General features: G+C 37.4%; 60 protein-coding genes and 2 riboswitches (1 of these 62 running past the window's edge). Of the genes, 22 read left to right on the top strand and 38 right to left on the bottom strand.

Translation table 11 applies throughout. The annotated features are described in order from the left end of the window. From ACFSY7_RS17320 to ACFSY7_RS17305, 4 genes are all read right to left on the bottom strand, one after another. On the bottom strand, window positions 1-1466 hold the 5' portion of the coding sequence (locus ACFSY7_RS17320; protein ID WP_380148886.1) for a heavy metal translocating P-type ATPase. Its footprint begins 937 nt before the window's first position; 1466 of the gene's 2403 nt are visible here — the first part of the coding sequence; the start codon lies at window positions 1464-1466; its stop codon lies beyond the left edge, outside the window. Window positions 1467-1547: 81 nt separating this feature from the next. Then, on the bottom strand, window positions 1548-1754 hold the full coding sequence (gene copZ / locus ACFSY7_RS17315) for a copper chaperone CopZ (RefSeq protein ID WP_139993031.1): 207 nt from the start codon (window positions 1752-1754) through the stop codon (window positions 1548-1550). Between the two features lie 12 nt (window positions 1755-1766). Further along, the gene (locus ACFSY7_RS17310; protein ID WP_126991716.1) at window positions 1767-2069 is read right to left on the bottom strand and encodes a metal-sensitive transcriptional regulator; all 303 of its coding nucleotides are present in this window, start codon (window positions 2067-2069) and stop codon (window positions 1767-1769) included. A 226-nt stretch (window positions 2070-2295) separates the two neighbouring features. Then, window positions 2296-2871, bottom strand: coding sequence for a transglutaminase-like domain-containing protein (locus ACFSY7_RS17305; RefSeq protein ID WP_380148885.1), 576 nt, complete (start codon window positions 2869-2871; stop codon window positions 2296-2298). A 117-nt stretch (window positions 2872-2988) separates the two neighbouring features. Here ACFSY7_RS17305 and ACFSY7_RS17300 point away from each other — a divergent pair, with 117 nt between their 5' ends. The 6 genes from ACFSY7_RS17300 (at window position 2989) to ACFSY7_RS17275 (ending at window position 7009) form a co-directional block, all read left to right on the top strand. Further along, window positions 2989-3426 (top strand): MarR family winged helix-turn-helix transcriptional regulator, encoded by a 438-nt coding sequence (locus ACFSY7_RS17300; RefSeq protein ID WP_126991714.1) that lies wholly within the window; start codon window positions 2989-2991, stop codon window positions 3424-3426. After that, on the top strand, window positions 3426-4628 hold the full coding sequence (locus ACFSY7_RS17295; RefSeq protein ID WP_380148884.1) for an MFS transporter: 1203 nt from the start codon (window positions 3426-3428) through the stop codon (window positions 4626-4628). Before ACFSY7_RS17300 ends, ACFSY7_RS17295 begins: the two co-directional genes overlap by 1 nt. 276 nt (window positions 4629-4904) lie before the next feature. Then, complete coding sequence (locus tag ACFSY7_RS17290; RefSeq protein WP_380148883.1) at window positions 4905-5900, top strand: NAD(P)H-dependent flavin oxidoreductase; 996 nt, start codon at window positions 4905-4907, stop codon at window positions 5898-5900. Between the two features lie 244 nt (window positions 5901-6144). Continuing rightward, window positions 6145-6375, top strand: a complete 231-nt coding sequence (locus ACFSY7_RS17285) for a hypothetical protein (protein WP_233600622.1) — start codon at window positions 6145-6147, stop codon at window positions 6373-6375. Between the two features lie 38 nt (window positions 6376-6413). After that, window positions 6414-6620: a hypothetical protein gene (locus ACFSY7_RS17280; protein WP_380148882.1), complete on the top strand. Its 207-nt coding sequence runs from the start codon at window positions 6414-6416 to the stop codon at window positions 6618-6620. 17 nt (window positions 6621-6637) lie between these two features. Next, on the top strand, window positions 6638-7009 hold the full coding sequence (locus tag ACFSY7_RS17275; protein WP_380148881.1) for a zinc-binding dehydrogenase: 372 nt from the start codon (window positions 6638-6640) through the stop codon (window positions 7007-7009). Window positions 7010-7193: 184 nt separating this feature from the next. Here ACFSY7_RS17275 and ACFSY7_RS17270 read toward each other — a convergent pair whose 3' ends face one another. Next, window positions 7194-7391, bottom strand: a complete 198-nt coding sequence (locus ACFSY7_RS17270; RefSeq protein WP_380148879.1) for a DUF4017 family protein — start codon at window positions 7389-7391, stop codon at window positions 7194-7196. Between the two features lie 15 nt (window positions 7392-7406). Further along, window positions 7407-8903: a class I adenylate-forming enzyme family protein gene (locus tag ACFSY7_RS17265; protein WP_380148878.1), complete on the bottom strand. Its 1497-nt coding sequence runs from the start codon at window positions 8901-8903 to the stop codon at window positions 7407-7409. A 106-nt stretch (window positions 8904-9009) separates the two neighbouring features. Here ACFSY7_RS17265 and ACFSY7_RS17260 point away from each other — a divergent pair, with 106 nt between their 5' ends. Then, window positions 9010-9513, top strand: a complete 504-nt coding sequence (locus ACFSY7_RS17260; RefSeq protein ID WP_126991708.1) for a GNAT family N-acetyltransferase — start codon at window positions 9010-9012, stop codon at window positions 9511-9513. Window positions 9514-9551: 38 nt separating this feature from the next. Here ACFSY7_RS17260 and ACFSY7_RS17255 read toward each other — a convergent pair whose 3' ends face one another. The 10 genes from ACFSY7_RS17255 to ribE form a co-directional block, all read right to left on the bottom strand. Next, window positions 9552-13412: a metallophosphoesterase gene (locus tag ACFSY7_RS17255; RefSeq protein ID WP_380148877.1), complete on the bottom strand. Its 3861-nt coding sequence runs from the start codon at window positions 13410-13412 to the stop codon at window positions 9552-9554. Between the two features lie 152 nt (window positions 13413-13564). Then, a complete protein-coding gene (locus tag ACFSY7_RS17250; RefSeq protein WP_126991706.1) occupies window positions 13565-14053 on the bottom strand; it encodes an LURP-one-related/scramblase family protein in 489 nt (162 codons plus the stop codon). 24 nt (window positions 14054-14077) lie between these two features. Then, complete coding sequence (locus ACFSY7_RS17245) at window positions 14078-14623, bottom strand: RNA 2'-phosphotransferase (RefSeq protein WP_380148876.1); 546 nt, start codon at window positions 14621-14623, stop codon at window positions 14078-14080. 13 nt (window positions 14624-14636) lie between these two features. Further along, window positions 14637-15020, bottom strand: a complete 384-nt coding sequence (locus ACFSY7_RS17240; RefSeq protein WP_380148875.1) for a hypothetical protein — start codon at window positions 15018-15020, stop codon at window positions 14637-14639. A gap of 384 nt (window positions 15021-15404) precedes the next feature. Further along, window positions 15405-15692, bottom strand: a complete 288-nt coding sequence (locus ACFSY7_RS17235) for a hypothetical protein (protein WP_380148874.1) — start codon at window positions 15690-15692, stop codon at window positions 15405-15407. Between the two features lie 26 nt (window positions 15693-15718). Then, window positions 15719-16351, bottom strand: a complete 633-nt coding sequence (locus ACFSY7_RS17230; protein ID WP_380148873.1) for a FusB/FusC family EF-G-binding protein — start codon at window positions 16349-16351, stop codon at window positions 15719-15721. A 172-nt stretch (window positions 16352-16523) separates the two neighbouring features. Next, a complete protein-coding gene (locus ACFSY7_RS17225) occupies window positions 16524-16895 on the bottom strand; it encodes a hypothetical protein (protein ID WP_126991701.1) in 372 nt (123 codons plus the stop codon). 357 nt (window positions 16896-17252) lie between these two features. After that, on the bottom strand, window positions 17253-17720 hold the full coding sequence (ribH, locus tag ACFSY7_RS17220; RefSeq protein ID WP_139993051.1) for a 6,7-dimethyl-8-ribityllumazine synthase: 468 nt from the start codon (window positions 17718-17720) through the stop codon (window positions 17253-17255). Continuing rightward, on the bottom strand, window positions 17713-18333 hold the full coding sequence (ribB, locus tag ACFSY7_RS17215; RefSeq protein ID WP_126991699.1) for a 3,4-dihydroxy-2-butanone-4-phosphate synthase: 621 nt from the start codon (window positions 18331-18333) through the stop codon (window positions 17713-17715). Before ribB ends, ribH begins: the two co-directional genes overlap by 8 nt. A gap of 11 nt (window positions 18334-18344) precedes the next feature. Further along, the gene (gene ribE, locus ACFSY7_RS17210; RefSeq protein ID WP_380148870.1) at window positions 18345-18974 is read right to left on the bottom strand and encodes a riboflavin synthase; all 630 of its coding nucleotides are present in this window, start codon (window positions 18972-18974) and stop codon (window positions 18345-18347) included. Between the two features lie 164 nt (window positions 18975-19138). Further along, window positions 19139-19254: riboswitch (FMN riboswitch) on the bottom strand. Between the two features lie 114 nt (window positions 19255-19368). Then, window positions 19369-19484, bottom strand: a riboswitch (FMN riboswitch). 263 nt (window positions 19485-19747) lie between these two features. Between ribE and ACFSY7_RS17205 the strand changes: the two genes are divergently transcribed. Together ACFSY7_RS17205 and ACFSY7_RS17200 are read left to right on the top strand one after the other, a co-directional pair. Beyond that, window positions 19748-20536 carry a hypothetical protein gene (locus tag ACFSY7_RS17205; protein WP_380148868.1) on the top strand — a complete coding sequence of 263 codons (789 nt, stop codon included), beginning with the start codon at window positions 19748-19750 and terminating at the stop codon, window positions 20534-20536. Between the two features lie 32 nt (window positions 20537-20568). Then, a complete protein-coding gene (locus ACFSY7_RS17200) occupies window positions 20569-21153 on the top strand; it encodes a hypothetical protein (protein ID WP_380148867.1) in 585 nt (194 codons plus the stop codon). A gap of 63 nt (window positions 21154-21216) precedes the next feature. Here ACFSY7_RS17200 and ACFSY7_RS17195 read toward each other — a convergent pair whose 3' ends face one another. The 11 genes from ACFSY7_RS17195 to ACFSY7_RS17145 form a co-directional block, all read right to left on the bottom strand. After that, the gene (locus ACFSY7_RS17195) at window positions 21217-21513 is read right to left on the bottom strand and encodes a hypothetical protein (RefSeq protein ID WP_380148865.1); all 297 of its coding nucleotides are present in this window, start codon (window positions 21511-21513) and stop codon (window positions 21217-21219) included. 112 nt (window positions 21514-21625) lie between these two features. Then, on the bottom strand, window positions 21626-22792 hold the full coding sequence (locus ACFSY7_RS17190; RefSeq protein WP_380148863.1) for an acyl-CoA dehydrogenase family protein: 1167 nt from the start codon (window positions 22790-22792) through the stop codon (window positions 21626-21628). Between the two features lie 18 nt (window positions 22793-22810). Continuing rightward, window positions 22811-24004: an acyl-CoA dehydrogenase family protein gene (locus tag ACFSY7_RS17185; protein ID WP_380148862.1), complete on the bottom strand. Its 1194-nt coding sequence runs from the start codon at window positions 24002-24004 to the stop codon at window positions 22811-22813. Window positions 24005-24022: 18 nt separating this feature from the next. Beyond that, entirely contained in the window at window positions 24023-24457 is a 435-nt protein-coding gene (locus ACFSY7_RS17180; RefSeq protein ID WP_380148861.1) for a Zn-ribbon domain-containing OB-fold protein, read from the bottom strand. An 11-nt stretch (window positions 24458-24468) separates the two neighbouring features. Next, window positions 24469-25632 carry a thiolase C-terminal domain-containing protein gene (locus tag ACFSY7_RS17175; RefSeq protein ID WP_380148860.1) on the bottom strand — a complete coding sequence of 388 codons (1164 nt, stop codon included), beginning with the start codon at window positions 25630-25632 and terminating at the stop codon, window positions 24469-24471. 18 nt (window positions 25633-25650) lie between these two features. Beyond that, entirely contained in the window at window positions 25651-26064 is a 414-nt protein-coding gene (locus ACFSY7_RS17170) for a MaoC/PaaZ C-terminal domain-containing protein (RefSeq protein WP_380148859.1), read from the bottom strand. A 12-nt stretch (window positions 26065-26076) separates the two neighbouring features. Further along, the gene (locus ACFSY7_RS17165) at window positions 26077-26526 is read right to left on the bottom strand and encodes a MaoC family dehydratase N-terminal domain-containing protein (protein ID WP_126991689.1); all 450 of its coding nucleotides are present in this window, start codon (window positions 26524-26526) and stop codon (window positions 26077-26079) included. Between the two features lie 2 nt (window positions 26527-26528). Further along, window positions 26529-28697 (bottom strand): acetate--CoA ligase family protein, encoded by a 2169-nt coding sequence (locus ACFSY7_RS17160; RefSeq protein WP_380148858.1) that lies wholly within the window; start codon window positions 28695-28697, stop codon window positions 26529-26531. 295 nt (window positions 28698-28992) lie between these two features. Beyond that, window positions 28993-30861: a helix-turn-helix domain-containing protein gene (locus tag ACFSY7_RS17155; protein WP_380148857.1), complete on the bottom strand. Its 1869-nt coding sequence runs from the start codon at window positions 30859-30861 to the stop codon at window positions 28993-28995. A 110-nt stretch (window positions 30862-30971) separates the two neighbouring features. After that, on the bottom strand, window positions 30972-31481 hold the full coding sequence (locus tag ACFSY7_RS17150; RefSeq protein ID WP_126991686.1) for a GNAT family N-acetyltransferase: 510 nt from the start codon (window positions 31479-31481) through the stop codon (window positions 30972-30974). 273 nt (window positions 31482-31754) lie between these two features. Continuing rightward, window positions 31755-32600: a C39 family peptidase gene (locus ACFSY7_RS17145; RefSeq protein ID WP_380148856.1), complete on the bottom strand. Its 846-nt coding sequence runs from the start codon at window positions 32598-32600 to the stop codon at window positions 31755-31757. A 175-nt stretch (window positions 32601-32775) separates the two neighbouring features. On the opposite strand from ACFSY7_RS17145, the gene ACFSY7_RS17140 reads away from it, so the two are divergent. The 3 genes from ACFSY7_RS17140 to ACFSY7_RS17130 all read left to right on the top strand — a co-directional run bounded on the left by ACFSY7_RS17140 (window position 32776) and on the right by ACFSY7_RS17130 (window position 35693). Beyond that, on the top strand, window positions 32776-33033 hold the full coding sequence (locus ACFSY7_RS17140) for a GlsB/YeaQ/YmgE family stress response membrane protein (protein ID WP_126991684.1): 258 nt from the start codon (window positions 32776-32778) through the stop codon (window positions 33031-33033). Between the two features lie 138 nt (window positions 33034-33171). Beyond that, the gene (locus ACFSY7_RS17135; RefSeq protein WP_380148855.1) at window positions 33172-34614 is read left to right on the top strand and encodes an NAD-dependent succinate-semialdehyde dehydrogenase; all 1443 of its coding nucleotides are present in this window, start codon (window positions 33172-33174) and stop codon (window positions 34612-34614) included. A 314-nt stretch (window positions 34615-34928) separates the two neighbouring features. After that, the gene (locus tag ACFSY7_RS17130; RefSeq protein ID WP_126991682.1) at window positions 34929-35693 is read left to right on the top strand and encodes an NlpC/P60 family protein; all 765 of its coding nucleotides are present in this window, start codon (window positions 34929-34931) and stop codon (window positions 35691-35693) included. 58 nt (window positions 35694-35751) lie between these two features. On the opposite strand, the gene ACFSY7_RS17125 is transcribed toward ACFSY7_RS17130, so the two are convergent. The 3 genes from ACFSY7_RS17125 to ACFSY7_RS17115 form a co-directional block, all read right to left on the bottom strand. Further along, on the bottom strand, window positions 35752-36276 hold the full coding sequence (locus ACFSY7_RS17125) for a GrpB family protein (protein ID WP_380148854.1): 525 nt from the start codon (window positions 36274-36276) through the stop codon (window positions 35752-35754). Window positions 36277-36278: 2 nt separating this feature from the next. Next, window positions 36279-36572 carry a hypothetical protein gene (locus ACFSY7_RS17120; protein WP_380148853.1) on the bottom strand — a complete coding sequence of 98 codons (294 nt, stop codon included), beginning with the start codon at window positions 36570-36572 and terminating at the stop codon, window positions 36279-36281. A gap of 103 nt (window positions 36573-36675) precedes the next feature. After that, on the bottom strand, window positions 36676-39162 hold the full coding sequence (locus tag ACFSY7_RS17115; RefSeq protein WP_380148851.1) for a S8 family peptidase: 2487 nt from the start codon (window positions 39160-39162) through the stop codon (window positions 36676-36678). 226 nt (window positions 39163-39388) lie between these two features. Between ACFSY7_RS17115 and ACFSY7_RS17110 the strand changes: the two genes are divergently transcribed. Beyond that, a complete protein-coding gene (locus ACFSY7_RS17110) occupies window positions 39389-39709 on the top strand; it encodes a DUF3817 domain-containing protein (protein WP_380148849.1) in 321 nt (106 codons plus the stop codon). 141 nt (window positions 39710-39850) lie between these two features. Here ACFSY7_RS17110 and ACFSY7_RS17105 read toward each other — a convergent pair whose 3' ends face one another. Further along, on the bottom strand, window positions 39851-40708 hold the full coding sequence (locus tag ACFSY7_RS17105; protein WP_380148848.1) for an NAD-dependent epimerase/dehydratase family protein: 858 nt from the start codon (window positions 40706-40708) through the stop codon (window positions 39851-39853). Between the two features lie 104 nt (window positions 40709-40812). Here ACFSY7_RS17105 and lepB point away from each other — a divergent pair, with 104 nt between their 5' ends. Then, window positions 40813-41331, top strand: a complete 519-nt coding sequence (lepB, locus tag ACFSY7_RS17100) for a signal peptidase I (RefSeq protein ID WP_139993091.1) — start codon at window positions 40813-40815, stop codon at window positions 41329-41331. Window positions 41332-41467: 136 nt separating this feature from the next. Here lepB and ACFSY7_RS17095 read toward each other — a convergent pair whose 3' ends face one another. Next, window positions 41468-42529, bottom strand: coding sequence for a tartrate dehydrogenase (locus tag ACFSY7_RS17095; RefSeq protein ID WP_380148847.1), 1062 nt, complete (start codon window positions 42527-42529; stop codon window positions 41468-41470). Window positions 42530-42669: 140 nt separating this feature from the next. Between ACFSY7_RS17095 and ACFSY7_RS17090 the strand changes: the two genes are divergently transcribed. Continuing rightward, entirely contained in the window at window positions 42670-43239 is a 570-nt protein-coding gene (locus ACFSY7_RS17090) for a hypothetical protein (RefSeq protein ID WP_139993096.1), read from the top strand. Between the two features lie 30 nt (window positions 43240-43269). Here ACFSY7_RS17090 and ACFSY7_RS17085 read toward each other — a convergent pair whose 3' ends face one another. After that, window positions 43270-44490, bottom strand: coding sequence for a carboxylate--amine ligase (locus tag ACFSY7_RS17085; RefSeq protein WP_380148846.1), 1221 nt, complete (start codon window positions 44488-44490; stop codon window positions 43270-43272). A gap of 238 nt (window positions 44491-44728) precedes the next feature. On the opposite strand from ACFSY7_RS17085, the gene ACFSY7_RS17080 reads away from it, so the two are divergent. The 3 genes from ACFSY7_RS17080 to ACFSY7_RS17070 all read left to right on the top strand — a co-directional run bounded on the left by ACFSY7_RS17080 (window position 44729) and on the right by ACFSY7_RS17070 (window position 50639). Then, window positions 44729-45004 carry a hypothetical protein gene (locus ACFSY7_RS17080; RefSeq protein WP_380148844.1) on the top strand — a complete coding sequence of 92 codons (276 nt, stop codon included), beginning with the start codon at window positions 44729-44731 and terminating at the stop codon, window positions 45002-45004. Window positions 45005-45174: 170 nt separating this feature from the next. Beyond that, window positions 45175-46575, top strand: coding sequence for an MDR family MFS transporter (locus tag ACFSY7_RS17075; RefSeq protein WP_380148842.1), 1401 nt, complete (start codon window positions 45175-45177; stop codon window positions 46573-46575). Window positions 46576-46919: 344 nt separating this feature from the next. After that, window positions 46920-50639: a lectin-like domain-containing protein gene (locus ACFSY7_RS17070; RefSeq protein ID WP_380148841.1), complete on the top strand. Its 3720-nt coding sequence runs from the start codon at window positions 46920-46922 to the stop codon at window positions 50637-50639. Between the two features lie 341 nt (window positions 50640-50980). Here the strand turns inward: ACFSY7_RS17070 and panD are convergent, their stop codons facing one another. From panD to panB, 3 genes are read right to left on the bottom strand one after another with little or no spacing between them, the layout of a single operon-like run. Continuing rightward, on the bottom strand, window positions 50981-51370 hold the full coding sequence (panD, locus tag ACFSY7_RS17065; RefSeq protein ID WP_380148840.1) for an aspartate 1-decarboxylase: 390 nt from the start codon (window positions 51368-51370) through the stop codon (window positions 50981-50983). A gap of 1 nt (window position 51371) precedes the next feature. Then, window positions 51372-52205, bottom strand: a complete 834-nt coding sequence (gene panC / locus ACFSY7_RS17060; protein WP_380148839.1) for a pantoate--beta-alanine ligase — start codon at window positions 52203-52205, stop codon at window positions 51372-51374. Then, window positions 52205-53044: a 3-methyl-2-oxobutanoate hydroxymethyltransferase gene (gene panB / locus ACFSY7_RS17055; RefSeq protein WP_380148837.1), complete on the bottom strand. Its 840-nt coding sequence runs from the start codon at window positions 53042-53044 to the stop codon at window positions 52205-52207. Before panB ends, panC begins: the two co-directional genes overlap by 1 nt. A 125-nt stretch (window positions 53045-53169) precedes the next feature. On the opposite strand from panB, the gene ACFSY7_RS17050 reads away from it, so the two are divergent. Continuing rightward, a complete protein-coding gene (locus tag ACFSY7_RS17050) occupies window positions 53170-53946 on the top strand; it encodes a serine hydrolase (RefSeq protein ID WP_380148836.1) in 777 nt (258 codons plus the stop codon). A 40-nt stretch (window positions 53947-53986) separates the two neighbouring features. On the opposite strand, the gene ACFSY7_RS17045 is transcribed toward ACFSY7_RS17050, so the two are convergent. Both ACFSY7_RS17045 and ACFSY7_RS17040 read right to left on the bottom strand, forming a co-directional pair. Then, a complete protein-coding gene (locus ACFSY7_RS17045) occupies window positions 53987-54769 on the bottom strand; it encodes a class I SAM-dependent methyltransferase (RefSeq protein WP_380148891.1) in 783 nt (260 codons plus the stop codon). A 177-nt stretch (window positions 54770-54946) separates the two neighbouring features. Continuing rightward, a complete protein-coding gene (locus ACFSY7_RS17040; protein ID WP_126989649.1) occupies window positions 54947-55411 on the bottom strand; it encodes a hypothetical protein in 465 nt (154 codons plus the stop codon). A 541-nt stretch (window positions 55412-55952) separates the two neighbouring features. Here ACFSY7_RS17040 and ACFSY7_RS17035 point away from each other — a divergent pair. The 3 genes from ACFSY7_RS17035 to ACFSY7_RS17025 all read left to right on the top strand — a co-directional run bounded on the left by ACFSY7_RS17035 (window position 55953) and on the right by ACFSY7_RS17025 (window position 57546). Next, window positions 55953-56231: a hypothetical protein gene (locus tag ACFSY7_RS17035; protein WP_380148834.1), complete on the top strand. Its 279-nt coding sequence runs from the start codon at window positions 55953-55955 to the stop codon at window positions 56229-56231. Window positions 56232-56366: 135 nt separating this feature from the next. Further along, window positions 56367-56876, top strand: a complete 510-nt coding sequence (locus tag ACFSY7_RS17030; RefSeq protein ID WP_380148832.1) for a sigma-70 family RNA polymerase sigma factor — start codon at window positions 56367-56369, stop codon at window positions 56874-56876. Then, the gene (locus tag ACFSY7_RS17025; protein WP_380148831.1) at window positions 56869-57546 is read left to right on the top strand and encodes a hypothetical protein; all 678 of its coding nucleotides are present in this window, start codon (window positions 56869-56871) and stop codon (window positions 57544-57546) included. The genes ACFSY7_RS17030 and ACFSY7_RS17025 overlap by 8 nt, the downstream gene beginning before the upstream one ends. Window positions 57547-57671 lie beyond the last annotated feature (125 nt).

The following is a 57671-nucleotide window of genomic DNA, read 5'->3' as shown; positions in this document are numbered from 1 at the left end:
CCCGTTTGCTCGAGATATTCGCCACCTTTGAATAAAATACCATATTCAGCAGCACGTCCAGAACCAGCCATAATCGATGTTGGTGTTGCTAGACCGAGCGCACATGGACAAGCAATAACAAGTACCGCAATTAATACTTCTAATGCTTGCACAAAATCACCTGGCTGTACAAATAAATACCATACGATAAAGGTGATGACCGCAATGCCGACAACAATCGGTACAAAAATACCTGAAATTTTATCAGCTAGACGTTGGATTGGTGCTTTTGTACCTTGTGCATCTTCAACGACTTTAATGATTTGTGCGAGTGCTGTATCACGTCCAACTTTCGTTGCGGTCATTTTAATCGCACCATTTTTATTAATTGTGGCGCCAAATAACTCGTCGCCCTGTGTTTTATCAACTGGCATACTTTCACCTGTTAACATCGATTCATCAATCGTAGTATGTCCCTCGAGCACCTGCCCATCTACAGGAATTTTTTCACCTGGTCGCACGATAATTGTATCGCCAACAACAACTTCTTCTAATGGAATCTCAAGTTCTTCGCCTTGTCGGACAACAATCGCTGTTTTCGCTTGTAGTCCCATCAATTTTTTGATTGCTTCAGATGAGCGACCTTTTGCCTTTGCTTCAAATAATTTACCAAGCAGAATTAATGTAATTAATACTGCACTCGTTTCAAAATACAAATGCGGCATATGATTTCCATGCATCGTTAGCACCTCATACACACTATAGAAATACGCAGCGGATGTCCCAAGCACGACAAGCACATCCATATTCGCACTACCATTTCGAAGTGCTTTATATGCCCCTACATAAAATTGATAGCCAATCGCAAATTGAACAATGGTTGCTAACACAAATTGAAACCACGGATTTATAAATAAATCAGGTACGTACATCCATTGTGTAAAGGAGAAATGCCCTACCATCGTCCAAAGAAGTGGTAATGATAGTATTGCTGCCGCGATAAATTTCCATTGTTGCTTTTTAATTGCTTGCTCTCGGTAATCAACAGCTGCCTCATCTTGGTGTTTATGCGCACCGTAACCAATTTTTTCAACGCGCGCAATAATATCTGCAGTAGACACTTTACTTGGATTAAACTCTACCGTTGCCCGTTCAAGTGCCAAATTGACATTTGCTACTGATATACCATCCATTTTATTTAGTACCTTTTCGATACGTGCCGAGCAAGCTGCACATGTCATGCCGGTAATATCAAACTCTTGCTTTTCTTTGACGACGCCATAACCAAGCGCCTCAATTTTTTTCTCAAAAGCTTCTTCTGTTATTTTTTCTGGATCATAATGGACGGTTGAACGTTCAATCGCTAGATTTACATTCGCATCTTCCACACCATCTAATTTTTTTAAACCTTTTTCAATCCGCGTAGCACAGGCTGCACACGTCATACCTGATATTTGAAGATTACTTTCTTTTAGTTGTTGTGTCATTTCTTCCACCTTCCTCATACCTATAAGGGGTATATAATTTTGAAAATAAAAAGGAGAGGACATTCCACTCTCCTATCTTATTTAAACAACATCATAACCTTGGTCGTCGATTGTTTCTTTAATTGTATCTAATGTAACGGCTGCTGAATCAAATGCGATAGCTACTTGACCCGCTTCTAAATTAACGTTTACTGAATCTACACCGTTTAATTCCCCTACGCTACTTTCTACTGCTTTCACGCAATGTCCACATGACATACCTTGTACATTTAATGTTACATTTTCCATTTGAATTGCCTCCTATTTTCGCATTAATTTTTGGAATGTTACGAGTAACTCATCCAATACTTCGTCATCGCCTTCATTTAAGCGATCAACCACACAACCTTTTAAATGACCTTCGAGTAAAATTTTAGCCACACTGTTTAAAGCTGATTGGGTTGCTGCAAGTTGTGTTATTACATCATCACAATACGTATCTTCTTCAATCATGCGTTTGATTCCTCTGATTTGACCTTCCGCACGATTCAAGCGGACCGTTAAATCTTTTTTTACTTTTTCCGGATGGTGGCTTTTTCGACATGATATCATTTCAGGTTCCATGCGCCTCATCCTCCTTCTGTTATTTACACCTTCAGTCTACCATACCTAAAGGGGGTATGTAAATTATTAAGATTTTATAATTTTTCAATTAATATATCTATACCTTATATAGGTATATTAAAAAATATTATAATTTATCCATAAAAAATAATATAAATGCTAAAAAAACAAGTTTTTATAACTTTATATTTTTATAATTATTACTTCATATACCCCTGTATAGTATTTATAAATTCACCGGTAATCCAGATACATACAATTTTTTAGCATCCTTGTTTTTACTTAATGCTCGAATTACTCCCTCATTTGGCTCTGCATAAACTGTTTTATCATCCCATTCACCAAGCGCTGAATTCACAGTAAAAGCCAACTGCTCACGTTCAAGTGAAAACTGTGCATCAACACCTTGTTTATTTCCCCGTGCATCAACTCGTATCCAGCGATTTTCTAAATAAATTGCATTTAGGCCATGTAAACAATAGCCCTGCTCCGGTGTTTCAAATAGCAGTAATTTTTGATAGCAAAAGCCTGTGGGTATTCCTTGCGAACGTAATATCGCTGCTAGTAAATGTGATTTTGCATAGCAAAAGCCTTCCTTATACACGAAAACATCTGATGCGCAGCAAGTGACACGATTCGATTGAATATCCCATGTATGCGCAATGCTATCACGTACATATACAAAGGCCTTCTGTGCTTTTTGTACATCACTATCCTCTTGATGAAATAACTGTGCTACAAGTTGCTGAATTACGGGTGCATCATAATCAATAATGGCTGTTGCCTCTAAAAATTCTTTCATTTCACTTCCCCCTTTTTGTCAGTATAGCGTATTGACAAACATTGGTTTATCTCTTATGATTAAAAACGTTCTACAAAATAGTTAATCTTGTTAACTACTTTTTTATGAGGTGACAATATGCATATGTTTCAGACGCTCTATCATGAGCTTGTTTTAACGAACCGCACATTTGAGGCACAATTAAATGCTATTTTACAACAACAAGGCATTCATCGCTCAGATTGGTCCGTTCTTTATTATTTAATTCTGGATGATCAATTAACATCCGTCGAAATCGCTAAATTATTAGGGATTGAAAAACCCAATGTGACACGTATTATGAAAAACTTAGTGTCGATAGGCTATGCACGTGTTGAGCCTTCTCATGAAGATAAGCGCAAAAAGCGATTACTCATCACAGATGAAGGGCGCAAGATGTATGCTGAAGTTCGTACATATGTCGACCGATTTGAAATGGAATCAATGACAGGTATTGATGCTGAACAGCAACAAATGTTTATTGAGACATTAAATCAAATTCAACAAAATTTAATAAAGAGAGCCGGGGATAAATAGTGAGTCATACAAAAGACAAGCTATGGACGAAGGATTTTATTATCGTTTCACTAATGAATTTCATCGTCATTTTAATTTTCTATTTACTAATGGTGACCATTGCATCATTCGCTAAAAATGAATATGATGCCACCACAAGTCAAGCAGGTCTTGCTACAGGAATTTATATTGTCGGGACATTAGTCGGCCGTTTGTTTGCAGGACGCGTCATTAACAATGTCGGTGCACGAAAAATTATGATGATTGGCTTAGCAGCATTTATTATCACTACAGCACTTTATTTCGTCCATAGTGGTGGTATTACGATGCTTCTTATTTTCCGTTTAGTAAACGGCGTTGCCGCGGGTGTTGCCTCTACTGCCACAAGCACAATCATTGCACAAATTATTCCTTCTGCACGTAAAGCGGAGGGCATTGGCTACTTTAGTATGAGTACAACACTTGGTACAGCTATCGGTCCTTTTTTAGGCATTATGCTTGGGCGCCTTGTGTCCTATAATACGATTTTCTTATTCTGCGTTATTTTAGCAGCTCTTGCTTTTATTATTGGTTTAACAGTTCGTGTACAAAAAGCATCGGTATTACAACCAGCTGCTGATGCACCTAAAGTGAAATTCAGTTTAAAACAATATATTGAACCTAATGCGATTCCAATTGCCATTATTACGTTTTTAATGTCGCTTGGATACGCCGCCATTTTATCCTTTATTAGTTTCTTTGCAGAAGAGCGTGACTTAGTAGCAGCGGCAAGTTTCTTCTTCTTAGTTTATGCTGTAGCTATTTTAGTTACACGTCCATTTAGTGGTCGCCTGATGGACACCAAAGGCTCAAATGCTATTATGGTTCCTTGCTTCATTTTATTTGCAGCAGGACTTGCCATTCTTAGTGTGACACATTCTGGATTTCTATTATTATTAGCCGCCGTTATTATTGGGGCTGGTTATGGTAACTTACAGTCTGGTGCACAAGCGATTGCACTTAAAGTAACACCAGGTGCACGCGCTGGACTTGCAACTTCAACATTCTTTATCGCACTCGATGCCGGCCTTGGCTTTGGACCATACATTCTTGGTTTTGTCGAACCAATCGTTGGCTTTGGTACATTGTATATTGGCTTAGCAGTATTAATTCTCGTTACACTTGTGCTGTATATGTTGCTGCATGGTCGCAAAGATAAAGAATTAACAGCACAAGCACATTAACTAAACATATCAAAATAAAAAGAGGCTGGGACATACGTATAAAAACAACCTCTCCTATGAGCATAAGAAAAACCGGAACCGCGCGGTGGCGCGGTTCCGGTTTTTCGTTGCGAACGCTAAAAAAGAAAATAACGTGTTTTGTCCCAACCTCTTTTTCATATTATCTATCTTTATTAAAATTCTACTATATCTTGTAAGGGATTGACGATCTAAGTATATTTTATAAAGTCATCGGGTAATAAGATTAGATAATCTATTTTAATGAGGTGAGCGCATATGTTAGACAAAGTAAAAATTATTCAAGCTCCTATGTCTGGGGTTACAACACCAAATTTTGTTGCTGCTTCATGTGAGGCAGGGGCTTTAGGTTTTATTGCCGGAGGATATGCTACAAAATCCGAATTAAAACTAGCTATTCAAGAGATACGTATGAAAACAGTCAAACCTTTTGGCGTTAATTTATTTGTACAAAATCCCCCTTTATTATCTAAAGAAGTATTCACAAATGCCTGCGAAGCTTTGCAATCTGATTATACTAAACTAAATCTTACTGCTTCCCCTAATTTACATTTTGAAAATCACTTCAATGAACAAATTCAAGCTGTCATAGAAGAAGATGTGAAAATTATTTCCTTTACTTTTGGTCTGCCAAATCAAACTATCATTGATAAATTAAAAAAACAGCATGTATTTTTAATTGGTATGGCTACAACCAAAAATGAAGCGCTAGCCATTGCGCACGCTGGCTTTGATGCGATTGTTTTACAAGGTAGTGAAGCAGGTGGGCATAGAGGTACTTTCCAAATGCCTTTTGATTATGTTCCTCTACATCAACTTATCAGAGAAACACGACCATTAGTAACACTTCCACTCATTGCTGCTGGCGGCTTAATGACAGCAACTCAAATTCAAGAAGTATTAAACATCGGTGCAGATACCGTACAAATAGGAACTGCACTACTTGTTGCTAAAGAATGTGAAATTCCAATCGCTTATAAACAAGCCATTTTGAATTCCACAGAGCATAGCACAACATTTATTACAGCGTATACAGGAAAACCAGCGCGTGGGCTACCTACCGCATTCACAAATCGTATAGCAGAAAACTGTATTGCACCTTACCCTTATCAATATTTACTAACGCGAGACATTTTAAAAGCAAATCAGACATTGAAAAATCCTGATTATTTTTTTTATTTAATGGGTGAGCATAGCCATCAAGCAAGAGAAGGTAGCATCCAAGAAATTATGTCTTCTCTACAAATTTTATAGTAGCCACATCTCTATTGCCCGTAAACAGCTGGGACATTAGAGATGTTCTTTTTATTATACAGTCCTATTTCTATTTTGATAAAAATACCATAGCAAGTATACATACCGTATAACAATTCTTTTACTAACATTAAAAATCATTATTTTTTTATGAATTTACACTTAAAAAACCGTGATAATCATTGGTCTATTCTCGTCTCCATAACTCGTATACTGTATTAAAACTATGATGGAGGCGAAGTAGATGCAACAAACAATCGAAAAAATAACAACTACTAAAACAATGTGGCATATATTACCCTATATTTTACTGCTGTATATTATTTCATATCTCGACCGTGTTAATTTAGGATTTGCGGCGCTTGAAATGAACTACAAGGAGAAATTGTCGAACTATATGAACCACTTGATGGCTTTGCAATTGGTGACAAGGTTATCGTTCGTTCAAGTGGTGGTGGCTATGCTACGCATATAGCAGCTAATAATAAAAATGTCTTTAAAATCCCTGAAGATATGCCACTGGACTTCGCAGGAAGCTTTTCAGCTACAGCCTCAACTGCTTATTGGGGCTTACATGGTGGTTTTTATCCACTAAAAGATGGCGATACAATTGCTATTGTTGGTGCCTCTAGTAGCGTTGGTAGCTTCTTAGTTCAACTTGCACAAGAATGGGATGTTAAGATCATTGCTGTAGCTAGTAAAAAAATGAAGCGCGCTTAAAAGAGCTTGGCGCTGATATGTTCGTCGATTATCGTGACCCTGAAGCTATTGAGCAACATGGAAAAACGGCAGATTTCGTATTAGATGCTTCATTATTTAACGCTGGTGAGCATGCTGCATTAATATTAGCGAAAGAAAATGCGACCTATGTTGGCATGACGACTTTACCAGACAATTCATACCGCCCAGATGTAAAATGTGTTTTCCTATCACGTACACCAGCGATGATAAATGATATTGTCATTCCTTATTTATTTGATTTCTATGAAAAACATGGTTTAGCTGACCAAATTGCATACACACTTCCATTTACAGTTGATGGTGTAAAAGAGGCACATCGCTTACTTGAAGGTACACGTAATAGTGGGAAAATAATTTTTAAAGTTTAAACTTGCATATGTTTACTCAACCATCTTTTTCCGGTATACAACTGGAGAAAGGTGGTTTCTTTATTAATGTTCATGCTTTTTAAGCCAAATACTTTCTATTCCTATTAAAAAACACTTTCAAAGCATTTATCTCCTTGAAAGTGTCTCAATTTTTTAAGATATTCTAGTAAAAACATGCTTTTTATTACAGTGCTTGTTTATTAGGCGCTTTTTTATATTGCCAATAATTGAAGCCTAATACAAGAAGTGACATAGGGATGGCGTATAGTTGTACAACAAAAAACTTCCAAGACCATATTGAATATCCTTGAATTATTAGTAGTGCTAGCCCTATAACACAAATTAAAGCATACATCAAAATCGAAGCAAGCCATCCTTTCATTGCAAAACCTTCTTTCTATTGTCGTTCACGCAGTACTTGCTTTAAAATTTTACCAGATGCATTGCGCGGTAAAATATCAATGCGCTCGTAACGGCGAGGCACTTTATAGGTTGCTAAAAATTCATTCGCAAAATTTCCTAATGTTTCGCCGTCAATGCCTTCATCACTTACATAATAAGCTTTCACAATCTCACCAAATTCAGGATGTGGCACACCTATGACAGCTGTTTCATGAACACCATCAATACGATTTAATAATTCCTCCGTTTCGCGAGGATAAACAATTTGTCCACCTGTAATAATAATGTCTTTCGTACGATCAACGAGCCATATAAAACCATTCTCATCGCGCTTCGCTAGGTCACCCGTACGCACCCACCCTTGTTGCAATACTGCTTGTGTCTCTAATGGATTATCAATATACCCTTGCATCACACCTTCACCAGCAACCCAAATTTCACCAATCTCATCCGTAGCCGCTTCTTCCCCAAGATTATTTACAATGCGCATTTCTGTACCAAACATCGCCCGCTTCCCAATACTTCCAGCTCCTTTATCATGCTCTTCAGGTAATAGAATGGAACCACTAGGTCCTGTTTCTGTCAAACCATATACACAAACTAACCGTTGTGTGCCAAGTGCCTCTGAAACGAGCTCCACTTCTGCTTTTGACATCGGTGCTCCGCCATACGCCCACCAAATCATCGTCGAAATATCTGTATAGCGTAGCTGCTCAGAACGAGCTAAGACATGATAGGTCAGCGGTGTCCCAAAGAAATGAGTTGTCCGCTCATGCTGAATGATTTCAAGCATCGAATCATTTGAATACTCTAGTGCTGTTACAACCGTAGCACCAACTAGTATTGCACCAAGGAAAAACATATGCAGCGGTGCCGAGTGACTCATTGATAATAAAACAAGTACCTTACTCTCAGGCTTTAACTCAAATTCAATTACTGCCATATTAGCAACAGATAAAATATTACGATAGTTAAAAAGCACACCCTTTGGTTCACTTGTTGTACCAGATGTGTACATAATTGCTGCTAAATCATCTTCTTTTAGCGATAGTTCAAACGGTGTTTTTTCTTTATGATGAGACATTAAATAACGCATACTCAAAAAATTTCCTGCCTCATCTCCTGTTTTTAAACAAATGACATTATTAATCTCTCCCACAATTGGGTATAGTACATCATGAACGATAAGAGCTTTTGCTTTACTATGCGCCAAAATATGCTCGATTTCATATTTCGTTGAATGGGCACTGACTGGTATGACAATACCTCCAACGCGTTGAATCGCAAAATAACTTATCGCAAATTCAATTGAATTTGGCATTAACAGGACAACAGGATCACGATAGCCGATTTCTAATTCATGTAAACTATGTGCTAAATTTTCTACATAGCCGTTTAATTCGGCATACGTGAGGCGATGCTCCTCGCAGACAATCGCTTCTCGCGTCGCAAATTTTCTCGCATTTCGTGCTAAAAGTTCCGAAGTATTCACAAATATCCTCTCCTTTTAAGCCGGTATGCTATTATTTACCCGAATATTCTATTAGTTATTCGATGTATTTCTCTGTATAATGAAGCCAATAAGGGGGTTGTTTAGAATGACTATTCGTTTAGCTACGGTAGGCGATGCACCTGAAATGCTCGCGCTACACCGAAAAATATTAGAAGAGCCATATTATTTTGTCACACGATTAGAGGAATTTAATCGTTCACTTGAGCAACAAATTTTGTGGATTGAAGATAAACAAACAAATGAACGAGAAGTTATTTTTGTCGCAGAAGAAAATGAAAAAGTGGTCGGCTGGTTGTATTTCCAATCACCACGCCGCGTACTACTCCAACATACCGGCACCTTTTTTATGATGGTTGATGAAGACTATCGCCAACAAGGAATCGGTTCAAAACTATTAAAGCAATTACTCAAATGGGCAAGAGAAAATCCATTAATTGAAAAAGTTTCACTTAGTGTATTTTCAATCAATGAACCAGCTATTGAACTGTATAAAAAAGCTGGCTTTGTCGTAGAAGGTCGTAAAGTAAAAGAGTTCAAAATTGACGATGATCAGTATATTGATGATATTTTGATGTATAAATTTGTCTAAAAAAAGGAGGCCTCGCTTGAAGCGAGAAACCTCCTTTTTTATTTCTTCTTATTTCCATTATGTTTGCCATTATCTTTAGGTGTTGTAAATGTCCATAATGGGGAGCGTGTTGTGCCTTCAAATTCATCCCGTACAACCGCATACCAACTGTAAGTAGACTTCATTTCTAACTTATCCCATAAAACATTTGCTGTTTCACCACTTTTAACATCATCTACATGCCCAATTGAGTCATTCGTATACACTTCTACAGATATTGCATCTGTTGATACTTCTTTTTCTTTCGGTGCAATGTCTGCATCTATCACAAATTCATCTTTTGCTGGATATTCTGTTGGGTCATAGAAATTATATTTATCTAAATAAGGTGAGTATGTTTTCATTTGAATTTGATTATTAATAGGATTCATCTGCATAAGGCGCATATATCCTTGTCCACCTTCTGGACCACCTTGATAATCTGCAAGCATTTGATGCACCCGTCTATCGGGTTTTCCATCTCCATCATCGTCTATGACATCTGTTAACGTTTCTGCATCATGATAATGTCCTGATAATACAGCTAGTACATTTTTATTTGGTTTAACAACCTCTTCAAAAATATCATTTCCAATAGGACTACGCTGTCCAGATACAAGTAAGTATTCGTGGAAGTTTAAAATTGCCTTACGCTCTGGATATTTTGCGAGTATTTTATTCATCCAAGCGATATCTTCCTGTGTGATGCCCCATCCCATATACAGCATGATAAAATCCTGTCCCTTTTCGCTAATTAAATCATAATGCCCTCGATTATCTTTGTAGGATTCACCGTAAGACGCATTATCTTCAAATCGAGCAGCACCGAAAAATCGACTATATTCACTATAATCCTCATCTTTATGATTTACATCATGATTCCCTGCTAATACACCATATGGCATATCAGCATCATCTAACGTGTTCATAAATTTATCTGCATTTAACCATTGATAAGGTTCATAAGATTTATCAACTAAATCACCTGTGTGAAACACATAACGTATATTCATGGCTTGACGATTATTCACAATCCATTTCGTCATCGTATCAAAAATTTGTGGATAGCTTTGAGAATAATACTGTGTATCACTCATCCACACAAAGGAATAATCAAATTGATTCGTTGATGCGATTTCATCCTGTACCATTACTTCAAGTTGATGATTTCGAATATATTCGTTCCCTTTTACAGTTGCATTAAGAGGAAAATTTTTCTCGTCATTAGCAATCTTCCATTGTTTTATTTCCCATTTTGATGTTTCATAATTCCATACATAGATTGATACTTTTCGTCCCAGAAGTGATTTCCCTTCCCAGTGAATATCAATTGAATCTTCTGCAGTAATGTTTCTATCCAAATTTACACTAAACCGATGATATGGATACTTTTCTGTGCTTTTCGTTGTTATATATTGTCCATCCGCTTTCGCAAGGGTCTCTACATTTTCAATTGTTTTTTCCTGTGCTGTAGTGATTGTCTCAGGCGGTTCCTTATCTGCATTATGTTCAAACGCCTCTACTCCTTCGTCCGTTGGTTTATATACATAGCCTCGCTTAAAATCTACTCGTAATCTATCTTTTGTTGGATCTGCTACCTCTACACTTAATTTTGCGGATTTTCCTCGTAATTCATGTGATAAATTTTCAGGTGAAAATGGGTGTTCTTCTACTGTGTTAAAATTGATTTTCTTAGTAGCAACATTTCCTACAGCATCTGTCGCTTTAATAATTAATTGATGCTCTCCACTCTTTAATTTTGCAGAAGATGTATCGTATGGAAGCGTAATTTTTTCTCCATCTAATGTAGCTTCAGGAACTTCTGTACCAATATTAGCATCTTCTATTTCTGCATCAATCGTGATAAGCCCCTTATATAGTTCACCTTCATTTAACGAAGTTGTAATGATAGGCGATGTATTATCTACAAGCACAGTGGCTTTTTCATTGTCTTTATTATTTTTTGCTTCGAATACATGTTCTCCATCTTTTACTGCTGTCGTATCTAAACGGTAAGCTTTCCCACTAAATTGACTTTTTGGAATAGTAAAGTTGAAATCAACATCTGGTTCCATCCCTGAACTATCTCCTACTTTTATTTCTCTTTTTGGATCTGTATACTTCTCATCACGTAAAATCTCACCATCGGGCATAACTAAACGAATATTTTTAACTGTATAATCATCTCGATTTTCACCTGCTTCGCCAAATGGCGATACCTTGTCCCCCGCATGAATTGAAATGGTTGTGGTCTCTCCAAGATTAAAATATGAGGGATCCACTGGTACAGTAATCGTTGCGTATTCATTGATAGTATCATCATAAATACGTAATACTTCTCTACCAATTGTCACTGCATTTTTAAAGTATAAATTTGTTTGATTGACATCTAACGCAAAATAAGCTTGATTCGTCAATACTCGTTCTACTTTAGTTGTTACATCTTGTCCGTCAAATGATAGCGTCGTTGGTTCATTGTCTTTTGAATGAAATGCTTTTAATAGTACTTCCTTTGATAGGAGCGATTGATTTTCAACATTTAATGATAGCCCTTCTTTTTCTTTTGGTAATTGATTTATAATTGTACGTGTAGAAGTTTGTATTGGATTAAACCCATCTGTTGCAGCAATATAGTATTCTACTTTTTCTTTTTGAATTAAATCAACTGCATAAATTGTATGACTAAAATAACCATCTGCACCTCGTTTTAAATTTACAGAATGATAGTTACCATCATTCATCCGATAGTATAAACGTGCCGAGCGTAGTTGTCGCTCATCTTGTATATCAAATTTTAGCTGAATATCCTTCTGATCTGTTACTTCCGTCAATCCTGATATATCTTTTACAACAGGTGCTTTAGTATCTCCTGATAAATCGACTTTTTCAGTCGGAACTTGAAAATCACTTACTTTACCTGGATTTCCTTTCACTGTCTTTGCGCTATGCTTACGCATAACCAAACCTTCTTCTGGATATTGATACTGAATTCCCATATCCTTCGCAACATCATTTATCTCAGTTGGATCTTGTGTATTGTTTGTTAATTTTTCATTATAAGATGCAATAACAATATCTTCATTTGCATTTGTAGAGATTGTCAATTGACGGTATTCTGAATTCGTCATGCCAGAATGATACACGCGCACTAAATGATTCTCATCCACATTAGAGTCATAATTTTTGTTAAAGTCCGCAAGTTTTTTATGATTATTTTTCCCATTCATAATCCAGTAAATCATCGTTTCACCTGGAGCTAATGGTAAATTACGATTTTCATTCTCATCTCCCCAAAATAAATCAGCTTTTGGCCCCTTTGTTGGATAACGATAATGAATTTTATAATCTTTTAAATCAATTGTTTGGTTTGAATTATTGTACACCTCAATAAATTCATAACCATCTGAACCGTCTACATTTGTTGAGTCAGGTACAACTTCTGTCAATAATAGCGGTGGTAAGTGTTTTGATTCGTATTTGGGTAATTCCACCGTAACATCTTGTGGTACCGTTTCCTCTATGATTTCACCATCTGTTGCTGAAATCATATATGTAAAATTTTCCTGCAATTCATATGGGGCTAGACTTGTATGATACTGCCCCTCCTTTAATTGCATCGGCTTTTCACTCCACGCTTCTGCTCCCTTCTGCGCTTTATATAATAGAGTCATTTTTTGAAGTGGAACATCTCCTTTAAAATCAGCTGTAATTGACAACTCTTTTTTAGCATCCGCAGTTGAAATTGCTTGATGTTTAATCATTAAATTTTTATTTATTTTAGCTTCTGACGCCGTTGCCACTCCGTAGATAGGTGAATAAGGTACGATTGTTGTAGTAAGTAATGTTGCGACAACTACGTTAGACATCCATGTTCTTTTCACATTAAAACCCTCCTCTTATACTCAATTGCACTCTAGTATAAAGTTTATTCTTTAATACTTTATTCATTTTTTGTAAATTTTTATTAAAAAATCCATTTTAGAGCACAAAAATAGGAATCATATTATTTATGATTCCCACTTTCTATTTTTCACTATGAGCTTGCAGCTGCTGCTTCAGATGCTTTGACACAATCAATCGCAACAACTAATGAAATTAAAATCGTTTCAAATGCTTCATCGTTAATGGTTATTTCATACTGGTCGCCCCAACTCAACCACTTTTTATGCACATCTCCAATTAACTGGCCGTCGTGGTAGACAGAAAAATCCATGTCCCACCAATCACCGCGCATTTCGATTGCAGCATCTTCAATGGTATAACGACCTTTAAAAAAAGATAGTTCTTTTTTAATTGTTAAAATTTCACGTCCATCAACTTCTACAAAAAACTTCGGTAAAAAGCTAAATACTTTTTTCGTAATATGCGCTACTTCATTACGCTGTTTATCCAAAATCGTAAATGTTTTAGGTATTTGCATAAAGCTCCCTTCAACAAAGTATTGGTCCTGTTGTCCGGAATCGGTTACTGAAAACTTACCACTTAAGCTAAATATTTTTTGTTTCATATAGAGTTGTTTCATAATATAAACGCCTCCTTTTCTACACTATAGCATTATTTCCAAATTTTCAGGCATAATAGCGTCAACAAGCCAAATATCTTCATTTCCAAAATAGAATGGCTCCTTCACTTGCTGTGTATCAATACGAAATAATACAGGAGTTACTGTACGACGTTCGGCTACAAGACGTGCCGTTTTAATATTTGTTGATAGATGCACATATTGACGTGACATAGGCTTAAGACCTTGTTGTACAATCTGTTCCGCTGCCTCTGGTGTTGTGCCATGATACAAATAACGCGGTGGTATAGCAATTTCCTTTCTAATTTTTTCCTTAAATGAGTGCCCATAATACGCACGAATTCGTCCATCTTTTATTTCGTGTCGCTGTTTAGTGGCCTGTTTCATCATATTCTCAATATCTTGAATCGTTACAAAACGCCATTTATCCATTTGATGCAATGCTGCTACTAATTGTTCCAGTGACACCCATCCCCCATCATCTAGAACTAAGTTATATTTTTCTGGCATATGTCTAAGGACGAGCGATAATTCCCGACTCAATTTTTCATAAAAACGAGCTCCACTCATTTATATTCCCTCACTATTCACTTAAAATAGGGTGTATAATTTCTCCTACTTGAATTAAATCTTTCCGTTCAACATGAAAGCGTATAAATTTACAATGATTCTTCATGTGAAAATCTTCTATGTAATAGATATCTCCCTTAAAATTAACAATTTCACAAAAATGTTGTGTACCTATTGAAACATAACGATTAAAACGATACGTTTCTCCATCAGCTGTTACTTTTCCTGATAAAAATAATTTACAACAATATGTCTCTCCAATCTCCATAAAACGAAAGTTACGAAAACTCAATAGCATTGTATGATCAAAACAAATTTCTTCTGTACATGTTTTTAAGTTTTTCAAAATAATTTTTCGAATGGAGATACCTTCTTCAATAAAGTCGATTTTAAACAAACTATCATTCCTTTTCCACTCAAAATTACTTATCCAAACATCCCTATATTATTCATTTTATGTGATTTGTTTGTAAATTAGAATAAGTAATTAGGAGCAGGTTATAGTACTAAATAACTTTTTTCAATATAGGAATATATTAATAATAAGCCTTTTTATTTAAAAACTTACAGTCTATATTGACAACACTATATTCCCTGTACCCATTATTCATAATCGTAATTTTTATCTCATATTTTCACCTTTATATTACGGTCTATTTAATTTAGAAATCTAGCATACAAAAAAAGCGGAACCGCGTCACAGCACGATTCCGGTTTTTCTTATGCTCAAAGGAGCGGTTGTTGTTACTCATATGTCAAAGCCTCTTCTTAGGTTAATGACTCATAAAACTGCCCAAATAAATGTCACAACGACCCATGCAGCAAAGAAAATACCGCCTAGTATCATTAGCCATTTATAGCGCACATTATAATAAAATCGTAGTGCAAATCGAATACATTCAATTAAAAATAAAAATAATGCACCAAAGAAAATATATTTTGCAGCACTGACATCAATCACAACAGGCTCCTTTGAAATCGCAACCATTGCGATAAAAAGAGTTAAGCAGATGAGCGAGACAAATGTAATTATCGCACGAATATGCAACCATGTAGTATTTTCTTTCATAAAAACTTCCTACTTTCTGCTATAGACTATACTAAATTACGCGTAACAAAGTCTTCTAGCACCTTATAATCGGTCACATGTGCATTGCATTTTTCAGGGTCATCACAAATATAATTACTATAAGATGTGTACCGATCTTCATTTCCTTTTACTGTTGCCGTAAATAAATGAACTGGTCCATGCTGATTACAAATTGCACAAATGCCTTTCGTATAATATTGTGGCTGCGATATACCACGCAACGCTATAAATGTGCCATCTTTTTCAATGACAATATATTGGCGATGTGTGCCTTGGTCTGTCCAAGATAAGTAACTAATACCGTGCCAATCAATTGTTTCAAGTTTCGGCAATTTTAATTTTTTATCTTTACGAAATAGTTTTTGCAGTCCTTTTTCAGAAATTGCTTTAAATGGAATCGTATAAATTTTTAAGCTCTCAATAAAAAGCTCAGCATCCGTACGATCAGAAATTTGGGTAACAGCACGCAAAATTTCTTCTGTCGCTACAGGGAGTTTTTCTTTTAGTTCAGCAACTGCAATACCTTTTACTGCACTTAGTATTTCCGGGTCTTTTGATAACGATTTCGAGTTTAAAATTTTATTTACTTGTTGCTCAATCAAGCGTACATTAGCTACTGTTAAAATTGGATTTATCATCATTATTCCTCCGTTTGTCTAGGCAATTGGTTTATGGTCCAAAGCCGAACGGAATTGGACCGCATTAGCCCACTTGAGAGCAGGCATGTATTGTACAAGCCATGTCAGATCCCTCCTACACTTTCATTAGCCTCATTATAGCACAAAAAAGAGTGGCCAAAGCCACCCTCCATTAGTCATTTGTCCAGTCATCATCGCTCATAAATGACTCGGCTAAACTTTGTTTTTCTCGTACAAACTCATGAATGGTCCGTAAAAACATATCCATGAGGCGTGGACCTAATATATCATTAAACCACAAGTAGATTTCATAATCATCGGTGCCATATGGCGTCGCATTAATAAAAAACGTTGTATCACGCTCCTTATTATGTACGATGTCGATATCAAACTGTGTAATTTCAAAATGCTCCGCTCGGATACCTAAACTCGTTAAATCAATTTCAACTTCTGTCGACCACGTATCGTACTTGTCCCCGGTTTCTCGGTTCATCAAGCAAACTTCCGTATTCTCTAGTAAATGTTGTAATGAATAATATTCCATATGACTACCTCCAATTCATTTGATATTGTTTTCATTATACATGATGGAAATTTTTTTACATAATAGAACACTTCAATATGTTTGTAGTCTTGTCTTTAGAGCTCTTTCCTTTATTTTCTTTCATATAATAATTCTTCACAGCAAAACTATTACTAGCTTTTATTTTTTATTTGCTTACTAAGTTCTAAGAGATTTTAAAGGAATACAAAGAAGACAAAAACGGACATTCATATTACAATGCCCGTTTTTTTGTGTTTCTTCTATTATATTATATAGTCAATTTTCTAAACTTAGATTATTGCATCCATTCTTTTGACGTATATCTTTAATTAGCTATTAAACGTAACAAGAATTATATTATTTTAATAATGTTGTTAAGTTTGCCATTTCAATTGCAGATATTGCCGCATCATATCCCTTATTACCAGCTTTTGTGCCCGAACGTTCAATTGCTTGTTCAATCGATTCTGTTGTCACAATACCAAAAATAACGGGTATACCAGTTTGTAATCCAACTTGCGCAATACCTTTTGCTGCTTCATTACATACATAATCATAATGTGTTGTAGAGCCACGAATAACCGTACCTAAGCCAATTACTGCATCATACTCGCCTTTTTCTGCTAATTTTTTTGCAATAAACGGCACTTCAAATGCTCCTGGCACCCATACCGTGTCAATATCTTTATCTTCAACACCATGACGTAAAAGCCCGTCCATTGCCCCATCAACTAATTTTGAATTAATAAATTCATTGAAACGACCAACAACGATTCCGATTTTTAATCCTGTACCTACTAATTGTGCTTCGATTGTTTTACCCATGTGTAACCAGCTCCTTTTGTTGTTTTACATATTCGACTAATTGCTCAATAGAAATTAATGGACAGTTCATCATTCTTGAAATGCGTTCAAGCTCTGGCAGGCGTGCCATATGACCATCTGCACTCATGATTTCACAAATAATGCCGGCTTCCTTCACACCTGCAAGCTTCGCTAATTCAACGGCTGCTTCAGTATGACCGCGGCGTTCTAACACTCCGCCATCTTTTGCAATGAGCGGAAAAATATGGCCAGGACGACGGAAATCTGTTGGCTCATCACTACTAATCATTTTTTCAATTGTTAGCGCACGTTCAAATGCACTAATCCCTGTTTCGGTTTCTTTATAATCAATACTTACTGTAAAAGCAGTACCATGATTGTCTGTATTATTCGTAACCATTGGTGTAAGTTTTAGTTTTTGAGCAATCGATGTCGAAATTGGCGTACAAATCAAACCTTTACCGTATGTAGCCATCGCATTGATTGTATCTGGAGTCACATAGTCTGCCAATGCAACAAAATCGCCTTCATTTTCACGATCCTCATCATCAACAACAATAATCATGTTACCTTTTAGTAATTGTTCAAGTGCCTCATCAATTGTATGTAGCATGTCGTTCCCTCCTAATAGCCATGATGCGCTAAAAAATCGCGTGTTAATGGCTTCTGTTTAGCTGTCAGTTTTTCGACGTATTTTGCAATTACATCATTTTCAACATTAACAATAGCACCTTCTCGCTTTTTGCTAAAAATCGTTTCCGCATAGGTGTGAGGAATAAGTGATACCGTAATTCTGTTTTCACGAACATCAAAAACCGTTAGACTTGTACCATCGATTGTAATCGAGCCCTTTGGAATACAGTAATGTGTCAGTTCAGCATCCATTCGTAAATCAATATAAACGGCATTTGATACTGTACGTTTCTTCGCAATGGTTGCGGTACCATCAACATGACCCGAGACAATATGACCACCAAATCGACCATTTGCCTGCATGGCACGTTCTAAGTTAACACCATCACCCGATGCTAGCTTTGCAAGACTTGTTGCATGAAAGGTTTCCGGCATGACATCTGCTGTAAAGGCTATTGATGTAAAAGCTGTCACCGTTAGACATACACCATTGACTGCAATACTATCGCCAATATGCACATCCTCTAACACTATCTTTGCCGAAATCGTTAATGCTAATGCTTGTTGCTGTCTAGAAACTTTTTGCACGGTCCCAACTTCTTCGATAATTCCTGTAAACATCGCTCATTCTCCTTTCTAAACCAAATAAATTGGTTTTATCGGATAAATGAATAGAGGGGTACTACGAACAAACTTTTGGGCATTTAAAAAAGGAACCTCACGTAATAGCGGGGTTCCTTGATTTATGCGTCGACAAACAAGCGTACAATTGTACGCTTTTTCTGCGCATTCTTCTCTCATCCAGACTATACTGTCGGCCCTGGAGTTCCACCAGATCCTGCTCGAAAGCTCGCGGGCTATAACCGCCGATTGGGAATTGCACCCTACCCCGAAGAATTGCTATGTAGTTTTAAAATTTAAAAATCCCGTCTGGTATTCTAACCAAGCGGGGTTTACATTTTACGATGCTCAAATAAACCATAGTGAAACGCTGCTGCGCACCATCGTCATGCATCGATTCCTTCTCTCATCCAGACTATACTGTCGGCTCCGGAATTTCACCGAATCCTGCTCGAAAGCTCGCGGGCTATAACCGCCGATTGGGAATTGCACCCTACCCCGAAGGAAGTTATTCATTTATGGGATTGATTGTAGCATTAATTTTTTCATTTGACTACTAAAAATAAAAATTCAGAAAATTAAGGTCTTATTTTTTCCTAAAATCTATATTTTATTTTTTAGTACGATTTTCTAAAACAATTTGACCTATAAATGCAAATTATTTTACGCTCTCTATTTTTTAAACCATTTTATTTATTAATTAGTTTATTTCATTTAAAAAATATGGTATTATAGATAAAAATAACCATAAATATAAAAGAGTATTTTAGACTATGATATTACCATTTATTCCACTAATTGTTGCAGGAGCTGTTGCAGCATCAACAGCTGTTGCCGGTAAAAAAGGATATGATTCATTCCAAAATATGAAAGAAACGAAAGAGCTAGCTGAAAATTTAGAAAGAAAATATAAGACTGCTTATAAAAAATTTGAAGAAAATCGAGATGATACGAATCGTCAATTTGAAGACTATGGAAAGTTAAAATTAGAAATTTTAGATACAACGATGAAAGACTTTGTAAATTCATTCAAACAAATTAAAAATATTAACTTTAAAGGAGAAACAGTTATAGATAATTTTGTTTCTAGCAAGGTTTTAGATTCGTTTGTCTTAAATATTGAAAAGCAAGTAATCCAAGCTGGACAAGTATTAACTGCTGGTGTAGCTTCTCTCGCAGGAAGTGGATTAGCTGCAATGGGGGCTGTAGGTGCCACGACTACATTTGCTGCCGCTTCTACTGGTACAGCCATCCCATCATTAAGTGGCATTGCCGCACAAAATGCTACACTAGCGTTCTTAGGGGGAGGATCTTTAGCCACTGGTGGTTTAGGAATTGCTGGAGGAACTATGGTCTTAGGTGGCATTGCAATTGCACCTGCGCTGGCAATTGGTAGCTTAATTTTCGCTTCTACTACTGAAAAAAAATCAGAAGAAATGTATCAAAAGGAAGCTGAAGTAAATACAGAAGTGGAAAAATTAAACGCAGCTTCAAATGCTAAGGCATGTAATATCCTTCAAGAAAAGTATGGTATTGATGAAAAATACCGAGTGTATTTATGAAATTCTATATTAAATTGTAAGGAGGCATTGATATGAAAAAACTTTGTATCATCGCAGCAACTACTGCTGCTCTTTTATTACCGACAACTACTGCTTCTGCAGCGATTAGCACGAAAGCTTATCAACCATCAACAAATTACTCACAATATTTTTATAAGGAATATGATAAAAAAGGCAATCAACTTCATATTTGGCGTGACAAATTAGTAAAAACAGGGCCAATGAAGGGCGCTTGGCAAGATTTAACGCAAGGTGATGTTTACACTGATTATTCTTACGACAAAAAATATGGACTGACAGCAGCTGGTGGCTCAAAGCATAATTTTGAATATGGCAGCTTCAAATTTTGGGACCTACTTCCACCTACTGTTCGTAAAAACCAAACTGGGAAATTACAAGGGAGCGATTTTAGCGAGAACCCATACAAAATTCTCTCTACAAAATCAACGGTGAAAACACAAAATGGCACGTACAAAAATGCGATTAAAATTTGGGAGAAGCGATACGGTGAAAATACCATTTCCTACTATGTAAAAAATCGCGGAAAAATCAAAACTCAAACCCTTTATCAAGGTGAATATAAAACAACATATGTACTTTATAAAATCAAAAAATAAGAACCTACTGCCGTTATGGTGGTGGTTCTTATTTTTTTAGTAGGGAATACAATATGTGCACTTTCAGCATAAAAAAGATTCAATATGAGGCTTAATCAAAAATAACGAAATGTAAAAATAGATTTGTATGGAACTCAATTTACCAACAAATGGTGTAACAATTGCAGATACAGCAAGATTAACCGTGAAAATAAGCGCATAAAACTCCGCTCCGCCAATGTCTGTAATAATGCTAGGCAGAGCAATTGAAAACTCCATAGACACCATGAGTCCTAATTCCATACATAAGAAAATTCCAGCGACAAGCAGAGCTTTTTGTTTATAGGACATCGATTCAACTGTACGATTTGTTTTAAACATCGACTTCACCTCGAAATAAAATTTTCAACAAAAAAAGACTTCCATTAGCAAATGTTCTATACATTAACAAATGCTTCAAGAAGTCCCATTCCAAATAGTAACCAACTATCTTTTAAGAAATCAGTAAATTTTCATGTTCTTTGGCTTTAGTTGCTGCATCCCAACCAAGTGCCGAAATGGCTTGGTCATAGTACTGCGCTTGTGTACCTAAGTAATTTTCGTAGAAACGTGAACGCTTCACAAATAAGTGGCAATCAATTTCTTCAGTGAAGCCAATACCACCATGAATTTGAATATTATGCGCGGCAATTTCAACAAAGGCTTGCGTCGCAAAAATACGTGCACTACAAATAGCTTCTACACGATCCTCCGATGTTGTTTCAAGTGCCCAGTTTGCATAATAAGAGAGTGAACGTGCTGTTTCAAGTGACAGCTTCATATCTGCTAGACGATGCTTAATGGCTTGGTAGCGCCCAATTGCTTGCCCAAACTGTTCACGAATACATGCATATTCACTCGCCACTTCAATAATTTTTTCCATCGCACCGACGCAAACGGATGATACAGCCGCATTATACGATAACAAACCTTCTTGAAGGATTCCCCAACCATCTCCAAGTGGTCCGATTAACGCACTAATTGGCACCGTCACATTATCAAAATAAATACTTGATAGCTGACGTGTTTCATCAAAGCCTTTTTGCGCTGTGATTGTAAGGCCTGGCGTCTCCTTATCTACCACAATAATACTCACTTCACCGTTAACACGTACCGGTACGATAAGGTACTGTGCAAGTGCAACATCGGCTACTTGCGTTTTCACACCATTTAGCGTAAATTGCTCTTGCTCAAGTATAGCTTCTAATTGAATGCCTTTTTCTGTATAACTTCTACCAGGCTCTAGCCAGGCAATGGTGAACGCTTTTTCACCACTTGCGACTTCTGATAAATACTGTTGCTTTTGCTCCGTTGTCGCAAACTGATTAATAATTGGCACAGCAAAGGCACTTGTCTCTAAAAAGACACCTGGCATTAATGTGCGGCCCAACTCTTCCATAATTGGCACAAGATCAAGTTTACCTAAACCCATGCCATCATAATCATCTGGAATATTTACCATCATACAGCCAAGCTCATTAACACCTGTAATTGCTTGCTTCACTGCTTCGACATTTCCTGCAATATAATCGCGCGCTACTTTCGTTTGCTCTTGGTCATTAAGATATTTACGTACAAATTTTCGAAATAACTCTTGATCTTCGTTTAATGAAAAATCCATCGACCTTCACCAACCCTTCTAGCGACCGACATCTTTTGGTAAGCCTAAGATGCGCTCCGCAATCGTATTTTTTTGAATCTCGCTCGTACCACCGCCGATTGTTTGACCAAATGAATACAAATAATTTTTCTGCCAATAACCCTGGTCTTGTACAGCATCTTCTTCCCACAGCATTCCCGCGTGACCTTGAATTGAAATAGCTTCTGAGAATAATTTTTTCGTCATTTCACTAACGAATAATTTATCCATCGAGCCTTCTACACCTGGATGTCCCACTTTTAGCTGCTTTGTTAAATTGCGATAATAATTTAATAACGAGCCACGTTGATTCATATATAAGTCAAGTAGACGCTTACGTACTTCTGGTTTCGCAATCAATGGTTGGTCATCCTCTGTAACCGTTTGAGCTACATTCACAAGCTCTGCAAATTGCTGTTCAAGTGAAAATACTTGAGCACCAATGCCTGTACGTTCATGCATTAATAACGCAATCGTCACACGCCAGCCATCATCTACTTGTCCGATAATCTCACTGTCATAGGCTACTGCATCCGTTAAATACACTTCATTAAAATCATGCTCACCATTCATTTGAATAATCGGGCGTACTTCTACACCAGGTTGATTCATATCCAGTAAGAAGCATGTAATGCCATGATGCTTTTTCTCCCCTTTACTCGTACGTGCAACAAGGAAGCACCGGTCTGCAAAGTGAGCAAAGCTTGTCCAAATTTTTTGACCATTAATCACCCACTTGTCCCCTTTTTTAACGGCCGTCGTTTGTACAGCTGCTAAATCCGAACCTGCATTTGGCTCTGAATAGCCTTGGCACCACACTTCTTCTCCTGTTAAAATTTTCGGGATGTATTTTTCCTGTTGTTCAGGTGTTCCGATTTGCATCAAGGTTGGTCCAACCATATGAAGCCCCACATAGTTTACAAGTGGTGGCGCTTTCACACGAACCATTTCTTGATGGTAAATAATTTCCTCCATCAGTGTCGCATTACGTCCACCATGTTTCTCAGGCCATGCAATCGCTGCCCAGCGGCTATCGGCTAATGTTTTTTGCCACTTACATAAAAATTGACCTAGCTCTGCTTCCTCTGACGGTAGTTGTTGCGACGCTAGCCATCCCTCTGGAAGGTTTTCTTCAAGCCATGTACGTAACTCCTGTCGAAATTGTTCTTCCTGTGCTGTATATGAAAAATCCATCGCGTTTCCTCCTCAACCTTATGCGAGCGTCCATTGTGGCAACGCACGATCCTCTGTAATGTCTTGCCACACCATTTTTACTGGTGTTCCAATATCAATTTGCTCGACTGTTGCCTCTAAGACATTGCCAATAATTTTGACTTCTGGTAATTCATCGAGTTCAACAACCGCAATCACTAACGGCATATCATTTTCAAAGCCTGGTAAAAATGGACGATAAGAAACGACATACGTATAAATTGTGCCACTAATTTCCGTTCCTCGGTTTTCCCACACAAGCTCCTGGCTTCCACAATGAGCACATGCTGGGCCTGGTGGATGTGCATAGGTATTACAGCTCGTACATTTTTGAAGTACAAGCTCATGACGATCCGCCGCATCCCAGTACGGTGCATTGTCGATTGTTTTTAATGGAATTGGTTTCGCGTATTTTACTTTTGTTTCTTCAATCATGTGAACTCCCCCTATTTTCGTAAAATCATTGCGCCAGCCATATCCGGACCTGCCCAGCCTGTACAAATCGCGATATCATGTTTTTTCGCCTGACGTTCTGTTCCTTCATATTCACCGCGTACTTGGCGGACAATTTCTAATACATTATTCATACCATGTGTATAACCTTCTGACAGCATTCCGCCCGCTAAGTTTGTCGGAAGTTGTCCATCAATTTTCAAGTTTCCTGCAGCGACAAAGTCCCCTAATTCGCCTTTGGGAGCAAGACCATATGCTTCTAATTGGCGTAATACCACCCAGCTAAAGCAATCGTAAATCGATGCAATATCAATGTCTTTTGGCCCGACACCTGCCGCTTCGTATAACGGCTGTGCGACATAATCAGACGCCACTTCATCAATGTTTTTCCAGTAATGTGCATGAGATACCGCGCGACGAGCAGCCATCCCCATAATATAAGCGGGTTTTGACTGGCAATCTTTTGCACGTTCAGCACTTGTGACGATAATCGCATTCGCTTCGTCCGACTCTAAGCAAAAATCATGTTTTGTAAACGGTGAGCTTAGCTGCGCCGTTTGTAGATATTCTTCCATTGTTAATGGTTTACCATAGAAGAAGGCATTTGGATTACGCTGTGCATGTTCATAGAAGCTTGTACATACATGACCTAAATGCTCTTGTGTTAAGCCATTTTGCTTCATATGACGCGTAGCGAATAAACCAAACCATTGCCCTGGACTTGCCGCGCCATATGGAATGATGTAGCTGCCGCCATCAAAGGCTGATTGCAATAAATCACTACTCCAGCCACCGCCTCCCATACGCATACCAGAGCGTCCATTCATCGAGCGATAAATGAGCACTGTATTCGCCTGGCCTGTTTCAATTAAAGCAACAGCATCTGCCATTAGCATTTCCGTACTACTACCGCCACCTAAAATTTCTTTAACATAGTTTGGTCGTACACCTAAATAGGTTGCTAATTGATGCGGTGAGCAAGAATCATTTTCACAATAGCTCATAAAGCCATCGATTTCTTTTGCTTCAATTCCTGCATCTGCAATAGCTGCACGAGCCGCATCTAATGCTAAATGTAACGGTGTCGTTCCTGAATTTTTTGAACGTTTACTTTCACCAACACCTACGATGGCGTATTTATCTCGAATTTGATTCATCCATAACACTCCTTCGACTTAAAATTGTAACGTTGCCTCTCCTGAACCAACGATTTTTTCTGGACCTTTTTCTGCATATAATGTCAGCACCGCAAAGCGTGAACCGTCTTTTTCATACGTTTCTTTAATCACGCCTCGACATGTGATCGTATCTTTCGGAAATGTCATCGCACCAAAACGCATACTAAAATCTTTTACCGTTGCAAGAGTTCCTGCAAGATGATTGACGTATTCTCCTAAGAAACCCATGATGAGCATGCCATGTGCAATAACACCAGGTATCCCAATTTTTTGTGCAAATGCATCATCTGTATGAAGCGGGTTAAAATCTCCTGAGGCTCCCGCATATTTTACGAGTTGTACTTTTGTCACAGGCTCCTTTATATAAGCAGGAAGTTCCTGCCCTGTTGTTAACTGTGCTAGTTCTAGCATCGTCATTCCTCCTTATGCATTCGCCGAAATCGGACGATAAATAATATTTGTACGACTTGTGACAACATGCTGTCCCGCCTCGTCTGTCATTTCCGTATCCATCACAATAAATTCCATCGTTCCATTTTTACCGTCACGTTCATATACATCCGTCACTTTTAATTGGCATGTTAATACATCCCCTGGGCGGATTGCACGCGTATAAATAAAGCGCTGCTCCCCGTGTAACATACGGCTATAATCTAATCCTAAATCTAACTCCTCTTCACTTTCTTCTGACATCGCAATTGGGAATGTTGGCGGTGCAATAATACCACCATGTACCGTTGTTTTTGCAAATTCCTCATCACGATAAAGCGGGTTTGTATCCCCGATTGCCTCTGCAAACTGACGAATATGACGTTTTTCAATTTCTACTGTATAAGGTTTTCCTGTTTTTCCAATTAAATGTGCTAAACTCATTACTATCCCTCCATCGCTTGTCGAATCACTTGTTGCTCTTTCACAACAAACATCGCATCCGCTGCCCTAATACCTTTTTCGTATACAACAAGTGGATTAATATCAAGCTCTTGAATCTGCTCTCCATGGTCTATCATGAGTGCCGATACTTTCAACAGAACATCGACAATTGCCTCTGTATCTATTGGCGTTTTTCCACGCGCACCATGTAAAATTGATTTTCCTTTTAATTCATCAAGTAAATTCAATGCATCTTGACGATTGATTGGTGCTACTTTAAAAGCGATATCTTGGAATACTTCAACGAAAATACCACCAAGTCCCACCATAATTACTGGCCCAAATGTGCTGTCATTATGTGCACCGATAATTATTTCAACACCTTCACCCAACATCTCCTGTACAGAAACGCCATGGACACGTGCCTCTGGGTTGTAGCTTCGCGCATTTTTCACAATTTCCACATACGCTTGACTCACTTCTTCTGGTGTTTGTACATTTAACCGAATTGCGTCTGCTTCTGTCTTATGTGGAATATCTGGTGAATCAATTTTTAGCACGACTGGGTATCCTATCGCTGTGGCATGCTCTACCGCTTCCTCAAGTGATGTCGCAATACGACGCTCTGTTGTTGGAATATCATAGCGTGCCAGCACTTCACTTGCCTGTGCTTCACTCAACGTTTCACCTGATACTAATAAATCATCTAATACCGCATGTGGTTGACGATAATCTGCTAGTGAAGTAATCGAAGATTGTCGATATGCCTCACTATATTCCACTAGCTTCTTCAGTGCACGCACTGGATTTAGATTACATGGTACAACCGCAATACCGTTTTCTACTAAAGCTTTTGTCGCTTTTGGATAGGTCATACCATCGAGTGAGAATGGGAATAATGCAATGACTTTGTCACTCGCCTTGCTTAATTCAATAAATTCTTGTAGCTGCGGTGAATTTTCATCCCAAGCATATGGGAAATCAGTAAAGATAATATTATGAACTTCCGGATCATTTACAAGTACTTTTAATGGCTCCAAATAAAACTCCGGGTTCGATACCATTGCGGCAGCTGTTAAATCAACTGGGTTCGTTGTGCTCGCATAGTCCGGCAAGCTCTTTTGAATAGCCGCCTGTGTTTCAGCAGATAGCTCCACAATGTTTAAACCATGTGCTTCACAACGGTCCGCCTCATTAATGCCACGACCACCTGAACTTGTAATAATGACTGTATTATTTCCTTTAGGTAATTTGTTGGGATTAAATAATTTCGTAAAACCGATAACATCATCAAAATCCTCTGCACGAATAATGCCATGCTGTTTAAAAAAGGCATCATAGATTTTATCTGAGCCTGCAAGTGACCCTGTATGAGATGCAGCTGCACGACTACCAGCCGAGCTCTTACCTGTTTTCATTAATAAAATTGGCTTATTTTTTTGAAGAGACTCTTTTGATAACGCTTTCAATTTTTCTGGATTTTTAGCACCTTCTAAGTAACCACTAATAATATTCGTTTGCGGATCATGTACCATATATTCCATGAAATCTTCAAAGCTGGACTCCATTTCATTCCCTGTACTAACAAAATAGTTAAAGTTAATACCATGCTGTGCGGCTGCCATATACGTTAATACACCAAAAGCGCCACTTTGCGAAATATAACCGACGCCTCGCTGACCATCGAGCGGTACAGTTAAAAATGATGGCGTAAATGTGCCAATCAAGCCATTCTCTGTATTCACTAAGCCTACACAGTTTGGTCCTACGATACGAATGCCGTGCGTTTTTGCGAATTGACCAAGTTCTTGCTGCAGTTGCTCACCATATGCCCCTGCTTCTGAAAAACCTGAAGCAAAAATAATCGCCGCTTTTACATTTTTTGCTGCACACGCTTCAAGACCTTCTTTAATTTGTTCTAGACCAAGGCAGAAAATAACAAGATCCACTTCACCTGGTACATCTGCTAATGATGGGTAACATGTTAAGCCCGCAATTTCTTTTGCCGTACGATGGATTGGAATAATATCGCCTTTAAATTTACCATCAATTAATGCGCGAATTTGAAGATGGCCGATTTTATAGGGGCTCTCAGAGGCACCTAAAATCGCAATAGACTGTGGGTTAAACAACGGCTTCAATGATTCATAATTTTGTAAATCTTGTGTCATCAACTTATCCCCCTTATATCATTCGTTCGCAGATTCGTTATCTGTGTATCTATCATACCTTTAGTATTCTGAAAATAATGAAAATTAAAGTTAGCTAAAATAATAAACTAATAAGGAATTTAACGTCCCTATTAATCACTTCAAAAGCTTGATATAATAGACTTTCAAAAAAAGCGATATTTTTTTATGCACAACTTAACCCCGACTTTGCAACTTGTAAGCACGACTTTTTAACAATGTAAGCGCTTTTATGCCAACAAAAAAACAGTACGCGTCATATAAGACAAGTACTGTTTCAAGATAATAACCAACGTTCTAAACGTTTGCGTAATTTTAGTGATGGTCTAACGATATTTCGCTCTAATTGACTCATATAAGCAGCTGACACATGCAACATCTCACCTGCCTGTGATAACGTCAGATGCTGGCTTTTACGAAAATTGGCAAGTTGCTTTGCAAATTCTTCATTCTCTTTTTTTGTTGTCGTCATAGGTACTCTTTTTTTCTCAAGTGAATGATACGTTTCGAGTACCGCTTGTGGCGGTTCAATAATAACTGCCGCATTGAGCCAATAATTCCCCCAGCCTTTGCCTACCGCTACAGCTTCATCCCAATTGACATAATGCCAGCCTGCAATCACACCATCTGTCGTTAATTGATCGAGTGCCTTTTCAAAACGCTCACGTGTTCGAGAAGGTGAACGTTGATTTAAGGTTTCCCCAATAGCTTTTAGTAGCGTCGACACCTTATTCGCTTGCCAATACTTTGCTTGCGAAGCTTGTGTACGCCAGCGCCAACTTAAATATCGACATAATTGTTTTTCATGGCGAAAACGATATACATGATAATGAAATGCACGAAATGGTAATAATGCCAATTGTCGCTGAGAACCACTCAAGTACGGTGTAAAAATAGGACCTAATTTATAGCAATATTCTTGTTCAAAAACGAGTAAGTGTCCTTTCAACTTTAAAGGCGTCGGTTGATTTGTATGATAACTGACCATTTGCTCAATCTCCACATGGATATTTTTTAGCAATGCTAAAACAGCTAGAACTTGTTGCTTTTGCTTTGCCTCGTAGCCTCCTCGTCGTCCTTCTCCACCTAATTTCTGCTTAATATCACGCATCATTAAAATATCTGTTAAACGAATTTCGACTATATTCTGCATGTTTTCTGACTGGTGAAGGAAAAAACCACATAAAATATCTAGAACATCTACCGCTAATACAGCCATCGTAGCATCAATTATTTGTCCTTCTTTTAAAAATAAAGTTCCTTTTGTTTTTCCTTTTTGAAATGAATAGACTGTTTGGGAAGAGTTTAATTGATAAAGCACTTCTCGAATTACTTGATAAAGTGTATTATTCATCACATACATATAATGAGGCACTGTTGCAAGTTGTGAAAAATCGCGTGCATTTTGCATTGTTTGTGTTACGCTTTTTTCGACCTCAATATATACTTCTAAATCCTTCTTTAAAAGAAGAATTACTTGCTCCTGCCACTCTTTAATATAGTCGTCAACTACAAGTGAAATTTTATCAATAAAAGTCTCATCATTCGCGACATCGTTCATGTGAGCGAAAAATAATGCATTCAATGCTTTATCAGGTAATTTTTTCAACGAATTAAGCCCTTCTACAACGACAATATCTTCTAAAATTGCCATCGTCAAAGTATCGCTATACCATGTAGTGAATGCATCCCATGTTTTTTCCTCACCGATAAAGGTCCATTTTTTAAGGACATTTTTTGTAATCGTTAATGAATCGTCTAGTAAGTGCTGATCTTGTAACAATGTTAAATTTAAATGCTGTTGCTGACTAACAACATAAAAAATAACAGATTTTGCGAGCTTTTCAATTAAACGTTCCCGTGCACGGACGCGTAACTGGAAAAACAATGCTTGATTTTCTAAATAAGCCGATTCTTTTACAATAAACACTTCAGATGTGTGGAAAATTTTCTCTTTTTCTAATTTTAAAATGGTTCCCATGGATTGATAGGTTTCAAAAAGCTTCACATAATCGTAAGGTTGCTCATCTTGTTCAAACATAAAAAGTACATAAAAAGGCTGGATTCGTGCACATAATTTAATCATTTCTTGCCTAAACATTTCCGAGGATTGACTTAGCGATAACGAGAGATGTGACATCGACATAATTGACCCCCTATTTTTCTTATCACTAACAATAATTCGACATTTAAGCATTAAATACCTTCAAAAAACAGCTTTTTTCACACAAAAAAAACCATGCAATCACATGGTTTTTAGGCTTTTGTTGTAAAAACATGTACTTCTTGTCCATTCAACATTTCTGTCTTATCCAAATGCATACCAATTGTTTCTGCAATGCGCATCGAAGCTTTGTTACCTGGTTGAATTAGCGCAATTAAATTTGTTAAGTGCATTTCTTGCTCGGCATAGTCTTTCATTGCTTCTGCTGCTTCTGTCGCAAAGCCTTGACCCCAGTAAGCTTTCGCAACCCAATAGCCGATTTCAAATTGTTTTTGACCATTCATCACTTGTGGTACGATGCCCGCATGCCCCATTGGCTCACCTGTTTTGCGGTTTTCAATAATTTTTAATCCGGTATGCTCGTCTTCACGATAATGCGTATAAATCCACGATAAAAATTGTTCGACTTCCGCATCATTACGAGTTTGACCGTCACCGATATAGCGCATCATGTCTTTTGATTGTAATAGCCCTTTTAAAAAATAAAAATCCGCATTCGTATAATTGCGAAAACGTAAGCGCTTTGTTTGTAGATGGAACATAAAAGTCCCTCACTTTCTGTAACTTATTAGGTGGGAACACTTGCAAATAATGACATGTAACTAATATGCCAACTTTTTAAGTCTTTGTTCTATTGTACCTTTTTTTAGGTCATTTAGGGCGAGAAAATGAATGTTTTTTAATACATGCTTATTCTATCTGATAGTTATTGCTACTTTTATACAAATAGATGATAACACTCATTGTCTATTAGAAAATCTGCATAAGAAAAAGAGGCATTTTTTAGTAAACAATACCTCTTTCTTTTACCTCTATTATCGAACAACAACAGCTTGCTTTCTTGCTAAATAAGCTGCTTCAAATTGCTCTTTTGGTACCCAATAAATCTCTTTTTCATCTGCTGGATCATGAACACGATATTTTTGTGTGACACTATTATAGCCTGTTAAAAGCATGACATGTAGATTACTTACAAATGTTGCAGGATGTTTTTTACCAATATCCCATTCCCCTTCGCGCGGAGGTTCAAAACGAAACGTCACCCATACCACTACAGGATTTTCATGAGCTAATTCTTGTTGTAATTGTTTTGGCGAAGCACCTGAAATATCAACAATCATTTTACTATAGGCTTCACGTGCATAGGATGTAAGTGGTTTTGGGAAAATCGTTTGGAAATAACCCTCCATTGCATAATAAGGTGACCCAACAAAGCCTTTATTTGGATTACGGTCTGCTTTTGGCATATTATCAAGAATTGTTTTTAGGGAGACATCATCATTGTAGCCTTTATAACGTAAGGCCATTAATAGAGATGTCCCTTCACAACCAAATGGCGCATCAAGTGGTCGATACTGACTAATATATGGAACATTTAGCGCTGTATATTGATATCCCTTCGGAGCATCTGCAACATCCACTTTTGCTACCCACCCAACAAAATTACCATAGGTTACATAATAATGAGCACCTTCATAATTTGTTGCTTGTAGGAGTGTATAAGCTGGTATATTGGCCAACGTAGTTCCTTCATAAGGAACACTTTTTAATTTGGTTTCTTCTTTTGTATACAATGCTTTTTTCTGTCTCGTCTTAAATTGGTACGATACCGCTGCTAACCCAAGTGCGGCAGCGATAGGCATCCATTGCTTTTCTGCCATCGAAATCCCTCCTCACTTATTTCTTTTATTATAGTATCAACGGCGATTCGTTTACAAATATATACTTATTTATAATAGTAATATAATTCGATGAACGAAGAAATTTTAAAAAAAACGTTTATTTATTATTTCACTGGGAATATATATTACATAACAGCAAAAAGGAGGTTTTACCATGTTTTCATTTATCTGGTTCATTATTATTGGTGGTATTCTAGGATGGTTAGCAGGACTTATTCTTGGTAAAGACATTCCTGGCGGCGTTATTGGTAATATCATTGCTGGTATTATTGGTGCTTGGCTAGGTAGCCTAATTCTTGGTGACTGGGGTCCTAAAGTTAGCGACTTCTACATTTTACCAACTTTATTAGGAACAATTGTACTAATTTTAATTGTAAGCTTTATTATGAAAGCTATTGGCGGTAAAAAATAATCGCTCATAATAAAAAGCCTTTTCCATTATAGGAAAGGCTTTTTATTATGGAAATATATTTAAAAAAGCATTAGAGTGGTTATTTCATCCATTTTGTGGTAGACCTATAATATAGAATGTTTTTAAGGAGGAGAAATGATGAATTTTCCAGAAGTAAACAATCAACTATTTATCAATGGCGAATGGGTGGATGGTAGCGAAGATGCTGTTGCTGTGTACAATCCATCTACAGGTGAAAAAATTGCTGATATTGCACAAGGTGGCACAAAAGAGACAGCTGAGGCTATTGCCTATGCAGAGGGAGCTTTTGCTGGCTGGGCTGCAACGGATCCTAAAGAGCGCGCGCGTATTTTACACAAAATTGGCTCTTTAATAGAAGAAAACCTCGATCGCCTTGCGCTTATCATGACACTGGAACAAGGAAAACCACTCTCTCAATCAAAAGTAGAAGTTCAAACCTCTGCAGATTCTTTCCATTGGAACGCAGAAGAAGCTCGTCGCTTATATGGTCGTGCGATTCCCGCTCCAAGTGAACATCATTTCTTAACCGTTTATCAACCGCTTGGCGTTGTTGGCGCAATTACGCCATGGAACTTCCCTTCAAACATGATTGCACGTAAAATTGCTCCTGCACTGGCAGCTGGTTGTACGGTTGTTATTAAACCTGCGAGCGCGACACCATTTTCTGCACTTGCTCTTGCTGAATTATTCGTTGAAGCAGGATTACCAAAAGGTGTTGCAAACGTTGTGATGGGTAAATCAAGTGATATCGGTAAAGAATTAACAACGAATGACACGGTGAAGAAAATTACGTTCACAGGTTCAACAGAAGTTGGCCAATTATTAAATGAACAGTCTGCTAGTACATTGAAAAAAGTATCTATGGAACTTGGTGGACATGCACCATTTATCGTCTTTGATGATGCAGATTTAGATCAAGCTGCAACAAGCCTTGTGACAGCGAAATTCCGTAATAATGGTCAAGTATGTGTCTCACCAAACCGTATTTACGTTCAAAAATCAGTGAAAAAAGAATTTACTGAGAAATTATTAGAAGCTATGAAAACGGTTGAAGTTGGCTTAGGCATCGAAGATAAAACAGTGGGTCCATTAATTAATGAAGAAGCACGCGAACATGTAGAAGCACAGTTAAAAGATGCGACTGATAAAGGCGCGACGATTTTACATGGTGGTAAACGTCCTGAAGATGAAAAATTTGCAAATGGTCCATTTATTGAACCTACTGTCATTGATGGTATCACAAAAGATATGGATATCTACTATGTAGAAACATTTGGTCCAGTCATTCCATTAATCGAATTTGAAACAGATGATGAAGTAGCAGAAGCAGCAAATGATTCTGAATTTGGTTTAGCTTCTTACTTTTTCTCAAAAAATATCGCACGTATTTCACGCTTTTCAAGTGCACTTGAATACGGAATGGTCGGTGTTAATACAATGGCGATTTCACAAGCTGAAACACCATTTGGCGGCGTAAAACATTCTGGCTTTGGTCGCGAAAATGGTACAGAAGGTATTCATGAGTATGTTTATGCTAAATCTGTTTGTATTCATGACTAATTACTACGTATAAAAAGGTTCTCTTCTAAAGATCTTACGTCTTTGAAGAGAACCTTTTTTATGCAATTCTTTTTCTTATGATGCTAAAACTATTTTTCTAACAAAACACATAACATATCCAAATAGTTTCATACAATAACAAAATAGTCGCATTTTCATTACAAAACGATGACGATATGTCAATTTTAACAGTCAGATTAAAATGATAACTTTTTGTCATATTTTTAACATATTCACATAATAGTATTGTTATGAATTCGATATATGATGTGTTTGTAATAAAAAACAAGTACGAAAAAGGAGTTCATTGATTCATGAATACAAAAGCAAAAATCTTTTCTTCATTAGCATTAACGGGTATGTTATTCTCAGCAACAGGTGGTTTTAATGCATCAGCTATGGCAAATGACGGTGGTGCTGCCCCAAAAACAACGTATAAAACAACTTCATATAAAACAACAACTTCATCTTCAAATACATACACTGTAAAACAAGGTGATACTCTAGGTGCAATTGCCTCTAAATTTGGCACATCTTACAAAAATATTATGGCATTAAATGGCTTATCTTCTACAACGATTTATACAGGTCAAACATTAAAAGTAAAAGGTACTGTAAAAGCATCAACACAAGCTGTGACAAAAACATCAAATAGCACAGCTTCAACACCACAATATAAACGTTCAACACAAGCTTCTACAACTACACAAGCTTCTGCAACAGGTATGGCAGGTGCAGCAAAAGTAGCATTAGCACAAGTTGGCACACCTTATAAATGGGCTGGTAAAGCTCCAGGTGGCTTTGACTGTTCTGGTTTAGTTTACTATGCAGCACAACAAGCTGGCGCAAATATCGGCTATGCTACTTCAGCTGGCTACTATAGCATGGGTACATCTGTGTCAACACCTCAAGTTGGCGATTTAGTATTCTTTAAAGACACGTATAAAGCCGGCATTTCTCACGTAGGTATCTATGTAGGTAACGGTCAAATGGTAAGTGCTGCTTCAGGCGGCGTACAAGTGGATGATATTCACGGCGCATACTGGGGCGATCACTTCGTCGGCTACAAACGCATGTAATCTTAGCAGTCAACTATTCTAAACACTGTATAGACCCCCTCTACCTAAGAGGGGTTTTTCATGTTTTCTGTGCCATCATCCATTTAAGTGCTTGTTGCTCTAATTGTTTAATAAAATCATTTTTTCCATCACAATAGGCGTTATTATCATAAGGAAAACGTGCAGCCAACTGACTTTTCAACGCCTCATACAGCTGGCTCTGCTCAGGATGTCTACGTAAATAATCACGAAAAGCAATATGCCGCTCGATTTCAACAATATTTGAATAATGAAACGCATGGATATGATGCGTACGCATATCGCCGCCCTTTCGATAGAAGCGACGACCTATAATGCCATATTCACCAAGTGTCTCATATCCTAATTGCTTAAAATCATCATCTAGTTGATTAAGTTTCTCTAAATCCTCAACAATTAATAGTATATCAATAACCGGCTTCGCACTTAGCTTCGGTACAGATGTACTGCCAATATGCAAAATGTTCACGTACGTTTCACAAACAATGCTTTTTATTTTTTGACTTTCTAACTCAAATAACACCGGCCACTGCTCATCATAGGGTACGACATTAATTTTCCTCATTGCTACCTCCGATGTTGTAACACTTTTTCAAGATATTCCTCTAACGTCATATCCTGTTCTGCCGCAAGTGACTCCGTATCTTCAATAATTGACTCAACAGAATAATAAGGTTTACAGCGAATCCAGCGCGATGATTTTTCGTGAAAAACAATACCCTCACTTTCTAATAGACGCTCAATTTGGCGATAACTTATTTCCTCACCCTGGTCCTTCAATTCTAAAAAAACTTCTGCCTTTGATGCTTGCTCATCTAAAATTTTTTGAACAATAAATAACTGAATTTCTCGATACGTCATCTCATTCACCTCTGTATAATTTACGCTATTATAACAAATTATTACATTTAAACCTATTAAAAAAGCGACTATTCTCTTCTTAGAGAATGATCGCTTTTCGTTATTATTTTTTCACATAAACAGCTAATACTGCTTTAGCAGTTGTTGCTTTATTTGTAACCACAACCGTTAACTTTTGTTTATTTTTTTGTTTTGCTAATTTGATATTGAATTTACCATTTGAAGGAACTTTCTTCGTTGCTAACACTTTGCTACCTTTTTTGACAACAATTTTTGACCCAGCTAAAGCTTTACCTGATAAAACAGTTGGTTTAGTTGTTTTCGCAATGTTTGTCTTTAATACCGCTGTACTTAATGCATTGAATCCATTAAGACGCCCATAACCAGACACTAAGTCTTTTCCTACTGCTAACTTATAAGTAGCTTCCTCTTCGTAATCTTCATAATCACCCGAGCCACCAATTAAGTTTAAAATATCATCATCACTTGATGTACCATCATTGTCTCTTTCTTCAAAGGCAACATTTTTCGACGATTCATGTAATACCGTACGAATTTGACCAATCTTCATGGAAGGATTAGTACTTTTTAGTAGCCCAACAACCGCTGCTACATGTGGTGTGGCCATCGATGTCCCACTCATATATGTGACATTACCATTTGGTACAAGACTTGGTATATTCGATCCAGGTGCTACTAAATCTAATTTATGACTATAATTTGAATAATCGGATACGACATCAAGCGGGCTTGTAGCACCCACTGAAATCACATAACGTGATGACCCTGGATATGAGATACCTTCTGTACCGTCATTCCCGCTCGCAACAATAATTGCCACATTTTTAGCATGTGCATATTTTAGTGCAGCTTCAATGGTACGGCTATAAGAACCACCTAAGCTTAGGTTGATTACTTTAGCGCCTTGGTCAACCGCATATTTAATACCTAACGCAATACTTTCAAGTGAGCCACTACCTGATTCATCTAACACTTTTACAGGTAGGATTTTTGTATGTTGGTTAATACCACGCATTGAGTAACCATTTGTTGCTTGCGCAGCAATAATACCCGATACATGTGTACCATGACCATTATCGTCAAGCGCTGTTTGCTGGCGATCAACATAGTTACGTCCTTTATTCATTAACACAACATTTTTTAAATCCGCTAATGTATTATCAACACCCGTATCTACAACCGCAATTGTTGTCGTTTTTAAAGCTGTTGCATTGACTAATTTTTGTAATCTTACATTGCTTACATCTGCTCCAGTAATTCCTTCAGAACCTGTGTTTTGAAGTGACCATTGATATGGATATTGAATATCTGCTGCAAGTGCATGATAGGTTGTAACCGGCTCTACATATTCAACAGCCGCCATCTTCTCAATTTGCGTGGCTGTTTTCGCTGTCGTTGCTTGCTGTGCCTTCATCGACATTGACGCATCCTGAGGCTCTAGTTCGATTACGTACGTATCTTCTAAAATTTCATTATTTTTTACAGCTAATGTAGAAGCTGTCGTTTTACCCGTTGCTTGCTGTTTAAATTTAGTAAATGAATAGCCATCTTTCAATTTTACAATAAATTTATTTTTTGACGATTTTTTCGTTAATTCGCCTGTTGCTTGCTTCACAACATCCGCTAAATCTTCACCAGCTAAACCATCTGTTAAGCCAACCTTCTTCGCTGTCGTTGTCATCTTTTGTTGTAATGTTGCTGGAACATTATTGAATGTGATATCAAATAATGCTTGAATCGCTTGTGCCTCTGATTTCGTAATCACGCGCGTACTTGCTGCCCCGTTTTTATTCATATCTTTCACAAGCGGTTGAATCGTTACTAAATGTTTGTATACCGTTTGTTTTAAGCTGCTATCTGTTAGTAATTTTGCAGCTAAAAATGGCGCTGCTTTATAATACAATGCTGATAGTTCGCGACCATCTGCTGTTTTTGATAAAATACCATCACGGAAAACGCGAATATCTGATAGCATCGTTTTCGCATCTTTTTTCCCGTCAACGCCAAGCTCTACTGGGCACGCATTGCCACTTGATAACTCGGTTGCCGGCGCTAATGTAACAGGTTGTGCAGTTAGTGTATATGCTACTGTCGGCACTTGCATTTCTTCATCCGTCACGCCATCTTCTGTTGCCGGTTCACCGGCCATCGATCCGTCATCCATAAAGCCACTGTACTCTACTTTAATATAATACGTTTCATCCCAAGCATATGGAAATTTGATAATTGCTTTACCGTTTTCGACAGTTCCAGCTACATATTGTTCATATGCCTCGTTATTTTGTGCTTTCTCAGCACTTGAAAACATTGTGACATTTAAAATATAATCACTTTTCAGTGTTAATTTTACGTGTGAATGCTTTTTAATATCACTTGCCGTTGGTTTATATTTAAACCATTTAACTCCGGCTTCGTTAAATGTTTCATCAATTGTGGTATTATCGCCTAGCTTAATAGCATTTGCTAAATCTGCATCAGTTACGGCACTTGCATTTGCAACCCGCACAGTTGGCAAAAGCACACTAATGATTAGTACTAAAATAGCTAACCATACACTACTTTTTTTCATGTAAATCCCCCTATAATTATATTGGTAGTTTTCACTCCTTTTCCTATTATAAAGAAAATAACAGGAAGATGATATATGTTTTAAGTTTTTCCTTGCATTTCATCCATTTTATAGAATTTTTTTGATGATAATATGACTTTTGACGTAAATTCCAATGGCGTTCATATTCCGTTCATATAACTGTTTTATAATAAATTTAGTTTTTTAATAGAGAGGGGTTTATTCCTTGGAACCAAAAGAAATCCGATTTCTACGTGTAATGGGGATTGCAGATGGTATTTCGCTTCTTGTACTATTGCTCATTGCGATGCCATTAAAATATTTTGCTGGATTACCGATTGTTGTAACGATTGTAGGTAGTCTTCACGGCGCGATTTTTGTAACCTATATTATTGCAATTGCTATTGTACAATTACGTATTCGCTGGCATATTATTTATAGCCTAATTGCAGGCGTAGTTGCATTTATTCCCTTTGGAAATTTCATTTTCGATAAATATATTAAACAAGCTGGCGAGAAATATTATGCAGCTAAAATAAATGCTTAAAAAAGACACTGGGGCAAAATACGTCATTTTCCTTTTTTAGTGTTCACAACGAAAAACCGAAACCGCACTGTGGCGCGGCTCCGGTTTTTCTTATGCTCATAGGAACGGTTATTTTTACACGTATGTCCCAGCCTCTTTTTATTATTTAGCAATTTTTTCGATTAATGGCTTTAGCCAATCTGTTAATTGTGTAAACGTAAAACCTGCTTCTGTCGCTTTAGCATTTGTCATATACCAAGATGCTGGAATGCTATAAGGTGAAGTCCCCTCAACAATAATTGCTTCTTTGTCAACCACTTGTTCAATAGTTTGTATTAATTTACGCATTGAAATTTTACCATTTGCTGTAGCATTATAGGGACCTTCAATATTAGCAAAACCTGCCCAGTAAAGAAATTCTGCAGCCTCGTCTGCCAAAATAAATGACATTTCAGCATCAAGATTAACAAATTCTATCGCTTCACCCTGCTCAATATGCTCTACGTAATAACTTAAACGACTTGTATAATCATCCTCACCCATGACAATTGGGAATCGTACAGCGACAACTGGAAAATTAGCGTAATCTTCAAACACAGCTTCTGCCTGACGTTTACCTTCCGCATAACTATGCTGCTGTGAAGGAATTAAATCATAGATGTAATTCATAGCATTAAAATCTTCTTCACGTTTCGCTACACCATCCGCTTCATAAACAGACATCGTTGATGTGAAAATAAGACGCGTCGTATGGTCATTTAAAATAGCGCAAAGCTCCATTGCTTCCTTTGGCGTATAACAAATATTGTCGTACACAATATCATACACCGTTCCTTCAAAAGCTTCGCGTAACTCGCTACTATTTGTACGATCTAGTATTGTATGATGAACACGCTCATCAAATGGATTATCATGCTGTCCGCGTGTTGCAATTGTCACATCATGACCTTGTTGTACAAGCTTTTCGACTAAATGTTTGCCGAAAAAGCGCGTTCCTCCGATTACTAACACTTTTGCCATCATTCATTCCCCCTGCTTCGCATAATCCTCTGTATTTTGTGGTATACAGTAAGTACTATTAACCATACCATACTCTATTTTCGGAGAACAAGGGAGGCAACCCTATGCAAATAATTCGTGAAAAACGTTGGCTATATATTCTTTTTTTTAGTATGCTATTGCTCATTTCTTTGACGCTCTTTATTCATTATAGTATTGGCTCTGTTATTGTAAACGGTAAGAGTATGGAAAACTCCATTCATGATGGCGATAAGTTTATTACGAGTCAGCTGGCCTATAAATGGAATGCCCCGCACTATAATGATATTGTCATTCTCGATGCCTCTACAATTCCTGGACATGAATTATACATTAAGCGCGTCATTGGCCTCCCTGGTGACGTGCTCGTTATTCGTAACAATCAACTTTATCGCAACAAAGAGCGTATTGAAGAGCCATATATTAAAGAACGCATGATCGATACACATCTATCTATTACAGTACCTGAAAACCATTTATTTGTAATGGGTGATAACCGCAATCACTCCACAGATTCACGCGTTTTTAGTGCCATTGATATGCGTAAGGATGTTAAAGCTGTTGTATTATTTCGTATTAAACCATTTCGACAGGATTATGACTGACGATACTAGTTGAACGCATTTTCATATAAAACTTTTGACGCCACCGCTTTGTCAAAAAGCCCCTTAATTAATTTAATATCTGTATGGCTAAACGGGTGCTTCGCACGACCGATGATACGACATTCCTGCTTATACTTTATAATAGCTCAACTAAACGCGTGCCTACTGCTTCAGTGGTTGCATGCCCGCCAAAATCAGGTGTTAATGTTGTTTTTTCAGCGAGTAACTTTTCAATCGTTGTTAAAATATGTGCCCCCCTCTCTGGTCGTTCAAAGAAATCAAACATTTGACTAACCGACCAAATGGCGGCAAGTGGATTGGCAATGCCTTGTCCTGCTATATCTGGTGCAGAGCCATGAATCGGCTCAAACATAGACGGATAGAGGCGTTCTGGATTAACGTTTGCACCTGCAGCAATGCCCATACCACCTGCGATTGCTGCGCCTAAATCGGTTAAAATATCGCCAAACAAATTAGATGTCACAACAATTTCAAAACGTCCTGGATCCATGACCATAAACATGGCCGCTGCATCGACTAAATATGAATGCGTTGAAATGTCTGGGTACTCTTGTGAAACCTCTTCAAATACCTCATCCCAAAAGACCATTGAGTAATTAAGCGCATTGGCTTTACTAATGCTTGTGACTGACTTACCACCTTGACGGCGCGCTTCTTCAAAAGCGTAACGAATAATCCGTTCCACTCCCTTGCGTGTAAAGACACCTGTTTGCAGTACTTTCTCCTGAGGCGTTCCTTTTTCAAGCCATTCCCCAACACCTGCATATTCACCTTCACTATTTTCACGAATAACGAGCATATCAATTGTTTGCTCTGTACCATGACGTAGCGGCGACTCTATACCTTTTAATAATTTTACAGGACGAATATTAACATATTGGTCGAATTTTTTACGAATCACTAATAGCAATTCACGTAATGAAATATAATCAGGCACCCCTGGGAATCCTACTGCCCCTAGATAAATGGCATCAAATGCTTGCAATTGCTCTAGCCCATCATCTGGTAGCATCTTTCCATGCTTTGTATAATACTCACAGCCCCATGGGAAATATGTATACTCAAATTGAATCGTACCGTCGATTTGCGCGGCACGATTCATCACCTTAATCCCCTCTGTCACTACTTCTGGTCCAATGCCATCTCCTGCAATGACCGCGATACGTTTTGTTTCCATTTCTTCATCACCTCTACGTTTAAAATACGCCTCCTAAAACTACTTGGCAATAGTTTTTTCCATATTATCTCATTCAAATAAATGACCATCGTTTCCGATACATAAAACAGGGAAAGGACAAACTAGGAGGTGTATGAACGATGATTTTCCATTCAAAACCTGATAAACGCTTTCTGTTAGTTGCACTTATCTTCATTAGCTGTCTTGCAATAGCGGTTGCCCTCCCCATCCTGTTTATACCACAACTCAGATTGATAGATCGATTTCTTATTTTAGGTATCGGATTTATGATAGTAAGCTTTATTGCTTGGTATCTGCTTGTTGTTAAATATACGTTGACAGCGCATGGTTTAGTAGCACAAGCTGGGCCATTTAAACGCTTTATGCCGTATGAACATATTTTATTCGTTCATCAAACGATGCGACGTCGTGGCAATAATCGTATTGCGAATGCACAAAAGGCACTAACACTCTATGCGATTCGGCCAGACCGCCCTACTCAACTAAGAGAAGCCGAAATACTCGCACAAAAACATGGTGAGAGTATCAACAACTATGTAATGCGCTTTATTGCCGATCCCACAAAACGTTCAACCTATTTAAAAGAGGGCTTTGATCCGAGCATTTTACAACGTATTACAATTTCTCCGTATGAGCAGTCATTATTCGTTACAGAATTACTACGTTATTTGGATACGCAGACGACATAAAAAAAGAGCTGGATATCCAGCTCTTTTTTCTTACCATTGGTTGTTTTTATATTTTTGATAGTAATTGTATTGACGTGCTGCCATGTACAATTTACGTTTAAGGCTTTTATCTTTTGGATAGAATAATGGATTTGCCCATTTGCCTTCTTTAATAAGACGACGGCACTCTGCATTGATTTCATTGTTCTCAACGAAGTCACGTAATACTTTTTTCGGTACAACAGAGAATAGAAATTCACCGTTTGCATAGACAACATCTTTTTTCTTATTATCAACACAGTCATCTACAAGATAGCGCGCTAGGTTGTGACCTAAACGTGTAACGTAGTAACTTGAACGACCTTGACGAATATTGATTTCAAATACTTTGAATTTACCATCACGTGTATCGTATTTTAAGTCAAAATTTGCAAAACCTGTGTACCCGATATATTCGATGAAATCCTGCATTTTACGCATTAAATCTTTATCGAAGCGGCTAATGATAGATGTATAGTTCCCAATAGCTGTTGGTGTATGTTCTTGTAATACAACTTGGCCAAGTGCTACTAATTGAACATTTTTGTTCTGATCAGCATAAACTACACCATCCCACATTAACGTATCGTCGCCAGGAATAAATTCTTGAATAATGATTTCATCGTGATAGCCTGCATTGTGTAATAAGTGTAAAATGCGGTTTACTTCTTCTTCATTTTCCGCTTTGTATACTTTTTCTTTCCCTTCAAATTTTAAATCTAAGTATAAAATAACATTACTTGGTTTTAAAATTAATGGATAAAGAATTTTTTTATCATCGAATGGTTTTTCGATTGATGTACAGTTATAAAAACGTGTTGTTGGGTAATCGATGCCATATTCTTCACAAAGCTGATAGAAATTTGCTTTATATTGTAAGGTATCCATTACTTCGATTGAAGGATAGTTGAATACGAAATATTTTTTAAGGAACTCCGCGTTTTCAACGATATAACGAACGTACATATCGTTTGTCCCAACAAGCATTAATTTCTTACCTGATTTACCGTATTTTTTCGCTACTTTCTCCATGATTTTCGGGAACTCTTCTGGTTCACCTAATTTTGGAAAGTATTCAATTTTACCAGGAATTGTACTAAATTTTGTGAATGGCAACTCACCACGTCCCACTAAAATAGGATTCACACCATATTCTTCGTGGAAAGAAATTGACATATTATATGCGTTAATATCTGTACCGACAATAATCGGAATAAAGTTTAATTTTGACATGATAGCCTCCATAAGTTATCCATAAGAAATGGTTATTGCTTTCATATTACTTTTATATGATAATATACTTAGTAAAATTGACATGAAAGCACATTTTATCTGCATTTGTGTACAATCTACACACCTTGTTATTATATTACTAATCTTGGTAGTTCGTAAACTAAACACTGCATTTTTTTCACGCGTTTGCGTGTTTTTTTTATATAGATGGGTAGAGAGTAAGAAAGAGGTGATTTTAATGAATCAGCAATTGAAAATTGGCACGCTTTTACTCATCGCCTTATTACTTGCGATCTTTATTACACCAATTGCTACATTATTTTACAATTGGACGTTTTTATCACCATTTATTTGGCGACTTTTAATAGCGTTCTTTTCATTTGTAATGCTGTGCATTGTCCTCGTTATGGCCTATCGTCAAAAATCAGATAAAAATTATGTACTGTATTACGCGACATTACTATTTATGCTCGCATTAACACCGCGACTTATTTATAGCGTTGTGTTGGGATAAAAGTAGAGAAATGGGCATCGTATATACGATGCCTATTTTTTATATTCATTGAAGAAGGTATATTTTTTGAGAAAATAGACAAAAAAATAAATAGTTCAGTCAAATGGCGGTTGCCTTATCGCTTCTAATAGATTAGCGTTAACATAGACAAAATCATATTGGAGGATTTTATGACAACAACGCTAAAAGTAATTAAAAATCCGAAGTTAATGGCAGCTGGTCTCATGCTCAGTGCCTTCATCGGATTATTTGGAGAGACTGCACTTAATATGGCTTTAACAAATATTATGGCTGACTTCTCTGTCTCTACAGGAACGGTACAGTGGCTAACGACTGGCTACTTGCTTGTTTTAGGTATTTTAGTTCCTGTCTCTGCACTATTATTACAATGGTTTACGACCAGACAACTCGCTGTCGCTGCACTTCTTTTTTCAATTGTGGGGACCGTGATTTGTGCCGTTGCACCAAACTTTACATTCTTAATGCTCGGAAGAATTGCACAAGCAACTGGTACAGGGATTCTAATTCCTCTATTAATGAACGTTATTTTAGTCATCTTCCCTATTGAAAAACGTGGCTCAGTGATGGGAATTATGGGGCTTGTCATTACACTTGCTCCTGCTATCGGTCCTACATTATCAGGGATTATCGTTGACGCATTAAGCTGGCATTACATTTTTTGGATTAGCTTAATCTTCTATATTATTTTATTTATCGTATGGGTACCTACCATTCAAAATGTTTCAGATATCACAAAACCAAAAATCGATGTTCTTTCTATTATCTATTCAACAATTGGATTCGGTACATTGATTTATGGTCTTGGAACATTAGCAGGTACAGCAATTACAGACCCCGCTGTGTTTATTCCGCTTATTATTGGCGCCGTTGCACTTGTATTATTTAGTATTCGCCAATTGAAAATGGATGAACCGATGATTAATCTCCGTGTTTTCAAGTTTAAAAACTTTTTACTCGGAACCATCTTATTGTTTATCGGATTTTCACTTATTTTATCATCAGCAATCTTATTACCACTTTATTTAAAAGGTGCGTTACTATTAACTGCTGTTACTGCAGGGTTAATGATGCTTCCTGGTAATATTTTAAATGCTATTTTAGCACCGATTGTTGGTCGCATCTTTGATAAAATTGGTCCACGCTTCTTATTAATAGCTGGCTTCGCAATTACAGTAGTTGCTAATGTGCTCTTTGTTTTCACAATGAATAGCAATCCACCACAATGGATCATCATTGTCGCATTCGCCTTATTATGCCTTGGACTAGCAATGTCATTAATGCCCGCACAAACAAATGGTTTAAACGAATTACCTCCTCAGCTTTATCCACATGGGGCCGCTGCAATGAATACATTGCAACAAATTGCCGGTGCTGCAGGTACAGCACTTGCTATTACATTAATGAATATCGGCATGACGCAAGCTGAAGGAAAAACAGAAGCTGCCCTTATGGCTTCTGGTACACAATACGCTTTTATTTTCATCTTAGCGATTTCAATCGTAGGATTTATTTTAACGCTATTTGTAACACCAGCAAAATATAAAGAATAATACTAAAAGAGGCGTTGATTTTCTATTCAATGCCTCTTTTTTCGTGTTTAAACATCTTTAATAAATATTATTTTAAAATCGTTCAAAAAATGTTCAAATTTATAAAATAATACTTTTTTGATAAAAATAGCAAATAATCGTTCTTATTGAAACAATTCATTTTTATTTCCCCTACCCTAAATTCTTAATATACCTCCCAAAAGGACTATTCGCCATTTTTTTAATTTATAAAATTATAATAACTAATTCATAATTACTATTTTATTCATTTTTTATAGTTTATAATAATTTCAAAGAGGTAAAATCATCTATACAAAAACAAAAAAACAGGGGGTTATTAAAAAATGATAGAAAATACACAAGATATTAAAATTCGCTACCGCATGTATAAAAAAGGAAAGCATTGGGTTTTTGCATCTATCACAGCGACTTCTATCGCAATTGGTGCTTTTACTTTCACTGGACTATCTGCTTCTGCTGAAGAAAGTACAACAAGTGAAACAACAACGGCGGATGAAACCCAAACTCAACCAATTGAAACACAAGTTCAAACTACAACAACCGAGCCAGTTCAAGCTCAGTCTCAAGAAACAACGACGCAACCTGCTCAAGCTCAGTCTCAAGAAACAACAACTCAACCTGCTCAAACTCAGTCTCAAGAAACAACAACTCAACCTGCTCAAACTCAGTCTCAAGAAACAACGACGCAGCCTGCTCAAGCTCAGTCTCAAGAAACAACAACTCAACCTGCTCAAACTCAGTCTCAAACAACAGTAGCACAACCTGCTCCAACACCTACTACAGCGAAAAAACCAGCAGCAACTGTTACTAAAAATGTTGCAAAAGCAGCAAAGAACTATGCAACAGCTACAAAAAAGGCTGCTAAAACCAACGTGACAAAAGCCGTTGCAGCTACACCAAAACCAACTAGTGCAAAAACTGTAGCAAAAAAAGCCGTTGCGAAAACTGCCGCAGTTACAGCTGCTTCAATTCCTACAGAAGTGACAAAAGAAAATTTCAATGATGCTTTTCGTTTAAATGGCTCTGCAACATATGAAAAAAATGATGGTGTTGTCACATTAACCCCTGATGTGGATAATCAATCAGGAAACTTTGCACTTAAAAATAAAATTGATTTATCAAAAAGCTTTACATTAGAGGGAAGTATAAATCTAGGAAATAAATCAATGTCCGATAAAGGAGCAGATGGCATTGGCTTCGCATTCCATAACGGTGACACGAACACATTAGGTATGAGTGGTGGTGCACTAGGAATCGGAAATTTAGTAGATGCATTTGGCTTCAAGTTAGATACATTTTATAATGGCGGAACTGTAAACGGTAGTAAGAAAGAATTTTTCCATGGAGATCCGAATTCAACTAAAGGGAAGAGTTTTGGTGCCTTTACTTATACAAAGCTTGAAACTGTTCCTAAGGAAAAAGGAAATAGCTATTCTGGTACTCAGCAATATTATGCTTACACAGATGCAGACTCAGCAAAATCAATTAGTCATCCTTCTGATAATAAATTTAAAGATATTATTTTCAATTATAACGGTGACACGAAAATCATGACGATTACGTATGAAGGAAAAGAATGGAAAGAAAATATAACAAAGTGGAAAAACAAAGATATCGATGCCTATTCATTTATCGTTTCTGGCTCTACAGGTGATTTCAAAAACTTACAGCAATTTGAAATCAAAAGCTTTACTTATACAGCAGCAGGTATGTTTACTGCTTTATTTAAAGAAGAAGGCACTAATACAGAAATAGCAAATAAACTTTCAAAAGATGGCGAGCAAGGTAAATCTCTTGATGTCGCAAATGATGTTAATACTGCCTTCAAACAATTATTTGACAATGGATATGACTATGTAAAGTCAGATATTAAGACAGATAAAACAACTGAATATCAGGAAACTAAAAACCCTGATGGCACCTTCAGTAGCATTAACATCAACTTTGATAACACACCAAGTGAAGCCACGTATTTCTTCAAAAAAGCGGATGGTTCTATTATTGTGAAACACATAGATCAGGACGGTAATAATTTAAAAGAGGAGACTTCTACAAAGAAAAAAGTAGGGGACTCTTATACAACTACAGAGGATGCATTTGAAGGCTATCGCTTTGTTCGGGTAAGCCTAGATTCGGCTAGCACTAGTGGACTTTACACACGTGATACACAAACAATCATTTATCAATATCAAGCAACAAGCGTTGTAGATTTCCTATTCTTAGAAAAAGATGACGAAGACCATACAACACCTATTGCTGAATCATTCACTAAAGAAGGCGATGAAAAAGCAACTGAAATTGTCAAAGGTGATGTAACGAAGGTGTTAAATGATTTATATGAACAAGGCTATGATTTAGTTAGTGTCACACCAAACCAAGAAAATATGTACGATAAAGATACGCAAACGATTACCTATGTTGAAGAAAATGGCAAGGTGACATACACATTTGAAAAAGCTAAAGGTATTGTTATAGTGAAATATCAAGATGAAGCTGGCACAAATATTGAAGAGGTGGATAGAATTCCAGGAAAAGTTGGTAAAGATTATTCAACAACACCGAAAGATATTCCCGGGTTTACATTAATACCTGAAAAAACACAAGGTAATACAAATGGAATATTTACACGCGATGAACAAACGATTATTTATGTATACCAAAAAGAGGAACAACCCGCTAAAGATGCAGCACTAACTGTTACCTATGTTGACATTGATACTAAGGAAGAAATCTCTCCTTCTCAAACACTTACTGGAAAAGAAGGCGACAAACTTCCTGACACTGACAAAACGATTCCAGGCTACACATTGGTGAAGTCAGACGGTGTAACAAATGGTGATTTCGTTGCCGGTGACCAATCTATTACGCATTACTATAAAAAAGATAAACAACCTGCTAAAGACGCAGCATTAACTGTTACCTACGTAGATATTGATACTAAGGAAGAAATCTCTCCTTCTCAAACACTTACTGGAAAAGAAGGCGACAAACTTCCTGACACTGACAAAACGATTCCAGGTTACACATTCGTGAAAACAGATGGTGTGACAGAAGGTGATTTCGTCGCTGGTGAGCAAACAATTACGCATTACTACAAGAAAGATAATGTGGAACCACCTGTCGTGGAACCACCTGTCGTGGAACCGCCTGTCGTGGAACCGCCTGTCGTAGAACCACCTGTTGTGGAACCACCTGTCGTAGAACCGCCTGTTGTGGAACCACCTGTCGTAGAACCGCCTGTTGTGGAACCACCTGTCGTGGAACCGCCTGTCGTAGAACCACCTGTTGTGGAACCACCTGTCGTAGAACCGCCTGTTGTGGAACCACCTGTCGTGGAACCACCTGTCGTGGAACCGCCTGTCGTGGAACCGCCTGTCGTAGAACCACCTGTTGTGGAACCACCTGTCGTAGAACCGCCTGTTGTGGAACCACCTGTCGTGGAACCGCCTGTCGTAGAACCACCTGTTGTGGAACCACCTGTCGTAGAACCGCCTGTTGTGGAACCACCTGTCGTGGAACCACCTGTTGTGGAACCGCCTGTTGTGGAACCGCCTGTTGTGGAACCACCTGTTGTGGAACCGCCTGTCGTGGAACCGCCTGTTGTGGAACCGCCTGTCGTGGAACCGTCTGTTGTGGAACCGCCTGTTGTGGAACCGCCGAAAGAAACAGAAAATACTGAAACGCCGGTAACACCGCCAGATACAACACCTGAAGAAGAAACAACACAGGAAAATCCACCATCTGATAGTGGTAATGAACAAACAAACGAACCAAATCCACCTGTTGCAAAACCAAATAATCCAGCTACTGTTGCACAAGTAAGTAATCCACCTAGATCTTCATCAGTGGCATCTACTACACCAGTTGTACTGCCTGCTTCATCAAATTCAAATACACCAACACTTCAAAATCCTGCACAAGCAAGTACGCTCCCTCAAACAGGTGATGCTGCGACGAAAACAGGCTTAATGGGTGGTATGTTGTTAGCTCTTAGCGCATTAGCTGGCGTATTTGGTTTACGTAAACGTAAAACAGAGAAATAAAAAAGACTTAGCAGTAACCAGAATTACCTAAAATCTGAGACAACAAAAAGACACTTTCAAAGGAAGCAAAATCTTTGGAAGTGTTTTTTGTTGAGCGAATAATAAACATATTCATAAAAAATAGAAATGACAGTGAATCAAAGGACTCGAGTTATAAAATTACTAAATGGTATTCTCATTTTACGTAAACGCACATCAAAAAAGAGCATGGGATAGAAAATGTCATTTTTATTTTTTAGCATTTGAAACGAAAAACCGGAACCGCGCCATAGCGCGATTCCGGTTTTTCTGATGCTCACAAGAGCGGTTGTTTTTACACGTATGTCAAAGCCTTTTTTCATTTAGAAATTCATAATTGTTGCTTCTGGCTCATGACCAATCATTTCAACAATTTTATTTTCAGCTCCCATTACTGCTACTTTTGGTGCGTAGTTGGCCGCTTCTTCAGTCGACATATACGTATACCCAATAATAATGACGATGTCTCCAGGCTGTACAAGGCGCGCTGCAGCTCCGTTCACACATACAACGCCGCTTCCACGTTCTCCTGCAATTGTATACGTTTCAAAGCGCGCACCGTTATTATTATTCACAATATGCACCTTTTCATTTCGTAACAGCCCAACAGCATCCATTAAATCTTCATCAATTGTAATACTTCCCACATAGTTTAAATCTGCTTGTGTCACTGTCGCACGATGGATTTTTGACGTCATCATTTCTTTAAACATCCTACTCACCTACCTTAAAAATAATATTGTCAATCAGACGCACATTTTCATAATACAATGCCGCTGCCAAAATCACTTGTGTATCCTCTGATGTCACAGGTTGTAAATCTGGATAGCTCAACAATTCAATATAATCAACGCGTCCTTTTGTTGCAGCTTCAATTTGCTCAATTGCTTTCTTCTGATTAAACGACGCAATATTTTGCTGTAATACCTGCAACGTTTCATATAAATTTGGGGCTAATTGTCTCTCTGTTTCAGATAAAAATACATTACGTGAGCTTTTCGCTAAACCATCTTCCTCGCGTACAATCGCAATTGGTCGAATCGTTACAGGCATATTGTAATCACGCACTAGCATCTCGATTAACGCTAATTGCTGGGCATCTTTCTTTCCAAAATAAGCGTTTGTTGGTCTAACAATTTGGAATAACTTCGTCACAATTTGTAAGACACCATTAAAGTGCCCTGGTCGTGATGCACCACATAAAATTTTAGAGGCTGGTCCCGCTTCAAATGTAACACCACCCTGATGTGGATACATTTCCTCAACACTTGGTGCAAATAAAATCGCCACACCTACCTCATCTGCAATGCGTGCATCACGTTCTAAATCACGCGGATAAGCCTCGTAATCCTCATTCGGCCCAAACTGTGTTGGATTGACAAAATCACTCATCACGACCACATCATTTTCAGCAACAGCCGCCTTTGCAAGTATTTGATGGCCTTCATGCAAATAGCCCATTGTTGGCACTAATCCAATTGTATGGTTTGCCAAATAGTAAGGGGCTAATTCTTTTTGTAGCTCTTGAATTGTTGTAATAACCTTCATTATTTTGTTACGCCTCCATAAAGTCCATCCAATTGTTGTTCGTTCATCGTAAAACTCTGTGCATCACTCGGAAATGTACGTGCTTTTACGCCATCACGATATGCTGCAATCCCTGTAGACATTACTGCGTGAACATCACTGAATTTCTCAACAAATTTCGGTACACGGTGATCGCCATAGCCTACTAAATCATGATATACGAGCACTTGACCATCCACATCAACGCCTGCTCCAATACCGATAATCGGCACAGATACTTGCTCTCTTAAAATCTCACCTAACTGCTTTGGAATACATTCAAATACAATGGCGCACACCCCTGCTTTTACCAATGCTTTTGCATCATCTACGAGTCTTTTAGCACTCTCTGTCGTTTTACCTTGAACCTTATAACCACCTAAAACTTCTGCAGATTGTGGCTGTAATCCCAAATGTCCCACCACTGGAATACCTGTTGCGACAATACGCTCAATTGCTGGTAGAAGCTCGCCCGCCCCTTCTAGCTTGATAGCGTTTGCATTTGTTTGTTGAAATAGCTGAATCGCATTTTGTACAGCTTGCTCTGTGCTAACATGATACGTTCCAAATGGCATATCTACGACAACAAACGTATTTGGTGCTCCCCGGCGTACAGCCTTAGCATGATGAATCATATCTTCTAATGTCACGGACACCGTCGATTCATACCCTAAGACAACCATGCCTAATGAATCGCCAACTAAAATCATCTCAATCTGCTGTTGCTCTGCTAAATGTGCTGATGGATAATCATATGCCGTCATCATTACAATGGGCTCTCCTGATTTTTTCATTTCCAGAAAATTCACAACATTTTTCATAAATAGGTCCCCCTTGCCTGCTTTGATATGTTGAATTTACATTAACTTTACAATAAATCGTATTGCTATGCACTTAACGATTAATTAAGTTACACTAAGAAAAACTAAACTATGGAGGTCCTTGTATGAATTGGTTAGAATTAACAAATCGTTTAAAAGCTATTTGTGAGGCGTATCCAGATGGGTTACACGTAAAGATTACATATGGTAAACAAAGCTTTAGTTTTCATGAACTAAACGAAGTATCTTCTGCAAGTATTATTAAAATCCCCCTTGTCTTAGCCGTCATGAAACGCATTCAAGACAACCAAATTCAATTAACCGATACGCGTAAAGTAAAAGATACGGTAAAAGGTGCTGGTATCTTAGCCTATCTTCATCAGGCAAAGGAATTTTCACTGCATGACATGATGAAACTTGCGATTATTGTCTCGGATAATACCGCTTCTAATCTCTTAATCGACGAAGTCGGCTTTGAAGAAGTGAATGCTTTAGCACAACAAGTTGGTGCTCCATCTACTGTACTATTACGCAAATTTATGTCCCGCAATCGTATGCGAGATAATTTTACTACAGCAGCAGATATGATTACGTGGCTACAATTAATTGGTGAAGCAAATCCTCATTTCACTGAAGAAAGCCGACGCCACGTTTATGGTATGCTATACGATCAACAATTTAAAAATTTACTAGGAGGGCGTATTGATGAATTTGGCGAAGTTCAAATTGCGAGCAAATCTGGTGATAATACAGGTATTGAGCATGATGTTGCCATCTTTTCAATCGGTCAAGAACGCTTATACATTGCCGTTTTAACCCAAAACCTAGACTATGCAGCGCCTGTCATTAGTGATATTGGCGAGGCATGTGCTACATTTTTACAGAGTGTCATACAGCCATAATAAAAAGGAGGTGCTCATTTTTATGCGCCTCCTTTTTATGTTATTTTTTCTGCGCAATCCACATCGTCCAGCGATCTTTCTCAACGATATTACGTTCCTCTGTTACTTTACTATCTATATAGTCAATCAGTTCTTCTAATTCAAAATCATCCAATTCATACAAAATGCTACGACCAATACGATGACGCAGTTCTTCTTTTAATCGATTTTTCGACGGATAGGTGCCTCTAACTTCCCAAAAAGGCACTTCCTTTACGAGTGTAAATCCGGTTTCTTCTAAAACCTTACGTACTTCTTCTCCACGGTGGCGTCGCTGTGTTTCAGTCGTTTTTAATTTAATGAATTTTTCAAAGAAATAGCCACGTATATGTTCCTGACTTCCCGGTAAAAGTACATCTTCAGGTGTTCGATCTTGTACAATAAAGTACCCATCCTTCTCTAAAATACGATGTGCTTCTGTAAAAAAGAGTTGTAAGTCTCCTAAGTGGTGAATGAGCGCACGCGCCAATACTAAATCAAATTTGGCATCAGCTAGGCTCGTTTCAAACGCACTTCCTAGCTGAAAAGAAATTGTATCATAGTCTTCACAATTTACTTTTGCTCCTTCTAGCATTGCTTTCGAGAAATCAACACCTACAACAGATTCTACACCTGCATCAATAAGTACTTTGGAATAAATACCACCTCCACAACCAATGTCAGCTGCACGGGTAAAATGCTTCCCTGGTGGCAGCAACGCCTCTAAATCTTCGCTCCACGAGGCATTTGCTTTACGTGAAGCATAGGTCATTTTATTTTTCTCATCATGAAAATCAATTGCCATCATTCCTCACCTCATTTCATTGTACTTTTCCCATTTTCATTGAAAAGTTATCCATTTTAAAAAATAACACATACTTCCACCTAATCAATTATTCGAATAGAGGACTATAGATATATCCATCGTTTAAAATAATTCCTTTTTCTAACTAACACAAACTAAAATCTCTACTTTTTTCTTTTAGAACGTTATCGGTATAAAATAATGTGCTTCTCCTTTTTCAAAATTAGCTTCAACCTCCATAATATAGGTGCCCTTTTTCTTAATATCCTTCACATTTGTATAGGTCGCCTTTTCACGATCTTTTGCATCCCATAAAATAATACGATAATATTTTGGCAACGGTTGAAACCCAATCTTCAAATACTTCTTATCTTTAATGACAAGTGGATTTTCAATTGAGACCGTTTTAGTCGGTGGTAAAGAATCTGTCGTTACTTGTTCGATTTTTTCAGTTTCCTTATCTATATAACGCCATGAGTAATTTTGTGCATCTATTTTTTCGATTAATACACTACTCACAGCTAAAAATAAGGTAGGTGGATATTTATAACTTTCATCTACTTTTTTCTCAGGTTCTTTTTTTTCGCTACAGCCAACTAACAGCACAACGATGCTTATTAGTAGTACCATCCATCTTTTCATATTCATTGCCTCTTTCAAAACTCCCATCGGTAATTATTTTAACTTATTTGGCGAAGAAAATATGCTAAAATATTCATGTTTTTTCTTGAAAAATTCAGAATTTTCATATATATTAAAAATACAACATTGTTGCATGTTGGCTTATGAAGAGGTCCCTTCATAAGAATATTTTTTTGCATACAATTGTATGCACTCCACTCATCTCAATTTTAAACAAAAAAAGTCCACTCCTCCCCAGGGTCGGACTTTTTTTGTTGCATGAAGAAGGAAAAAATGATTCTTTAAAATCAAATTAAAAACAAAAATTATTTACTTAAGATTATTAATTTAATAGCATATAAAAAAGAAGGCTTTATCTTGCCAAAAAATGAAATATACATTTGGGTTTTTACTATGTAATTTCTTATTATTCACACCTATTACCCTCAACTCCACGACAAATGCGTAGGCTTCCACCCATAAAACAAAAGGAACCCCTTCTAATTCTCTAGATAAATTTACAAAAAAAGGAACATTACCTGAAACAAAAGGGTCAATCGGCATGACATGTAAGGAATTAAAGAAAAAAATTGTTGGTGATTCAGGGCTGACAGAAGGTGACTTTATCATCTATCAGGCAAAAGTACAAGCCAACAATAAAGTGTACTTTAAACAGACATACACACAGCAAAATATGCAAAATCTTTACAGCGCTCCGCTTAATAATTTGTATAAAACCTCAAAATATTATGTTAGATTTTCATCTTATTACGGTAATACGACATTAAGTGTTGGGAATTTTAAAACGATGCAAACAATCACTACCATCTCTGGCTATTAATAGCATAATATATATTGAATAATCACTCCTGTTCTAAGAAAAGAGAGTGCTTTTTTATGTGGATAAAAATTTTTTATTAAATTATTGGAGAAATCAATATTACAATCGTCTAATGTAAAAGAAAGGAGTGAGCACGTGGATAATCCGCATTGGCAAGAGTTATTGACCACACATACACAAAAATTATTACATATAAGCTTTTTATACGTAAAAGATTGGCATGCAGCGGAAGACATTGTACAAGATGTCTTCGTTAAATACTTTGAAACGTATGAGCAGTTTCGCCATGAATCTTCTGTTATTACTTACTTAACAAGAATGACCATTAATCGTTCAAAAGATTATTTAAAAAGCTTTCGGTATCGTACACAGCAACTGACGACTTACTTTACGCAAAGCATTACAACAAAAGATTCTCTTATTATCAATGAAGAACGAAATGAAATTGCAGATGCGATTTTGGCACTTCCCTTAACATACCGTGAGCCAGTTATTTTGTATTTTTATGAAGAACTAACATTTCACGAGATAGGTGATTTACTTCATCTACCTGAAAGTACCGTACATTATCGCTTTACACAAGCAAAATTAAAATTACGTGAGCAAATACCTGAAAAGGAATGGGGGTTATTGAACCATGAATAACATTCGTGAAAAATTGCAGCAAAAAATGGGAGATACCTCGAAGCAGGAGCAACGGGTTCAAGTACGGGTGAAAAAACGCTTAGCAAAGAAAAAATGGCTTAATTTCAAATGGGTAGGTAGTGTTGCTAGCCTCGCTGCTTGTTTACTCATTATATTTTTCATATTGCCTGATCATAAACCTCAACAACAAGGTGCCGTTGAAATTGGTGGCGTCATGTTTGATGAAAAAACAGGCCATGAAAAAACCATTTCTGATTTACTTTATGACGAAGTGCTAGCATCATTAAATGTTACAAAGGAGGAAAAGCTTTTTTACACGCCCGCTCGTTACACAGATTATACGTATGTAACAACACACTGCCAAACAACAAATTGTCGCATTCTTGCACTGCGTGACAACGCTAAAACAGGCGTCATTTATAATTTAGGAAGCGGTACGATTAAAATAGAAGCTTTATCTCCTGATAAGAAAATGGTGGCATTAGTACTGCGCACTAAAAAACAAGATACGCTTCGTTTTATGTATACAAATGATATTACGGACCATCCAGAAATCCCCGAATATTTCCCTCAGATTAAAAAAGTTAAATGGCTCTCTAATGCAAAAATTCAACTAACGCTCAATTCTGGAAAAAAAGAAATTATTACTATTCCTCGCTATTATAAGTAAAAGCAGCGTATCCTCTAATGGTGAAGTGACCCCTAATTGTTAGACACGGTTATTTTGTTTAAGCAGCTTGTATAAAATGAGTTCGGTATTGTACCGGGCTCATTTTTAATTTTGCCTTAATTCGT

This window comes from Kurthia populi, assembly GCF_042686175.1.
GTDB classification, from domain to species: Bacteria; Bacillota; Bacilli; order Bacillales_A; family Planococcaceae; genus Kurthia; species Kurthia populi.
Note: the sequence above shows the minus strand (reverse complement) of the source record. Positions and strands in the feature narration are given on the sequence as shown.

Coding starts and splice junctions, on each gene's coding strand:
- copZ (WP_139993031.1), bottom strand. CDS start 1,754: ATGGAAAATGTAACATTAAATGTACAAGGTATGTCATGTGGACATTGC.
- ACFSY7_RS17310 (WP_126991716.1), bottom strand. CDS start 2,069: ATGGAACCTGAAATGATATCATGTCGAAAAAGCCACCATCCGGAAAAA.
- ACFSY7_RS17305 (WP_380148885.1), bottom strand. CDS start 2,871: ATGAAAGAATTTTTAGAGGCAACAGCCATTATTGATTATGATGCACCC.
- ACFSY7_RS17300 (WP_126991714.1), top strand. CDS start 2,989: ATGCATATGTTTCAGACGCTCTATCATGAGCTTGTTTTAACGAACCGC.
- ACFSY7_RS17290 (WP_380148883.1), top strand. CDS start 4,905: ATGTTAGACAAAGTAAAAATTATTCAAGCTCCTATGTCTGGGGTTACA.
- ACFSY7_RS17285 (WP_233600622.1), top strand. CDS start 6,145: ATGCAACAAACAATCGAAAAAATAACAACTACTAAAACAATGTGGCAT.
- ACFSY7_RS17280 (WP_380148882.1), top strand. CDS start 6,414: ATGCCACTGGACTTCGCAGGAAGCTTTTCAGCTACAGCCTCAACTGCT.
- ACFSY7_RS17275 (WP_380148881.1), top strand. CDS start 6,638: ATGTTCGTCGATTATCGTGACCCTGAAGCTATTGAGCAACATGGAAAA.
- ACFSY7_RS17270 (WP_380148879.1), bottom strand. CDS start 7,391: ATGAAAGGATGGCTTGCTTCGATTTTGATGTATGCTTTAATTTGTGTT.
- ACFSY7_RS17260 (WP_126991708.1), top strand. CDS start 9,010: ATGACTATTCGTTTAGCTACGGTAGGCGATGCACCTGAAATGCTCGCG.
- ACFSY7_RS17250 (WP_126991706.1), bottom strand. CDS start 14,053: ATGAAACAACTCTATATGAAACAAAAAATATTTAGCTTAAGTGGTAAG.
- ACFSY7_RS17245 (WP_380148876.1), bottom strand. CDS start 14,623: ATGAGTGGAGCTCGTTTTTATGAAAAATTGAGTCGGGAATTATCGCTC.
- ACFSY7_RS17235 (WP_380148874.1), bottom strand. CDS start 15,692: ATGAAAGAAAATACTACATGGTTGCATATTCGTGCGATAATTACATTT.
- ACFSY7_RS17230 (WP_380148873.1), bottom strand. CDS start 16,351: ATGATAAATCCAATTTTAACAGTAGCTAATGTACGCTTGATTGAGCAA.
- ACFSY7_RS17225 (WP_126991701.1), bottom strand. CDS start 16,895: ATGGAATATTATTCATTACAACATTTACTAGAGAATACGGAAGTTTGC.
- ribH (WP_139993051.1), bottom strand. CDS start 17,720: ATGGGTAAAACAATCGAAGCACAATTAGTAGGTACAGGATTAAAAATC.
- ribB (WP_126991699.1), bottom strand. CDS start 18,333: ATGCTACATACAATTGATGAGGCACTTGAACAATTACTAAAAGGTAAC.
- ribE (WP_380148870.1), bottom strand. CDS start 18,974: ATGTTTACAGGAATTATCGAAGAAGTTGGGACCGTGCAAAAAGTTTCT.
- ACFSY7_RS17205 (WP_380148868.1), top strand. CDS start 19,748: ATGATATTACCATTTATTCCACTAATTGTTGCAGGAGCTGTTGCAGCA.
- ACFSY7_RS17200 (WP_380148867.1), top strand. CDS start 20,569: ATGAAAAAACTTTGTATCATCGCAGCAACTACTGCTGCTCTTTTATTA.
- ACFSY7_RS17195 (WP_380148865.1), bottom strand. CDS start 21,513: ATGTTTAAAACAAATCGTACAGTTGAATCGATGTCCTATAAACAAAAA.
- ACFSY7_RS17190 (WP_380148863.1), bottom strand. CDS start 22,792: ATGGATTTTTCATTAAACGAAGATCAAGAGTTATTTCGAAAATTTGTA.
- ACFSY7_RS17185 (WP_380148862.1), bottom strand. CDS start 24,004: ATGGATTTTTCATATACAGCACAGGAAGAACAATTTCGACAGGAGTTA.
- ACFSY7_RS17180 (WP_380148861.1), bottom strand. CDS start 24,457: ATGATTGAAGAAACAAAAGTAAAATACGCGAAACCAATTCCATTAAAA.
- ACFSY7_RS17175 (WP_380148860.1), bottom strand. CDS start 25,632: ATGAATCAAATTCGAGATAAATACGCCATCGTAGGTGTTGGTGAAAGT.
- ACFSY7_RS17170 (WP_380148859.1), bottom strand. CDS start 26,064: ATGCTAGAACTAGCACAGTTAACAACAGGGCAGGAACTTCCTGCTTAT.
- ACFSY7_RS17165 (WP_126991689.1), bottom strand. CDS start 26,526: ATGAGTTTAGCACATTTAATTGGAAAAACAGGAAAACCTTATACAGTA.
- ACFSY7_RS17160 (WP_380148858.1), bottom strand. CDS start 28,697: ATGACACAAGATTTACAAAATTATGAATCATTGAAGCCGTTGTTTAAC.
- ACFSY7_RS17155 (WP_380148857.1), bottom strand. CDS start 30,861: ATGTCGATGTCACATCTCTCGTTATCGCTAAGTCAATCCTCGGAAATG.
- ACFSY7_RS17150 (WP_126991686.1), bottom strand. CDS start 31,481: ATGTTCCATCTACAAACAAAGCGCTTACGTTTTCGCAATTATACGAAT.
- ACFSY7_RS17145 (WP_380148856.1), bottom strand. CDS start 32,600: ATGGCAGAAAAGCAATGGATGCCTATCGCTGCCGCACTTGGGTTAGCA.
- ACFSY7_RS17140 (WP_126991684.1), top strand. CDS start 32,776: ATGTTTTCATTTATCTGGTTCATTATTATTGGTGGTATTCTAGGATGG.
- ACFSY7_RS17135 (WP_380148855.1), top strand. CDS start 33,172: ATGAATTTTCCAGAAGTAAACAATCAACTATTTATCAATGGCGAATGG.
- ACFSY7_RS17130 (WP_126991682.1), top strand. CDS start 34,929: ATGAATACAAAAGCAAAAATCTTTTCTTCATTAGCATTAACGGGTATG.
- ACFSY7_RS17125 (WP_380148854.1), bottom strand. CDS start 36,276: ATGAGGAAAATTAATGTCGTACCCTATGATGAGCAGTGGCCGGTGTTA.
- ACFSY7_RS17120 (WP_380148853.1), bottom strand. CDS start 36,572: ATGACGTATCGAGAAATTCAGTTATTTATTGTTCAAAAAATTTTAGAT.
- ACFSY7_RS17115 (WP_380148851.1), bottom strand. CDS start 39,162: ATGAAAAAAAGTAGTGTATGGTTAGCTATTTTAGTACTAATCATTAGT.
- ACFSY7_RS17105 (WP_380148848.1), bottom strand. CDS start 40,708: ATGGCAAAAGTGTTAGTAATCGGAGGAACGCGCTTTTTCGGCAAACAT.
- lepB (WP_139993091.1), top strand. CDS start 40,813: ATGCAAATAATTCGTGAAAAACGTTGGCTATATATTCTTTTTTTTAGT.
- ACFSY7_RS17095 (WP_380148847.1), bottom strand. CDS start 42,529: ATGGAAACAAAACGTATCGCGGTCATTGCAGGAGATGGCATTGGACCA.
- ACFSY7_RS17090 (WP_139993096.1), top strand. CDS start 42,670: ATGATTTTCCATTCAAAACCTGATAAACGCTTTCTGTTAGTTGCACTT.
- ACFSY7_RS17085 (WP_380148846.1), bottom strand. CDS start 44,490: ATGTCAAAATTAAACTTTATTCCGATTATTGTCGGTACAGATATTAAC.
- ACFSY7_RS17080 (WP_380148844.1), top strand. CDS start 44,729: ATGAATCAGCAATTGAAAATTGGCACGCTTTTACTCATCGCCTTATTA.
- ACFSY7_RS17075 (WP_380148842.1), top strand. CDS start 45,175: ATGACAACAACGCTAAAAGTAATTAAAAATCCGAAGTTAATGGCAGCT.
- ACFSY7_RS17070 (WP_380148841.1), top strand. CDS start 46,920: ATGATAGAAAATACACAAGATATTAAAATTCGCTACCGCATGTATAAA.
- panD (WP_380148840.1), bottom strand. CDS start 51,370: ATGTTTAAAGAAATGATGACGTCAAAAATCCATCGTGCGACAGTGACA.
- panC (WP_380148839.1), bottom strand. CDS start 52,205: ATGAAGGTTATTACAACAATTCAAGAGCTACAAAAAGAATTAGCCCCT.
- panB (WP_380148837.1), bottom strand. CDS start 53,044: ATGAAAAATGTTGTGAATTTTCTGGAAATGAAAAAATCAGGAGAGCCC.
- ACFSY7_RS17050 (WP_380148836.1), top strand. CDS start 53,170: ATGAATTGGTTAGAATTAACAAATCGTTTAAAAGCTATTTGTGAGGCG.
- ACFSY7_RS17045 (WP_380148891.1), bottom strand. CDS start 54,769: ATGGCAATTGATTTTCATGATGAGAAAAATAAAATGACCTATGCTTCA.
- ACFSY7_RS17040 (WP_126989649.1), bottom strand. CDS start 55,411: ATGAAAAGATGGATGGTACTACTAATAAGCATCGTTGTGCTGTTAGTT.
- ACFSY7_RS17035 (WP_380148834.1), top strand. CDS start 55,953: ATGACATGTAAGGAATTAAAGAAAAAAATTGTTGGTGATTCAGGGCTG.
- ACFSY7_RS17025 (WP_380148831.1), top strand. CDS start 56,869: ATGAATAACATTCGTGAAAAATTGCAGCAAAAAATGGGAGATACCTCG.